Origin of the sequence: Anaerobacterium chartisolvens (assembly GCF_003337415.1) — a bacterium.
Classification (GTDB): Bacteria; Bacillota; Clostridia; order Acetivibrionales; family DSM-27016; genus Anaerobacterium; species Anaerobacterium chartisolvens.
Window position 1 is genome coordinate 115,344 of record NZ_QPJT01000004.1, and the last position, 57,671, is coordinate 173,014.

A 57,671-nucleotide genomic window follows, 5' to 3' on the forward strand; every position below is an offset into this window, starting at 1 on the left:
CATGCGCCGCTTCACGGCAACAGTGATGCCGACGTAATACTTCACTCAATAACCAACGCTATTTCAGGTGTAACGTGCGTAAACATATTAGGATCGGTAAGCGATGAAATGTGCTTAAAACACGGGATAAAGGACAGTACAGCATATCTTGCCGAGGCATTAAAGCACTTAGGTGAAAGCAAAATCGTGCATGTATCCATATCAATTGAGTGCTCCACACCAAAAATAAGCCCCAAGATACACCAGCTCAGAGAAAGCATAGCAAGGCTGCTGGACATACCCCAAAATTGCGTAGGCATAACCGCCACAACAGGAGAGGGGCTTACACAATTCGGGCAGGGCAAGGGCATTCAGGTATTTAGCTGTGTCACAATAATATAACTGCTTAACGCCTTATTCTTTTCTGTGCCTTGCTTCCCTTGACCGCACTATGGCTTCTCCCGCAACCAAATCCTCCTGTGTGGTGATTTTTATATTCTCGTAGCTTCCCATAACCAGTCTGGTTCTCACACCAAGTCTTTCAACCAGTACAGCATCATCTGTACCATAAAAGCCCTCTTCCGCAGCCTTAATATGTGCGTCCATTATAAGCCGGTACCTAAAGGACTGAGGTGTCTGTACCGACCACAGCACACTCCTTTCCAGAGTGGAGCTTATAAAGCCTTCCTTATCCCCTGCCTTTATCGTATCCTTCACAGCAACAGCCACACATGAGGCTCCGTACCTGTCAGCCGCCTCAATACTGTCGGAAATAATTTTATGTGTTACAAACGGCCTGGCACCGTCATGTATAACAACAACGTCACAGGCTTTATCTATTTCACAGAGCCCGTTATAGACAGAAGCCTGCCTTTCCTCCCCGCCCGACACTATTGTCTTCACCTTCACGGCTCCGCACATATCGACAATGTTCTGTTTGCAGTATATTATATCGCTTTCATTTACAACCAGTACTATCTCATCAATATGACGACAGCTTTCAAACACCTCAACCGTTCTTGCAAGTATAGGCTTTTCCGCTATCTCAATATATTGCTTATTTATATCGGTATTCATGCGCGCGCCTCTGCCCGCAGCTACAATAACCGCGCCGGCGCACAGCTTTTTATTAGGCATTTTCCCTCCGCAGCAGCTTTTTAAATAACTCTCTCAATAGTGTTTTTAGGCTTGGCAAAAATCATTCTCCCGGCGGCGGTCTGTATAACGCTTGTCACTATTACACTCACAGTTTCCCCCATATATCTTCTGCCCCCTTCAACCACTATCATTGTGCCGTCATCAAGATACCCTATGCCCTGCCCACTCTCCTTTCCATCCTTAACCACCTGTATGGACATCTCCTCACCGGGAAGGGCAATGGGCTTCATTGCATTGGCAAGCTCATTTATATTCAGCACCTGAACTCCGTGGAAATTAGCCACCTTGTTCAGATTATAATCATTGGTAAGTATTTTTGCATTGATTTTTTTTGCCGCCCTAAGAAGCTTGTCGTCGGCCTCTCCGCCCTCTGTATCCTGAAAATTTTCAATTCTCACAGGATAGGGCAGCTCCTTTTGCATTGCGTTAAGCACATCCAGACCCCTCCTGCCCCTGTTCCTCTTAAGCGAGTCAGAGGAATCGGCAATATGCCTTAGCTCCTCCAGCACAAAGTCAGGCACAATAATATCCCCATCCAGAAAACCGCTTCTGCAGATATCCACAATCCTTCCGTCTATTATGACGCTGGTATCAAGCAGTCTGCTCTGGTACATTATATTATCCTCCTGTTTAAGAGGAATTCTTTCTTTAAAATTGCCATGCAAGGTTTCATTTCTCTTTCCTACCGCAACCCAAATTCCTATTCCCCCGAATAAAACATTTGCAATAATGGATATGGGCAGGCCGATTATATCTACCTTATTTATAGGAATACTTATAAGATTTGCAACAATAAGACCGACTATGAGTCCCGATGAGCTGACCGTCAGCTCATATAATGACATTTTCTGGAGCACCTCTTCAGTTTTATCAAGTGCTTTCAATACGAATGCAATAATTTGATTTGCAGTCACATAGAACAAAAATGCACAAGCTATTGTAACCAGACAAAAAACCGCGGCTTTAAGCTCGGTATGAAACTTGACATTATGCATATAAAAGAAGGTTCTGGTAAGAGTAACACCTGTAACAGCACCAATAACGGCAAATAAACCCTTTAGTACATTGTTTATCACAATACCTAACTCCCTTATATTAATAACATATAATGCTTAAGTGAGGATAACTAGCCGGATATTGGCTATTTACAGCCTTTCCGGCAAAAAAACAAAGCTCTTATATGTTTATATAATCACTTATAATACCCTCAATCTCAAGCTGGTCTGTCCCCTTTGCCAAAACCAATTCACTTATAAGAATTTGACGTGCGCTGTTCAGCATTTTTCTTTCTCCGGTAGATAAGCCCTTTTCTCTGTCTCTGAGCATCAATGACCTGACTACGTCGGCAACCTCAAAAATATTCCCGCTTTTTATCTTAACCATGTTTTCCCTGTAACGCTTATTCCAGTTGCTGTTTACGTTCAGGTTCTGATCTCCCAATATGGCAAATACCTTGTCCACATCGCACCCGCTGATGACCTCCCTTATGCCTATATCTTCAATATTGTGTGTAGGAATCATAACCTTCATATCACCCACAGGCATTTTCATAACATAGTAGTTTTGTTTCTGTCCAAGTATCTCTCTTTCCTCAATTGACTCAATAACACCAGCACCATGCATTGGGTAAACAATTTTGTCCCCAACATTAAACATAACTAACGCCTCCAACAAATAAAACTTCCTTAAGAAATTATCCGGAAGCCCTAAAGATCAAAAATCTGCTATAAATATATCTTAACCACAAACTACTTATTAATAAATAGTATACTATAAATATATAATAATGTCAAAACGATTTATTCTAACATTTGTATTTGTTTATGTCAACGATAATTTTTTTTGAAATTAAAAATTTTATATGCAATGTTTACCAGAAGGTTTTTAATTGACAACAGCGCAATCAAACAATTATAATAAAAATGGAAGTGACCTTTAAGTGAATTTTTGTATTGATAAAATTATCACAGCTAAGGAGTGAGCTTTATTGAAGGACATTATAATAGATGAGCTGCAGTATTCTGCAAATGAGCTTCTTGTCAGGAACAAAAGCATCATTGACCTGATTACTAAATTTCAGGATTCCAACGCCCGGGTCAACCGTTCTGTAGTAAAATCGGTAACTCACTGCGGTTGTATAAAGATTAATGCTGAGAAGCAGTCCTTCCCTGAGGACGGAGATTTTGAAGAAATGAAGCTTTTGATGGAAACTCATTTGGAAGGGAAGCTGTGCGAAAACTGCAGGGATATAATAGAAAAGGAAATAGGAAAAAACCTTTTTTATCTGGCATCCATATGCAACACCTTGGATCTTAATTTATATGACATAATTATAAAAGAGCTGGATAGGGTTAAAATGCTTGGCAAATACAATTTAAGATAAAAAAAACAGCGTGTAGCACGCTGTTTTTTATTTTTATAGATATGTAGCGGTAAATTACCGAGCCAGCCTGTATATTTCCAGAACATCCTGCCAATACAGCTTTTTAAGCCCCCCGATAGGATACTCCTTTCCATAGGCCTCTCTGGTAGCCTTTTTAGCCATCAGCTCAAGGTTGCTTTCATCAATGCCAAGCTGGCCAAGGGTAGAAGGAAGCCCCATTTTTTTGAAAAATTCGCTCAGGCGCTCAATTCCTTCCATTACAATGGCATCAGGGTTCCTGAAGCTTCCCGAAACACCCATGACGTTAACAGCAAACTGGACGAAAATATTGATATTGGACTTATAGACATACTTCATCCATGCGGGGGTAACCACCGCGAGTCCGGCACCGTGTGCGACGTCATAGATAGCACTGAGTTCATGCTCCATTCCGTGGCAACCCCAGTCCTGCTCCCGCCCCATGCCTAAAAGATCATTGTGGGCTACCGTTCCGCCAAACCCTACCTGACACCAGGCATCGTAATCCCGGGGATTTTTAACAACAAGCAACGCATTCTTCATTATAGTTCTAAGCGTCGCCTCACACAGCCCGTCGGTTAAGTCTGTCTCTGTTGTATTTGTAAAATAGCGTTCAAATATATGGCTTATCATATCGGCAACGCCATTGGCAATCTGGTTTTTTGGTAGCGTAAAAAACAACTCGGGATTCACTATGCTAAAGCACGGCCTCAAATGCACATTTCCATACCCAAGCTTTTTTTGAATAGCCTCATTGGTAATTACCGTGTTCATGCTGGACTCGCTGCCTGCCGCCGGAATAGTCAGAACGGTTGCCACAGGCAAAGCTCCATCGGTAGACCTGCCCGTCTCGAATAAATCCCATACATCACCGTCATAGTACATGCCTGCGGCAATTGCCTTGGCCGAATCAATTACACTTCCTCCTCCCACTGCCAGAATGAGTTCCACATTTTCAGCTTTGCAAAGACGTATACCCTCATGAACCAGCGACAGTCTGGGATTTGGAACAACACCCCCAAGCTCCACAAATTCAATATCGTTTGCGTTAAGTGAAGCAGCCACTGTGTCATAAAGGCCGCTTTTTTTAATACTGCTTCCTCCGTAGTGAAGAAGTATTTTTTTTGCATAGGGCTTCAAAAGCTCTCCTACGGCATTTTGGGTATCCCTGCCGAATACAATCCTTGTAGAATTTTGGAAATCAAAGTTTAGCATCCTGTTTTCCTCCTCCATTATTTATGGCCCGCGAACCTTCCTATATATTTAGCAATAAAGATTTTACATGGGGGATATAGTTTGATGGAAGAAATTTTTTTCACCCGTAAGGAATACATCTAAGAAAAGCGCCTGATGACATACCCGTGAGACATTTCCCCGCAAGGCGTCTTTTCGTTGTAGTTAAAAATTTCTGTAAGCAATTATATCCTCCATGTTTGTAAAATCTTTATTGCATCCTATATATTAACAAAATATTTAATTCTGCGATCCGTAAACTGTTAATATATACTTGCACCGCGGTTGTACATGCCTTATAATATTATAAGATTTAAAGTTAACTTTAAGTCAATAAGGGAAATAAAATTTCCCAGATTATTTTAAAGGATGGTTTTTATGGCTTATTCTATAAAGCAGGTATCGGAGCAAATGCATATCCCCCCGCATACACTGCGTTATTATGAAAAGGAGGGGCTTCTCCCTTCCGTAAAACGCAGTGCCGGAGGAAGCCGCGCGTTTTCTGAGTCCGATCTGGACTGGCTGGGATTGATATGCTGCTTAAAAAACACAGGGATGTCTATAAAGCAAATAAGGGATTTTGTAGACCTTAGCAAACAGGGAGACAATACCTTAAAGCAAAGGTGTGAAATGCTTGTTGCGCATAAAAAAGCTGTTAAGGAGCAAATAGCGCAAATGGAGCAGCACCTTGACAAGGTAACACATAAGATCGGATATTTTACGTCGCAGTACGAAAGGTATAGGAACGGGTGATAAGAAGCACAGCCCTCAATAATTATCCATCAGCAGGAATTCACGGATATTGACATTTTTAATTCCGTTTCTCCCCCTGTCGATTTCATCCATCGAAACGACATACTTGGGATAATTGTCAGGAATGGTTTCAAGAACTGAAAATTCTCTTTCAATTGTTTCCTCTGTGGCAAGGATATATGTTACCTGAACATATATTTTTTCCTTTCCCGACACTGCCACAAAGTCAATTTCGTTGCTGCTATTCTTACCGACTCTGATATTATATCCACGGCGGAGCAGCTCCATATATACAATATTCTCGAGCGTTTGATTTATGTCGCGCATATTGTTTCCATAAACAGCCTCACGAATTCCGTGGTCTGCAATATAAATTTTTTCCTGAAATTGCAGGAGCTTTTTCCCTATTACATCCTCGCGCGGAACCAGATGAAGGAAGCAAGCCGTTTTGCAATAATCAATATAATTGTAGATTGTTTCTGTGGAAACACTTCTCATTTCACTTTTCAGATATTTTGAAATATTGGCCGCGGAAAATGTATTTCCGATGTTTGCTATGAAAAATTGAATAGTCCTCTTCAAAAGCTCTATATCACGGATTTTATTCCTTGTTGCTATATCCTTTAATATAATTGAATCATAAATATCACTCAGATACTGCATTGAGCTTTTTTCATCAATCGGAAACTGATAAAGAAAAGGCATCCCCCCTCTTGTAAGATACATTTGAAATGCTTCGGCATTATTTTTGAAGCTCGTAATATCCAGCATTTCTTTATAAGAGAAAGGGAAGATTTTAAATTCAACATACCTGCCTCCAATATAGGTAGCAAGCTCACCGGATAACAGCTTAGCATTCGATCCCGTAATATAAATATCGGCATCAAAATCTATCATACATGAATTAATCATGCTTTCCCAGCCATCCTGCTCCTGTATCTCATCAAAGAACAAATATATTTTACCGGCGGCACGGGAAGCAAAATTATTAACATATGAATAAATGCCGTCAACAGAGGCGGCAAAAGGATTATTTCTGCTTTCTAAATTAACAGATAAAATCTGCTTGTCCGATACTCCCTGCAAGCGCAATTCCTGCTGTATCAATTCCAGCATTACAGACTTTCCCGAGCGCCTTATTCCTGTCAGAACCTTAATAATATCCTGCTTCATAAACGGACGGATTTTAGACATGTACATTTCCCGCTGAATCATTTCTCCACACTCCTTTGGCAATAGCATACCATCAGAATACAATATCTATACCGAAATTTCAAGGGTATTATTTAATTTGTTTTCGCTATAGCGAAATCTGTGTCCTGTTTTTACTTCATGGAATCAATAAAAGCAGTAAGCATTTTAAGCTGCTCATTCACTGTCCTCAAAGGAGGGATCATTAAAAAACTCAGACAAAGATATATTTAGTCCCTGACATATTTTTTTCAAGGTTATAATACCGGGATTTTTACTTTTACCGTTAATAATGCTGTCTACAGTTGATTGAGTGAGGCCCGAAATACCTGCCAGCCTGTTTACAGTTATATTTCTCTCCTTGCAAAGGTATAATATTCTTTTGGCACAGCATTCGGCTATATTCACGTCAACACCACCTATAATTATATATATAAAATTATACCAAATAAAATCAAAAAACATTAACGACACATCGTTGACATTAAGTATTTTCTTTGCTATAATCATCTTAACGATATATCGTTAAGATGATTAGGAGGATCTAATATGTCAAAGATCACAAACAAATTCAGCTCACTGGATGAGCTTGTCCGCCATTTTTCAATTTTCAGGATGGAAAGTGCTATTGAAAAAAGGCTGAGACGAGATAAACACTACACTGAATTGGAGCAGAAAAGCATACAGCTCAAACAGGCACTCTCGAATGCACTCACCTCGGAGCAAAAGGCCTTGCTGGAGGACTATAGCTGTTTAACGGCGGAAATGCAAGTCACAAGGGAAAGATTTATCTACAAGCGGGGCTTAGCGGACGCATTCAGGATCAGGGATATTATACTCGGGGCCTCTTAAGGCCCCTGAATACTCCATTAAAAGTTTTGCACTTATCTCAGACAAGCCAATAGGTTCCCACAATTTATTTATCATTCCTTTTTTAAAATTGTCATTATAGAATAGCCGAAAATTGTAGAAATGATATTTGTAGCAACTACAGCCCGGTATAAAAAATTCAGATTTTGAATCCATGCGGCATTAAAAACTAAAGCAATGAAATATAAGTTAAATAATAATGCCGGCAAAAATAAAATCACAAATTTGGGGAAATTTATTTTCCATGCCCCTTTTTTTCTTTTTTCATTTATTATGTATTCCATCCCAAGTAATGCACCGAAAATAATATTTATAAAAATTATGGCAAGGTGATATAAATTTTTGCTATATGAAATCGCGCTGTAGTGTTCGGCTTTACTTATTAAATTTTCACTCAAAAAAATAAATGCTACTATAAAAAACAAATATACCAGAACCCTTATCCACTTTTGCAATGATTTCTCACCTCTTTTCAGATTTTGCCCTTCTCACAGCTTTTTAAGATTTGCAAATGCCGCCATAAGCCTCTTCATTCCGTGCCCCTCAAACTGTATCTCCAGCTTGAAATCACCCTTTTCCTTTTCAACCGACGTAATTACCCCCACCCCGAATTTCTTATGCTGAACAGTGTCTCCCTCACTAAACGAAACCCCGCTTAAAGCAGGTTCTCTCGGAGCTATGCTTATAGAACCGCCTGAAAAGCTGACCGCTCTTCCTATAGGCGGCGAAGGAGCAGTGCCCTTTACATACACGCTTCCAAGCTGAGACAGCGGCTTGGGGCTTGCGGATGCTCCCCCGGCAGAAGGCAAAGTCCCCCCGCTCGCGGGTGTGCTGCCTCTGCTCCTGCTTGCCGCCTCCATCCTGTTTAAGTCGGCAATAAGATTCTCAGGTATTTCCTTTATAAACCTGGACGCCTTGTTGTAGGTGGTGTTGCCAAACAGCGTCCTGCTGTATGCACCTGTCATGAACAGCTTCTCCCGCGCCCGCGTTATCCCGACATAGCACAGCCTGCGCTCCTCCTCAACCTCAGTCTCGTCAACCATTGCCCTGTAGCCGGGAAATACTCCCTCCTCCATCCCCGCCATAAATACAACGGGAAATTCCAGTCCCTTCGCGCTGTGCAGTGTCATAAGCACAATATTGTCGGCCTCCGGGTCAACACTGTCAATGTCGGCCACAAGCGAAATGTTTTCGAGAAAGCCCTCCAGAGTGCCCTCAGTATCTTCCCCCTTCTCAAACTCCAGAGCCACCGAAATAAGCTCCCGAATATTCTCAATCCTCGTTCGGGATTCAGGGGTATCCTCCTGCTCCAGCTCCTTTAATATTCCCGACTGTGTCCCTATTTCCTCAATTATATCCGAAATCCTCATGCCTTCCTTCATGGCCCTGAACCTTGATATCAGAAGCTCAAAATTATGGAGCTTTGCCGCCGCCCTTTGCAGCTCGGGTATTTCTCCGGCAGAGGATATTACGGAAAATATGCTGCAGCCGCGCCTGTTTGCTATCTCCTCGGCCTTGCCGACAGTGGTGTCGCCTATGCCTCTTTTGGGCACATTTATAATCCTTTTTAAGCTGATGTTGTCGGCAGGGTTCTGTATCACCCTGAGGTATGCTATTATGTCCTTGATCTCCTTGCGATCATAAAACCTTAATCCCCCCACAATTTTATACGGAATGCCCTCCCTCATGAGCATATCCTCTATTACGCGTGACTGGGCATTTACCCTGTAAAGCACCGCAAAATCCTTGTAGCTCCTGCCGTCTGTATCACTGAGTGTTTTTATCTGTTCGCTTATGAAGGAGGCCTCGTCATGCTCATTTATTCCCTGATACAGGTTTATGCTGTTTCCCTCCAAATTATCAGTCCACAGGCTTTTGTCCTTCCTGCCGGTATTATTTTGAATAACACCGTTTGCGGCATTAAGTATGGTCTGGGTCGAACGGTAATTCTGCTCAAGCTTTATAACCTTGCAGCCCTTAAACTCCTTTTCAAAATCCAGTATGTTCTTTATATTAGCCCCTCTCCATGCGTAAACGCACTGGTCATCGTCGCCCACCACACACAGATTTTTGCTTTTCTGCGCCAGAAGGCTTATGAGCGAATACTGGGCGGTATTGGTGTCCTGATATTCGTCCACCAGTATGTACTTGAACTTCCTATGATAGTACTCCAAAATGTGGGGGTTATCCAGAAAAACCTTAATGGTGTACATTATAATGTCATCAAAATCAAGGGCATTATTCTGCCTCAGCTTCTTCTGGTACAGCTCGTATATCTGCGCAACCTTGCCCATCTTAAAATCCCCTCCGTATATGGAGGAATAGGTTGACGGCTCAATCAGCTCATCCTTTGCCTTTCCTATCATCTCAAGCACCGATTTAGGCGGAAAATTTTTATCGTTAATGTTGAGCTCGCGGAGACAGTCCTTAACAACCGTCTGCTGATCGGGATAATCGTATATCACAAAGCTCCTGTCAAAGCCTATCTTATCAATATCACGCCGAAGTATCCTTGCACAGCATGAGTGAAAGGTGCTTACCCATATATCCTCGGAATTCTCCTCCACCAGCCTGTCTATTCTTTCCCGCATTTCCCTTGCCGCCTTGTTTGTAAACGTAATTGCAAGTATGTTGGCAGGGTGTACCCCCCTCTCACTTATCATATATGAAAGCCTGTCGGTCAACACTTGAGCGTTTCCCGGGGTATAATCACTTACATAGTCCCTCATAAGCTGCAAATCCTCTTCTGTCAGGCCTTCTGGGACATACTCACTGTGATAGGCGTTACCGTACTTTATCATGTATACTATCCTATTTGTTAAAACAGCCGTTTTGCCGCTTCCGGCTCCGGCTAAAATTAATTGGGGGCCATTTATATGAAATACTGCTTCTTTTTGCGGATCATTTAAGCGTTCAAATTGAATTTCCAATATCCTTTTTCTTAGCCGATAAAACTCTTCTTTTCTAATATCGCTTGTCATTAGCTTTTTAACCACCTATCACAATTATAAATTTATTTATGAACCTGAACTCTGCCACACAGCCTCTCTTTTTGCAATCAATCATTTATTCTCCAGAATTTCTTTCTGGAGCTTGTTGCTAAGTGAAGCCAAGACAAGCTTATAGGACATATCCAGCATTCCCCTTACGATTTCATCCGGCACATCACCCTCTAAATATAATGAATTCCAATGTTCCTTATTCATATAATATCCGGGGACAATATCCTTGAATTGCTGCCTTAATAATTGTCCATGGGATGGTTCCAATTTTAAAGTAATAATTGATTTGCCTTCCTTGTCTCCTCCTTGAAGCACAAACATTTTTCCCTTTATCATATATCTTGTAGCATTCCATTCAAGCTTATATTCTTTGACAGCACCCTTTTTAGAAAGGCAATATTCATCAACCCATGCATATTTCATCTCTCTGCCTCCATTTTGATAATAAAGCACTACACTTTGCAAATTTGCTATAATGCTGCAACAAATTAAATTACCCAGCTTATAATATAGTCAGTGTCCTGAGGTACGCCGGAAATATTGGGGTTCTCCCTGCTCCATCTGCCTTTAAGGCCCATTTCCGACGCTGTCATCTCAAAATGGCACATGGCAATCCCCATGTCAATCCTCTGTACATCATAGCCCAGCATTTTGCCATATCCCTTTGTATGCCTTAAGTAAAAATGATATTTTCCGTCACTCTCCACCACTCTCCACGGCTGCTTGTTTGAAGCGGAAGGAGCCAGCCTCATCATTTCAAGAGCCTCTCCGTAGTCTCCCGCATCCCTTCGGCTCAGCTTGCCTTCAAAGCTCCCCGAAAAGAAAATTTCGTCCCATGCCTTTCTGTTTGCGGAGCCTGCAGAAAACCTCACAAGCGATCCCACAATGTCCCGCCCCTCTTTTGCATATCCCACCGGAGACACAATTGGTATTTCCTCATTCTCTTTTATGGATAACGCCTTTGAAAAATCCCCTTTATTAAAGCTTCCTCCCAACCAGCAGGTACTCAAACCCATTGACGTAGCATACAAAACGGCCTTTTCAAAAAGGTATCCCAGCCGTTCAAGATCGTTGCTTGATTTTTCGACAACAGCGGCAATGAACCGTGAGGCTCCTCTTATCATGCCATAGGTGCCAAGCCTTGAAGCCCCTCCCTGCATACCCGTAGATGCGGCGATTGATGTAAGCCTCAGCCCCGCAGTTTGGGAAGCTGTCAGCTCCTTCAAAAATATGTCCAGCTTTTGTACCGTATCATCCGTTACGGCTTTATTTGAATACGTCCTCACGGATATTCTGTCTCTGATGATTTCTGTAATCGGCCTGCTGAAGATAGTTCCGTCATTACTCATAAAAACACCTCCTGCATAAATTATATGGCAAATTTTAGAAATTATTTATAGCAGCCTGTTCTTGCAAAGCACAGACTTTATTATGAAATAGCTTATATCATAAGGAAGCACATCCTTTATGGGTCTTAGCCTTTGAACACCCGCCTGCCGAACGGCATCAAGCACCAGTGCCTCCTGCTCGCAGGTAAAAAATTTGTCCCATTCAATAGTCTTCCCCTCGTTTCCGCATTGAATGATGTGATCCTCTACCGTCTTTAGCGTAAGCTCCCTAAGCTGTGCTATTTCCTCCGGGCTTTTGCCCTGTGAATATAACTCGTAGGTCTGCAAATGGCTTGCCGCCGTCCCGGTCGCTGCCGAGGCCCTGCGGACAGGGTCTGAAACCGCCGCTGCTGCGGGAGAAATCCCCTTTTGTGCGCAAAAACCCGCTATGGCCTCTATAAATTGATTCCCGTACTTTTCAAACCTGCTCTGTCCCACCCCATTTATCCTCATCATAGAGCTATAGTCAACAGGATATACTGTACTCATTTCCCTAAGTGTGCTGTCATTAAAAATAACATACGGGGGTACACTCTGCTCATATGCAATTTGCTTGCGCAGAGCCTTAAGAAGCTCGAAAAGCTCCCTGTCGGCAGTCTGCGGCTCTTGCTTCGCTTTTCTTCTGAGCTTCCTCATGACCCTCTCCTGCCCCTTAAGGACAGGCAGGGCCCTTCTTCCTAACCTCACAACAGGATATGCCCCCTCGGCAACATACAAATACTCCTCTGCGGCAAGTAAATTAATGAGCCCGACAAGCTCATTCAAGGTATACTCTCTCATTATTCCGTATGTAGAAAGCTTTTCAAAACCCAATTGAAATACCTTTTTATTGCTTGATCCCTTTAAAACATTTGCCGTCAGGTTTGCTCCATATTGCTCTCCCATTCTCTTTACGCAGGAAAGGATTTTCTGAACCTCCGTCGTTATGTCCGACAGCTCGCTCTCATCCGTGCAGTTTCCGCAATTGCCGCATTCATTATCGGCCTCCTCTCCGAAATACTCGAGAATATATTTCCTGAGGCACACGGAGGTATGGCAGTAATCGGCCATATCCTGCAGCTTGGAGTACTCGGCAGCCTTTCTTTCAGGGGATTGCGTCCCCTGCTCTATTAAAAATTTCTGAATATGTATATCTGAAGGGCCATATAAAAGTATGCACTCCGCCCGGTCGCCGTCACGGCCCGCACGGCCTGCCTCCTGATAATAGGCCTCCATATTTTTAGGCATATTGAAATGGATTACAAATCGCACATTAGATTTGTCTATTCCCATGCCGAAAGCATTTGTGGCAACCATTACACGTATTTCGTCATAAGAAAATGCATTTTGTGTGCGGCTTCTTTCGGAATCGCTCAGTCCGGCATGGTATTTGCCTGCCTTAAAGCCCTTTTTGCACAAAAGCTCAAAAATCTTGTCCACTTCCTTGCGCGTGGCAGCGTATATAATACCCGGCTGTTCCCCGCAGGAGTTCAAATAATCGGTAATATACTGAAGCTTGTCCTCCCCCCTTACCACCGAAAAAAACAGGTTTTCACGGTTAAAGCCCGTTACATAGGTGTTTGGGTCGCACAGCCACAGCTGGTCTATTATATCCTGCTTCACCTGCTCGGTTGCAGTGGCTGTAAACGCGGCAATAACAGGCCGTGAATTCATCCTCTCGGTAAGCTTTGCTATGGAAAGATAGCTTGGCCTGAAATCATGCCCCCACTGGGAAACGCAATGAGCCTCGTCAACAGCTAAAAGAGAAATATTCATGCCCTTTAAAACACTCATAAAGCTTTCCGACTCAAGCCTTTCGGGCGCAATATATATAAGCTTAAACTCTCCCTTAGACGCAAGGTAGAGGGTGTATTCAATATCACTCCAGCCAAGGGAGCTGTTTATGTATGCGGAAGGCACCTTTAACTGGCTTAGTGAGTCAACCTGATCCTTCATAAGGGAAATAAGAGGGGAAATGACAAGAGTCACTCCCGGCAGCATGAGCGCAGGGATCTGGTAGCACAGCGACTTGCCTCCCCCCGTCGGCATTATACCGACAGTATCCCTGCCTTCAAGTATGCTCCTTATAATTTCCTCCTGTCCTCTTCTAAAAGACGTATACCCAAAATATTGGTGCAGTGTCTCCAGTTCGTTTTGCGGCATAGAATATGTTCCTTTCATAATTGCAAAAAGCTCCATGATCTATAAAAAATTTGTTTTTATTGTATCAAATGCACACATGGTTTACAACCCGCATATATGATAAAAAGTGCCGCATCAATTGACTATGCGGCACTTTTCACTTACCAATGTTTATTGTTATACTTATGTAGCGATAAAGATTTTACATAGAGGATATAGTTTGATGTAAGCAATTATATCCTCTATGTTTGTAAAATCTTTATCGCGTCCTATATAGCAAAAAGTTTGTTGTGTTAAAAAATACTAGAATTCAGGCTCTATAAGCCCATAATTCCCGTCCTTTCTCTTGTAAACAACATTTACCTTGTTTGTTTCTCCGTTTGAAAACATAAAAAACTGATGACCCAGCAAATTCATCTGAAGAATTGCCTCCTCAACCACCATGGGCTTAAATGCAAACTTCTTGGAGCGGAGAATCTTAAACTCATGCTCTTCGGGTATATCCCCGGGAATTGAGAAATTTTCATCCGCAAAGGCATCCTCGTGGAGCTTTTTCTCAAGCCTTGTTTTATTTTTTCTTATCTGCCTCTCAAGCACATCAATCGCCTTGTCTATGGAAGCATACATATCGTCGTTTGCTTCTTCAGCCCTAAGCACTACTCCATTAAAGGGGATGGTAACCTCTATAATCTGTCTGCTTTTCTGAACGCTCATGGTAACATGTACCTCTGTATCGGGATTGAAAAACTTTTCAAGCTTTCCCATCTTTTTCATTACTCTTCCTTTTAAAGCCTCAGTTACCTCAATGTTTTTACCGCTAACTATGAATTTCATAAATGTCACAGCCCCTTTCGCGTCATAAAGTGAGTTGATAATTTGTCAGAAGAGCCTTACAGCACTTCATTAATGAAGAATTATTAATATTCTTACCCAAAGCATGTCTGCTCAAACAAAATTTATATTGCTGCTCGAAGCTTTGGTATTTAAGAATATCCATACTATAGTATTATTCTACATTTCCAAAACAAATCCTCCTTCTATTATAGGATGCGATAAAGATTTTATAATCATAGATGATACAAATGCCTGCAGAAATTTTTAATAGCAACGAAAAAGTGCCTCGCGGGGAAAAGTCTCTTGGGTTTGTCACTCGGCATTTTTCTTAGGGGTATTCCTTATTGGTCAAATAAAAATTTCTTCCGGCAAGTTATATCCTCTATGTAAAATCTTTATCGCCACATATAATAAGAAAAAGAATAAGATTATTGGCTCACAGCTTAATAATTAATTTACATAGTATTAACAAAAATTTGCTTGTCCCTCAACGGTTCTTTTTTCAACTGTTCGGAGGCCATATCCACACATACCCCACAAAACGTGTGTTTTGTGAATATAATCCCTGTGGATAATGTGCATAAACCTGTGAATAACTTATTTAAGCCTGTTTGACATGTGGATATGGCACTAATTTTTAATCAATAAAATTCTGTCGTTATGTATACTCTAAAACATTTGTCCCACATTACGACAAATACTGCCTAAATCCCAAATCTCTTGCAATCAAAGGGATTGAGGCATATTGTATAAGCTTGTATTCCATTTCGGCATAAAGCGCAGGTTACCAATATTATGCAAATCAGCAATCCAAAAAAGTTATCCACATAATATAAGCCCCGAATACAATTATGTATCCGAGGCTGGTACTTTATATAGGACAACTACAGATATTTATTTGCGTTTTGAAAAACATTCACTGCAATAAACCGGCTTATCCAGATGAGGCTTAAAGGGAATCTTAGTTTCTCTTCCACATTCGGAGCAAACGGCATCGTACATTTCCCTTTCTCTCTTGACAGAAGAATCCCTGTTGAACTGAGATTTCTTAAGATCTCTGCATTCCTTGCACCTTAAGGGCTCATTCTGAAACCCTTTGGACTCATAAAACTCCTGCTCACGGGCAGTAAAAACAAATTCTCTGGAACAATCCTTACAAACAAGGATCTTGTCTTCAAACATAATTTGTCGCCTCACTTTAATATACTCAAAGTATATACATAAATTATTGTACAAGAACCGGTTAATTCAACCGACAACATAAGCATTTATATAATATTACAAAAAATATCCACTGTCAATGGTTTAATACATTTTATTGTAAATTTTATTTGTAATAATCCCCGACGCATATTTATATGAATTTATTTATATTAATGATAATTGTTTTAAAGCATATTTAACAGGAATGGGGTTTTCTAACCTCATTCCGGCACCCCTTTTTAAGATATTTTAGAAACTTTATTTAAAACATTATTTAAAATGCTTATGGTCTCGTCAACTTCAGCAGTTGAAATATTTAAAGCCGGCATGAACCTTAATGTTTTTGTATTTGGAGCATTAATAATCAAGAAATTGTTCATGCATTCATCCTTTATTTGATTAGCAATTTCTTCATGCAGCCCAATTGCAAGTAATAGCCCGCTTCCTCTCACTTCCTTCATGACTTTATGCCGCTCCATCAATTTATATAACTGCTCAGTAAAATATTCACCAATCCTTTTTGCGTTATTGCACAAATCTGAATTAATAATCTCCTCAATCACTGCTTTCCCTACTGCCGCACCTAAAGGTGCCATACTGTAAGTTCCGCCCTGATCCCCAGCTTCAAAACAACATACCTCATCCTTTGCAAGAAGAGCTGAGAGTGGGAATCCGCCTCCAATTCCCTTTGCAAGTGTTATTATGTCAGGCTCAATTCCATAGTCTTCATACGCAAACATATGGCCTAGCCTGCCTAATCCAGTTTGTACTTCATCTATTATAAGTAAAATATTATTTTCATCACAAAGCTGTCTTACTTGTTTAATATAAGTCTTATCGGCTACTATTACGCCACCCTCGCCTTGAACAAGCTCAAGCATGACAGCACAAGTATCTTTAGAAATTGCTTGCTTTAATGACTCAATATCATTGTATTGCACCTTTGTAAATCCCTGAGGTCTGGGCTGGTATAGGTTCTCCCATATTTTTTTGCCGGAAGCCGCCATTGTGGCTAAGGTCCTTCCATGGAAGCTGTTCCAAGCGGTAATAATTTCAAAAGCTCCGTTCATATACTTTTGCCCATATTTTCTAGCTAGTTTGATAGCACCCTCGTTCGCTTCTGCCCCGGAATTAATGAAAAAAACCTTATCCATGCAGGAGATTTTTGTAAGCAAATCTGCAAACTCTATTGCGGGCTCATTATAAAAAGAAGGGCTTGGGTTTATCAGTAATTTGGCTTGACTTGTCAAAGCCTCGACCATTACTTCGGGGGAATGCCCTAAACAGCACACAGCCCAGCCAGCTATCATATCGAGGTATTTGTTGCAATTGCTATCCCATAGATATGAACCCTTACCTTTTGTAAAAATGATATCCGGACGATTAGTAACATACATTAAAGATTTTTCCGCTTTCTTTATCAATTCCACGGAGTCGATATAACAATCACATGACATATATAAATCACCATTCCTTCAACAAATATTTCCCTTTTGTTATTATAACACATTTATATAATGCTGTTATACTCTAAATATATATGTGGCGATAAAGATTTTACATGGAGGATATAATTTGATGGAAGAAATTTTTGTTACTTGTTTACCCACGTCCTTATAAGCTCTCTGGCTATAGGAGCCGCCGCCTCCCCTCCCGTTGAGCCGTTGTATTCTAAAATTACCGCCACGGCTATTTGAGGCTCCTTTACGGGAGCAAACGCTATAAACCAGTTATGCTCCTTGTTTTTTTCCTTCTGTGTCAGCTCATTTTCGGCAGTCCCCGTCTTGCCTGCAACAGAGATCCCTTTTATTGAAGCGTTTTTGCCGGTGCCCGATGCCACAGCCTTCCTCATCATCTCTTTAAGCTTATCCGATGTATCTTTGGATATGACATTATACAGAACTTCAGGCTTCCATTCCTTTATCTCCCTTCCCTCGTGGGATTCCTCTCTTTTTACCAGATACGGCTTCATCATTTCACCGTCATTTGCTATGCATGAGGTTATCATCGCCATATACAGAGGGGTAACCAGAATCTTTCCCTGCCCTATTCCCACGGCGGCCATGTCCGCCTTGCTCATATCCTTATATGAAAAAGATCCCTTGCTAAAGGGTATTCCCAGCTCAACACCCTTTCCCACTCCAAATCTTTCTGCTATATCCTTAAGCTTTCTTTCCCCCAGAGTTACCCCAAGCTGCGAAAATACAACGTTGCTGGACACCGCAAGAGCCTTTTCCAGATTAATAGTTCCGTTGGACCTTCCCCCTGAGTTTTTGAATTCCTTTCCGTCAATCGTTATCGTTCCCTTATCCTCAAACTTCTGCTCCTCAAGCCCATTTTCTATTGCAGAAGCACTTATAACCACCTTAAAGGTCGATCCGGCGGTATAAAGCCCCTGTGTTGCGCGGGGCAAAAACGGGCTTTCCTCTGACTCGACCAGATCCTGCCAGTTTTCGGAAAGGCTTTTGCTGTTGGGGTCAAAGGACGGATTGCTGAACATAGCGAGTATCTCTCCCGTCTTAGGCTCCATAGCGACAACGGCTCCTCTTTTTCCTTTAAGAAGCTCTTTGGCCTTAGCCTGAAGGCGGTGATCGATAGTGAGATACAGGTCATTCCCATATCCCCCCTCCTTCCCCAAGCCTCCTCCGAAGACATAGCTCAATTCTCCCAGTCCTAAAAGCTCGTTATTATATGAAGCCTCAATAAGCGTCCTTCCGTAAGACCTTGAGTTATAGCCTATTATATGGCTGTATAAATTTCCGAAGGGGTATATCCTTTGCTGCCCCTCCTTCTGCTTCTCACTTTTAGCCAGCACAGTACCGTTTCTGTCTGATATGCTTCCCCTTATAACCCTTTCCTCCCTGTCCCACTGCCTGCGGTTATATGAATTGGAAGCAATGCTGTTCTTCCAGAACAGCTCAAAATACGTCAAATACACCACAAGGCTTAGAAACAGTATACACACGGCAATTAGCATGTGGACTATCCTTTTATTCTCCTTCACCGGCCTGCTCCTCCGTTTCTCCATAATCCCCCGCTGAAATAGCCTGAAGTATTCCGAGGGCTATAAAGCTCGCTGTCAGTGAGCTTCCTCCATAGCTTATAAATGGAAGCGTTATTCCCGTTAACGGAATAAGCTTTATCACTCCGCCTATTATTATAAAGGTCTGGAACCCGAACATAGAGGTTATGCCAAGCGCAACGGCCTTTTTGAAAATATCCTTTACGGTAAGAGCAATTTTAAAGCCCCTGTACGCCAATATGAAATATAAAAGCACAACCGCAACCCCTCCTAGAATTCCCATCTCCTCACATATAGCCGAAAAAATAAAGTCGGTGCTTACCTCAGGTATGAATTCCGGTTTCCCCATTCCCAGACCTGTGCCAAAAAAGCCGCCCGCAGCTATTGCAAACAGCGACTGGGTAATCTGGTAGCCCTTGTCGGCTATATGAGGCCACGGGTTTAGCCATGTGTCCACCCTGACACGTATATGGTAAAGCATCATAAAGCCTCCAACCGCCCCTATAAAGGCAGCTCCTGCATTTAAGGCAAGAAATCTCCAGCCGCCGTCAAATATATACAGCATGACAAAATATATCATAAAAAACAGCATGGCCGAGCCCCAGTCTCTCTGCAGTATGAGAAAGCCTATGAATGTATATGCCATTAAGGCTATTGCCGCTCTTTTGACTGTTCGGTGCCAATTTAATTCTATACGGCAGTTATTATGTATAAACTGCTGTGACCCTTTAAAAAAGCACGCAAGCGAGAATATAAAAAGTATTTTGATAATCTCGGAGGGCTGAAAGGTGTGGTTTCCTATGACTATCCAGTTAGTAGCCCCTTTAATATTTTTGCCTAAAATCAGCGTTGCGGAAAATAACAGTACGGAGCAAGACATATAGTAGAACAGAAGCCTGTCCCACATCTGAATTTTTATATAAATCCAATAGCTGAGGAAAAACAGTATCACTCCCGCAGTGAGCCAGACGGCCTGCTTAATACCGTATGCCCTGTCAAGGCGGAAAATCATTGCAAAGCCTATGCTTGCAAGCATTCCCACAACAAGAAACAGATACTGGTCTCCAAGTCCCTTTCTTATTATAATAAGATATGAAGCACATATCAACGAGACAATTATAAGTCCTATCGGTATTAAGGCATAGTCATATGGCTGCTTATGCAGGTACAGCATAGAAAAGATAACGGCATCCGCCAGTATGAGAATTCCCAAGGGCTGTCTCCAGCTTATAAGACGTGTCATTTTTTTACCTCCCGGCAAAATGTTTTGTATAAAGGGCTACACATGGGGCCTGTCCACAAAAAGGAAATCCAACTGCCCCATATGGATTTTGTCTCCGTCATTAAGGCATGTCTCCTGCCTTCCTGCGGCCATTCCATTTACCAAAGTTCCGTTTGTGCTCCCCTGATCCTCAATGTAGTATTTCCCATCTCTCACTATAAACCTTGCATGTCTTGACGATATGTACGGATCATTTATTACAATACCGTTTTTGTTCAAACGCCCTATTTCAATATCCTTGTCAATATGGTATGTCTCGTCCACCTTAAACCCTAAATTTTCTCTTATGTTAATAAGCTTAATATAGGGATAATGTCCCTTGCCCCCGGTTCCCTTGCGGTTTATGGAGTTTATATCAAGGTAGATCAGGCGTATCACACCAAATATGAAAAGATATATTATAACAACAAACACGTATTTCAAAATTGTGGATACTATGACCGGCATAAGCAAGCCTCCTTTTCAGCTCTGATTTTTGTCTGGCGGCACTGCACGGAAACACCTATTATATTTTACCACAATTTAAAAGAGGTATTTCTAAACTTTGTTTAAACAACAATAAGGGAAGGCATATTTACATCACTATTTATATGACTTTTAGCTTAGAGCCCTCATACTCCTTTAACGCCTTTAAAAAATTTCTTGACGCAGTATATCACATCGTGATATACTGTATATATCGCACCGTGATATATCACAAAACGCTATAAGGAAGGATTGCTTATGAGCATTGATAAATTAAAAAAACGCTTTATACCTATGAGTGAGACAATGTTCTATATTCTGTCATCTCTGAATGAAGAGAGGCACGGCTACGGAATCATGCAGTATGTTCAAAAGCTGACAAACGGAAGGATTATTCTTGGGGCAGGGACTATATATCAAAGTATATCAAAACTGGAACAGGACGGTCTTATAATCCCCACAAAAGAGTATGAAAGAAAAAAAGAGTATATTATCACAGACTCAGGCAGGGAAATCCTGCGCTTAGAAGCTGTAAGAATTTGCGAATTATATCTGATAGCAAAGGAGTTGGTATAGCATGGATAAAAAAACAGTTTGGTTTGCACTTTTCAGAAACGTTGTTCCCGCCGATTACGAGAGCTGGATGGAAAAGCTTGCTTCAGAGGGCTGGAATGTTAACAAAATAGGGCAGTTCAGTTCAATAAAAATGACCTTTAATAAAACCTCACCGAAAAAATACAGGTATGTATTTGATTTAAACGCTTTCCCCCGCAAAGACTATATAGATATATACAAGCAGTTCGGCTGGGAGCTGGTGGGCAAGATGTCAAGCTGCTTCGTCTGGAGAAAGGAGTATGAAGGCGTTCGCCCTGAATCCTTCACTGATAAAGAAAGCATAATAAAAAGGAATAAAAGAACCCGGAATGCCGTGGCCGCCTGTATGATACTCCTTCTTGCAGGAACTCTGGGAACCCTCGCAGGCATAGGAATAAAGATATATTTTGGGAAAACAGGCGGTATCCCCGAGCTTGTGCTGCAAGCGGTATTTCTTGGCACCGTCTCATATTACCTGTGGAGGGTTGTAGCAAAAATACAGCAAAGCATCGAAAGATAGCAGTAGGGGCGGGCTCCTGTGCCCGCCCGAAGGTGTTCCCCCGTGCCCGCCCGCAAACGAGAGGCGGACAGGCACAGGGGCCTGTCCGTACGAAGGGGGAGACAATATAATGCGCGGGGGATTTGAATGGTTTTTATCTATACTCTAGGCCTTATACCTTACCTCATCCCGCAACCGCGCCTCTTCAAAGGCTTTCAGGCGCAGCACGCAGCTGTCGCAGGTTCCGCACGCCTCCTCTTCTCCCCTGTAGCATGTCCATGTAAGTCCGTAATCCACCCCAAGAGACACACCCAGCTTTATTTCATCCGCCTTTTTCATGTGTACAAGAGGCGCCTGTATTTTTATCCTTTTCCCTTTTTCAACAGCACACACAGTTCCCATGTTGATTGCATTTTCCATTGCATCTATAAATTCCTGCCTGCAGTCAACATAGCCGGAGTAGTCAACCTCACTCACCCCTATGAAAATATCCTGCGCCCCGACAGCCTCCGCATAGGACGCGGCATAAGAAAGAAAAATCATGTTTCTTGCCGGGACATAAGTAATGGGAATATCCAGGCTGCTCTCATCCCTGTCCGGGACGTCAATTTTATCATCCGTAAGGGCTGAGCCCCCCCATGCATTCATATTGGTTTTTACTATTATATGCTCCTGCACCCCCGCCCTGTCCGCGATCCTCCGCGCACAGTCGAGCTCCTTTTTGTGCCTCTGCCCATAGTTGAAGGACAGTGCATATACCTCATACCCTTCAGCCTTTGCAATATATAAAACGGTAGTGGAATCCATACCTCCCGATAACAAAACAATTGCTTTTTTCATTGTACATACTCTCCTTAACAGGTACGAATTACAGCATGGCGTCTAAGCGCACCTTAATTTCCTTAAGAAAATCCTCGGTGTTTACAACCTTCTTGTCGGACACCTCCGAAAGCAGGGCAAGATCCTTTGTCATTGTGCCCTCCTCTATTGTCTTTATTGACGCAGCCTCCAGCTTGCCGGCAAAATCAGCCAGCTCAGCTATTCCGTCCATCTCGGCACGCTTGCGCAACGCTCCCGTCCATGCAAACAGTGTAGCCATTGCATTTGTGGAGGTCTCCATACCCTTAAGGTGCTGGTAGTAATGCCTTGTGACAGTGCCGTGTGCTGCCTCATACTCGTAGTAGCCCTCGGGGGAAACAAGCACCGACGTCATCATTGCCAGACTGCCGAAGGCAGTAGCAACCATATCCGACATAACATCTCCGTCATAGTTCTTGCAGGCCCATATAAAGCCGCCCTCAGACCTTATTACACGGGCTACCGCATCATCTATAAGGGTATAAAAATATTCAATCCCCGCATCGGCAAACCTCTTCTGGTACTCAGCATCAAAGATCTCCTGAAATATGTCCTTAAAGGTATGATCATACTTCTTTGAAATGGTGTCCTTTGTGGCAAACCACAGATCCTGCTTAACATCAAGGGCATAGTTAAAGCACGCTCTTGCAAAGCTCTGTATTGAATCATCAATATTGTGCATTCCCAGAATAATACCCGCGCCCTTGAAATCATGTATTGTCTGCCTTACCACCTCTCCGTTCTCAGAGGTAAACACAAGCTCGGCCTTTCCCGGGCCCTCAAGCCTGTATTCAACATCCCTGTATACATCTCCGTACGCATGTCTGGCAATGGTAATAGGCTTTGTCCATGTCTTAACCGACGGCTTTATGCTGTCTACAACAATGGGGGCACGGAAAACAGTGCCGTCCAGAATAGCTCTTATAGTACCATTGGGGCTTTTCCACATCTGCTTGAGCTTATATTCCTCTACCCTCTGCGCATTGGGTGTGATTGTGGCGCATTTTACGGCGACACCGTATTTTTTTGTAGCCACAGCCGCGTCTACAGTAACCTGATCATCAGTTTTATCCCTGTACTCAAGTCCCAGATCATAGTACTCCGTTTTCAGGTCTATGTAGGGCAGAAGAAGTATATCCTTTATCATCTTCCAGATAATTCTGGTCATCTCGTCTCCGTCCATCTCCACCAGAGGGACATTCATTTTAATTTTCGTCATAGCCTTTTCTCCTTAACTATATAAATATATTTGTGAATCTTTTAACATTGATGTGCAACTCCATAATATCAACTTGAAACATATATTATTGTAAAATAAAACTTGTCTTTAATCAAGATTTTATAAATTTATAATCACCTAAAAAAAGCTTTTTTAAAAATATTAGCCATTAATCTTTTTATGCAAGCGCCTCAATTCTTTTGAGCAGCTCTTCCTCTCTCCTCTGGTGCTCTGACTTCAGCCTTCCGCATTCTTCAAACAGAAGCTCCTCCATCTGGCTGTATTCGCTCTTTAAATGCTCCAGCTCTTTTAAAAGCGCCTCCTGCTTTTCCTCCGCCTCTTTTGCCGCCCTCTCCCGCTCCCTTATTTCTTCCAGCCTGTCCTCCTCCTGCTGCTGCCTGAGCATTCTGTTCTCTTCCGTAAGCCTTGCTTCCAATTCATCATATTTTAGCCTGCTGTCATAAAGCTCGCGCTCCAATTCCTCCGCCTGATTTTCATACTTCTTTCTGATGCTTTCACCGCCCTGCTGTAGCTTCTCTTCCATCTGCCTGTATCTGCTCTCTAAATCGTAAAGCTGCTTGGCAAGAGTCTCCCCTCTTTCATCCGCCTCTCGCTTCAGCCGTTCTGACTCCTGTACCTGTTCAATTCTTTCCCGACATTCCGCCTCCAGCCTTTCTATGTCGCTTCTTAATTCATTTTCCTTATGGCTGAATTTCTCCCGGAGACGCTCCATTTCAACAGCTAAAGCCTTTTTCTCCTCCACGCCGGCTTTCATATTCTCCGCTTCCTTACGCAGCTCCATTTCCTTGCGCAGGAATTCACCCTTGAGTCTCTCAATCTCCTTAGAATGCTTTTGAAGCTCCTGCTTTGACTTATCTGCCTCAGCAATATTTTTAAAATAATCATCGGCAATATTGATAGCGGCAAGCACCGCCACCATCGAAGTACTCAAGGCACTCTTTGACTGGGCGATGTCCTTCATCTTTTTATCAATATATGTAGAAACCTTATGTAAATATTCCTCCGATTCAGTTCCCACAACAGTGTAATTGCTTCCGTATATACAAACCTCCGCTTTATTTTTCCGTATCATTACCGGCTCTCCTCACCTCTAAAAGAATGGAATGCTTCGTCAATATATATCAAATTTAATTTTTAGCCTAACCTTATTTTAGCATATTAAGGAGGGATAGAGGAAGGCAATATTTTAAGCTTGAAAATAAATATATCCCTAAACAGGCACATAAAAATCAAAAGCCCAATGTGATATCTGTTGGAACAGATTCCGCACAGGGCCTTTCTATAATTTTAGCAGGTACTATTTACCCCGCATTTCTTTTTCTGCTATTAGGCTTGTTTTGTGCATTCCACAGAGTACAATACAGCCCCTTGCTGTCAAGCAGCTCGCTATGCCTTCCCACCTCTGCTATTTTCCCCTTTTCCATAACCACGATTTGATCAACATTTTTTATAGCCCTTAAATGATGGGCAACGATAAGCACCGTTCGGTTTTTTGCAAGATTTGATATTGCCTTCTGTATTTTTTGTTCATTTATAGGATCAACATTGCTGGTCGCCTCGTCAAGAACAATAATTTCAGCTCCCTTTAAAAAAGCTCTCGCGATAGAAAGCCTCTGCTTCTGTCCGCCGGAGAGGCCTGTTCCGCGTTCTCCTACAATTGTATCATATCCTTTAGGCATTTCCATTATTTCGTCATGGATCATTGCCTGTCTTGCAGCTTCTTCCGCCTGTTCGCGTGAAGCAGCCTCATTTCCCATAAGCAAATTCTCATAAATGGTTCCTGAAAAAATAAAAACATCCTGCATAACAACTGCAATATTTGTAAGAAGAGTATTATAGCGTATATCTCTTATGTCGATGCCCCCAATCCGTATGCTTCCTCCGTGGGGATCATAAAATCTGAGCAGTAGATTTGTCATAGTCGTTTTGCCTGACCCGGAAGGCCCAACCAATGCCGTCATCGTGCCGTGAGGCACCGTCAGGCTTATTGACGATATTTCAAATCTTTCCTTTTTATCCTCCTTATATGAAAAGCTTACTTCCTCAAAGCTTATGCTGCTGCTTTGGGGAAATTCTCCCGTGCCGTTATCAGTAAGCACCGGAGAATCTGTTATTCTCCTTATCCTGTCGTAGCTGCTCTTAACCATTATATAATTGACATAATACGATTCAGCTGATGCAAAGGGTTTTATGAATTCCTTGCTTAGTATTGCAAAAATTATATATTCTTCAGGAGTCAGCGCTCCTCCAAGAACTATATATGCGCCGAAAGTCACAACTACAGCAAATGATATTTCCAACCAGACAAAATAATGTCCCGATACCACGGCTATAGAGTTTGCAAGCCTTGTGCTGCTGATTCCGAACTTCTTAACCGAAGAATCCAACCGTCTTTGCAGGGAGGCATTTTTTTTATATGATTTGAGTATTGGCATCCCCTTGGTAAATTCCAGAAAAAGCCCAAGCATTTCGGTATTATCTGAAAGATTAGAGGCGTGCGCCTTTTGCCGCTTCCTTGTTCCCGAAGCGAGGACAATTAATGCTATCGGAATACATAGCGCCATTGCAGCCCCCAGCCTCCACTCCATTGTAAAAAGATACGCGCCGAGCACAGCGGAAACAGCTATACTTGCAAACATTCTCGACCACAGATGAGCTATTACCATTTCCATTGTATCCACATCCTTATGGATTACCGAGCTTACCTCCGCAAGCTGCTCCCTTGTGTAAAAAGCCATGGAAAACTGCTGAAGCTTAAGGGTTATGGATTGGCGCAGCCTTTTGACAAGTGAAAAGCCGGCACTGTGGTTAAGCCAGTCCCCCAAAGCGGCGGCAGCAGCCTGAGACAGCAGCAGCAGTCCTACCGCTGCAATATAAGGCTTAACGGTACCATTGTCAACCGTCCCTCTAACAGCCCCGAATATCATATGCAGAGCCGTCAGAATTGCCGCCGCTCCGCATAGCGAAGAAACAGCAAAGCATACTGAGGCACCGATCATCTTTCTTATTTCCATTTTGTCGAGATTAAACAGAAGCTTCAGCATACCTCTTCCTCCTTTACAGTCCAATTTTCCACGGCATACTGGGCATCCATAAGCCTTTTATACAGATCACACCGTGAAATCAGCTCCCTATGTCCTCCCTGATCCGCAATCCTTCCGTTTTCCACAACAATAATGTTATCAGCGTCAGATATTGTATTCATTCTGTGCGTGATAGTTATTGTGGTTTTGCCCTTGCTTACAGCTTCAATTGCTCTATGGACAGCCTGCTCGTTTTGAGCGTCTATAGCTGCGGTGGCTTCATCAAGCACTATGACCGGCGCATTCTTAAGTATCATCCTGGCAAGTGAAATTCTCTGCTTTTCACCGCCGGACAACCGGCAGCCTCCCTCTCCCGCCTGTGTATCGTACCTGTCCGGAAGAGACATAATAAAGTTATGAATCTGGGCTTTTTTAGCAGCGTCATATACCTTATCGCGCTTAGCCTCGGGATTTCCTATTAAAATATTTTCGTAAATTGAGGTATTAAACATAAATGCATCCTGCTGTACATATGAAACAAGCTCTGCAATTGAAGCCTCAGAGATATTACAGGTTGGAACTCCGTCTATTGAGACTTTTCCGCTGTCAGGCAGAAGGAAGCCGTTTATCAGCTTACCTATTGTCGTTTTGCCTGACCCCGAGGCCCCTACCAGTGCCGTAGAAGCATTTGACCGGGCTGTGAGCGAGATGTCGCTTACTGCGGCAGAATCAGCATAGGCAAAGGATACCCCTGAAAACTCTATATCCCCCGGCATTGCTTTTGCCGCCTTCTCGCTTCTGTCCCTTACAGGTATTGAAAGAACAGATAAAATAGCCTTTCGTGAAGAATTAAACTTCATAACCTTAAAGGTGTAAGTCAGCAGCTTTCCAAGCGACTCTCCAAAAAAGCCCGCAAATATAATGCTTATCACAAAGTCCTTATATTCTATGCTTCCTTCTATGAGAAAGCCTGTTCCTATGGCCGCCGTCAAAAACACTCCGCTGCTTATAATACAGCTTTGTATAAACTTAGAGAAGGTCATGACGGTGCTTACTTTTTTCACCCATGATATATAGTCCTTCATCCTTTGCAATATTTCGTTGGTTTTACCCCTCCCTGTATTAAAAACCTTTATTACACGAATCCCTTCTATATATTCCAGCAAATCGGCAGTCATTTTTCCCGTTCTTTGAGTCAGCTCTTCAAACTTGCTGCTGTAGCGTTTCATAAACAGCATCATGAACACAATAAGAACAGGTATTTGTATTGTCAATATAAGCGCGAACTGCCAGCACACGGTATACATAAATGCAAGCACGGCAACAGGTATTATGGATGCAACCAGCAATTCGGGAAGCGCATGAGCAATAAAGACCTCAACCTGTTCGACCTCGTTGTCGACTACCTGAGCAAAGCTTCCTGATTTTTGTCCCGCAATATCCGACAGCGATAAACGCTCCATGTGAGAAATAATTCTTTTCCTTATATCTATCAGCGTAGAAAAGGCGACCCTGTGCGAGACAGCTATCCCAAGCCCATAAAAAACCGACTTGGCAATAAGCAACGCGGCTATTATTATACACTGCACAGCTATCCTGTCAAAGGGCTGCCTGCTCGCCAGCATTTCAAGTATTGAAAGAAGATTAAAAAAGGGTATGATTCCGCAAATAACGCTTGCGGCAGTGATGAGCGCCGCCAGAATGCTTCTTCTCATATCCTTGGCAGACAGAAGAGAAATATCGTTTTTCATTTAATACAAATCCTCCTAACGTAATGCAGAGTCTATGATTACTATTGCCGCACATACTGCGGCACCCGCCGCAATGAGCATATAATCCCGTGCAGACACAGTGATGCTTTTATATGACGTTTTAGCGCGGGCAGAATTAATGCCTCTGGTAATGCATGAGGCCGACAGCTCATCAGCAATACGCGCGCTGCGCATTAAAAGCGGAACAAGCATATACTCCGTCTGCTTTAACGGATGCGTAAGGAAGCCTTTAGCTCCTATGGGTATACCCCGTATATTCATTGCGTCTCTTATTGCCGAAAACTCCGACTGAATAGTGGGAATAAAGCGCAGAGTTACAGCCAGAGGCACTACCACACATCTTGGAATGCGGATACGCTCAAGAGCCTTTATAAGATCCGTCGTCTCTGTGGTGCCATAAAAAATCACCGCTCCCATAACCATTGTCAGTATTTTGCGGAACGCCTCAAGCACCTGACCCAGTGTTGCGACGTATTCATTTGGACTACTCTCCGCAAGTGCTTGCGCCGCACACAGCAGCAATGACGCTGCCAGCATTCCCATACCAAGGCGGTAATTTTTCATAAAGCACAGCAGCAGGGCAAATATAACACAGGGAATGAGAGATACGGCGTAAGACGTCGTTGTAAAAGCCGTGCCTGAGATCACAACAATCAGTATGAATTTCACCAGAGGATGGTATTCTGTATTCCGGATATCAGCATACATAACGTCCTTCCTCCTGAAAAAGAATTGAATGCAGGCAGTTGTCCTCCGACATATTAAAATCCTTTACAACCTCACCATTATCCAAATGCAGAATACGCGTGCAGGTTTCATTTAAAAATTCATAGTCATGAGATATGATACAGATAATTTTCCCTTGCTGAGATTGGAGCTTAAGAATCCCGCTCACCATTTTCATACTCTCATAATCCAGTCCGCTGGTAGGCTCATCTAAAAGCAATACAGCAACATCCTTTACAAGCATGGCTGCAATTACCACTCTCTGCTTCTGCCCTCCTGACAATGAACCCGGATGCCTGCTTTCAAGCATTTTAATACCCATATTTGACAGTATGGTGTCTCTTTTTCTTTCAAGCAGCTCGCTGTGCGGACACCCAAGCGTTACCTCCTCTGATACGCTCTCCGCATACAGTTGGTAATCGGCGTCCTGCATAACAAAATACGATGCTTTGATGCGTTTTTTTGCCGGCAGCGGTACCCCATTCATACTGATGCTTCCTGCCTGAGGCTCCATAAGTCCTGACAGCACTCTTAAAAGCGTTGTCTTCCCCTTGCCGTTTGCGCCTATAATTCCTATTATCTCGCCTCCTAAAGCTGAAAACGTTATATTTTTTAACAATTGAGCTCCCCTGCCGTATTTAAACGCAACCCCCGAAACATCTAGCCTGACTTCCGAGGGTAAATTTGCACGGTTATCCGCACGGTTATCCGCACTGCCCTTCCGTGCGAAGTCCTTAAGCTTCAGCGACCTTAAGCCGTGCGCCGCAAGCCGTGCGGGTGTAAGCTTCGATATTTCCTCTCTTGCCGCCTCCCATTCTATTTTCCCTTTGTCAATATATATGATTTTGTCGGCAACATCCCTTAAATAGTATAGCCGGTGCTCTGAAACAATTATTGTATAGCCCTCCGCCTTAAGCCTTTTTATCATACCTCCCAACGCAAGTGTGGACTGTATATCAAGGTTCGAGCTTGGCTCATCCAGTACAAGCACCTTGGGCTTTAAGGCTACAGCGGAAGCCAGGGCTACTTTCTGCTTTTCTCCGCTCGACAGCTTAAACACGCTTCTGCCCCTTAAATTATCAATATCCATCCGGGTCATTACCTCATCTATTCGCCTGTTTATCTCATGTGTACATACACCGTAGTTCTCCATTGCGAATGCCACCTCACTGGTGGTGTTTGTGGTAAAGAACTGGGAGCGGGGGTCCTGAAATACAGAGCCGCATATAGGCTCAAAATTCCATAATAATGCTCCCCTTGCCGGTGTCCCGTTAATTATCATCTCTCCCGACATCTCGCCGGGATAAACATCGGGAATCAGCCCGTTTATGCATCTGGTAAGCGTTGTTTTGCCACAGCCGCTTTTCCCTGTGAATACAACACACGACCCTTCCTGAATTTTTAAGTTGATGTTTCTCAGTATATAGTCCTCACAGCCTGCTGCCTTAAAGCTTACATCCTTAAATGTTATCATCCTGCAACACCCGCTTTCTCGAAATGCTTTTTAAACACCCTTGTTCCTATATACCCTCCTATAATTCCGGTTGCCAGCATAGCTGCGGTTGTTACCAAAAACACCATTCCCGTCATTCTTTCAGCCGCGCTCTGTTTATGTGCCAGAGCATTCCCCTCAAAGAAGGACATAAACCAGTCTGTAAAGAAGAAAAAGAAGAAAACCTGACCGTAGTACAGCCCCAGCATAAGAAGCGTATAAGAAATTACTGTCCTCCATTTCGATTTAAAATCACCGCATATTATATCCGCCAGCAGCCCTGCCGCAGGTGCCAGTATCAATGTGGCATACAGTCCCATGAGCATCGAAAAGACAATTCCGTGCAGTATTCCCGAAATAAAAAACATCCCCCTTTTCCCGGTTTTCTGCGCTAAAAGCATAAATACAGCCCCATTAAGCAATGCGGCGATGGGCTGAGATGCAAAAGAATGTAAAATAGGTACAGGCATGGTTATAACTCCCACAAACAAATACAACACAATTGCTACGGCATTGAATATTCCGATTGTAATAAGATCCTTTGAAGTTAATTTTCTCATAATATATTCTCCTTTTTATAATATTGACTCTATACCTCCTGTGATGCCCAGCTCATCAAGCAGCTCCTCTATTTCCCCAGCCGAATCCACCGCGTCATTATAGAATTTTTCAACCAAGTCTTTGCTAAGCACACCGCTGCGTATTTGATTGCTTAATTCAAAATCCACATAGCTGGAGGTTTTATTCATGTACGCAAGGTGCATCCAAAGCTTTGCAAGGCGGCAGCCCGACGCGATATACGTCTTTGAAAATTTATTTATCGGCCTCCAGCCTAATTCTCTTTTTATAACCTCCATCATGTGCAGGGGTTCATATGGAAAGTGCTGATACATAAACAAGCCGGTTACCCCTTCAGGGAAAAGCTCATCCGGAAAAAACGCGATTAAATCCGGCTTCCTTTTCAGCCTGAGCTGAGTTTTGGCCTTTACAAGCGAATCGCTTATCATTTTTATTGTAAACATCCTGCGTATTTTCCGCGCCTCATCAATCTCGTAGCTCTCCCCCATTCCAAATACCTGCTCGGGATTATGGCCTGAAAATACCATGGGTATGCCTCTGGCCTTTGCATACTCCCCCGCCGCCCTGATCATTACTCTCCCGCAGTAGTTGCATATATGTCCATGGCTTTTATCCCTAAGCTCCTTCTCGGTAAAAAGAAAATGAAAGAAATTTTTCGTCAGCTCCCGCGGCAAAACATTTTTCTCTAAAGGAATATCAAGAGCCTCGCATATTTTGCTTGCATTATCAAAGGTTTCCTGATATTCAAAGTGTATGTCATTAATAAGGCCCAGCAGCTTTAAGCCGTATTTTCTCTTCAGCGTATACGCAAGATAAGCGCTGTCCTTTCCTCCGCTCATCATAACCACGCCGTCATACTCAGCCCTCCCCTTAAGCCTTTGAATTGTGCCCTCAAATATTTCCCTTAGTTCCTCCCAGCCCATTCTTTCTTCCGCCGCCTCCCGGCTGCATACATTGCATACCATATCCTCATTTAAATGCACATTATGATAAGGGTCCTCCTGAAGCAAGCATTTCCTGCACCGCCTATGCGTAAATTCTTTCATCCATTTTTTCCTCTCTTATTTTCTCTCTGCACTGGTGTACAAGAGTTTCCAGTCTTGTGAGATTGTTTGCCTGATTTTGCCCCTGGCATATCAGTGTCATAAACGGTATATTGGGATACTCTCTTGTAAATCGCTCCATAAGAGATTCCACCACCATCCCCGGCACACAATTAAACGGTATTGCATTTATAATACCGTCAGCCCTGTAATTAATCATTTCTATGGCAGATCCCATATGTGTGCCCGCCTTAAGCGTTATCCCCGATTTCCTTACATGGTTTAGCATACACGGGTCAAAGTCGTATCCCAGATAATTGATTACAGGCTTTACATACTTTGTTTCAAGGCTGTCAATAATTCTGTTTTTAAGCCTTGCCAATGCGGCGTTAAAATGCTTTCCCGCCTTTTCGGAATAGTAGATGTTTTTATACAGTGTATACTTAATCAGCTCATGGGCAGGCGGAGTCACAACCTCAGCACCAAGCATTTCCAGTGTGCGGATCATGTCATTGCTTGAAAAATCAACATTCCTTATATACGCTTCCCCCATAACCCCTATACGCGGGCGCTTTACAGTACGGTCAACAGGTATGGACAGCATTGCCGACGAGGCTCTTCCAAGGGCATCTGAAAAACCCTTTCCCATTTCCAGAGAATACCCCACCGAATCTATGCATTCCTCAAATACCCGCTCCGTCATGCCCTTTTCACACTCATAGGGCCTGATGTTCATAAGCATACGGTTTAATATGTCAAGGGCAAAAAACGCCTTTACGGAAGTAAACATATATTTGGGGGAGGATATAATTTTTTTGAACTGCGGATTGGCCTTGGCATAGTCATCTACAATTACAACACTCTCCATATCCGGTTTTTGCTTCATGAGCTTTTTCAGCGCGACATTATGCAGCGGGTTAAATGAATCATACCTGCAGCTTCCGCAGGAGCCGGGAGAAAAAAACGCCATTCCCTTTTCCTCAGGCGAAGCCATAATTTTCTTAAATATATCTCCCGTCATAAGAATACACGGATAGCATTCCTCCCCCGTAGTAAACCTTTTGCCGCATTCCAAGCTCTCAAGGTCGGGCTCGGGAAGAGATACTGCGTTTATTCCGCAGTGTCTGAAGGCATATGCCCATATTCTTGAGCCCCTTGCCACATACGGAATATACAGAGTTTTAATTTGATCCTTTACAAAGGGCCTGCGCTGTACCCTTTCCGGAAGGTATTTATGTGTGTTGGCTCTGGACTTGATTGCATCAAGGAATGCTTCGCAGCGCGTTATTATGCCGGCCTCCCCCGAATGCTCGTCAATTTCGAGGTATAATGCAGGCTTTCCGCCCAGCTCACTTTTAATAAAATGAGACATCATGGAGTCATTTACACAACTGAAGTTTGTCACAAACACAGGATATACATTGGGTATTTTCCTTATAATATCCGTAAGCGACATCATTCTCTGCCCCATAGCAAGAGTGGTGTTATACCATGAGGAATGCACCTCCTCCGTCCCCGACAGGTCAAAGAAGTCCATTGGAAAGCAGTGTACCCCGAGCCCCCTCCATATTTTAGGCAAATCCAATGTAAGAGCCTTATCGCAGGTGTTGTGAAGCTTTCCTATAAGCACGACGGCCTTATCGTCAGGAGGTATCGCCGCAAGGGCCTCCCTGCCCCTCTTAAGCATGGTATCCCTGAAGCCGTAATAGGCGTCGAATGCCGCTTCACATGCCCGGCGCACGTGATTTAAGGAATAATTCCCGATACTCCTCATCATTTTGTAAAGCTCCTGCTTGACAGACTGCTTTCCAAGTCTGAAATGCAGCTCCGGCTTAAGTATCTTTATCCGTCTTTCGTCCATATGCAGGGACTGGCTTGCCATTTCGGGCATGAATATTGTAAAATCACAGTGGTTTGCCATGGGATGATGCTCCGGCGAGCATGAACAGGCTTCACGGACAGAGGGGATAAATGCAAAATCCACCTGCCCGCTTTCGGCTTTATCTGCAATCCAGCTTACATGCCCGTGTGCAAGCTTTGTAGGGAAGCATGAGGATGTGCGTACGCTGTCAATCCCTCTCTTTATAATTCCGCGGTTGGATTGAGGGCTGGCTGATACCGAAAAGCCCATCTCCTCAAAAAAAGCCTTGAAAAACGGAAAATACTCGTAAAACATCTGAATGCGGGGAATCCCCACCACAGGCTTTTCTCCTCCGGCTCCCGATTCAGCTCCCAGAAGCCCTTCTCTTTCGTTAAAGTAATCGGGAATACTGCTTTTACTCTGTGCCAGAGATACCTCATATTTTTCACAGCGTCCCCCATAATACAGCGTCCTGCTTCCCTCTTCCGAAATCCTGTTTATTTCACAGTGATTATCACAGCTTGGACATTCAAAGGTATCGGCCTTAAGGGGCCTTTCGAGACAGTCAATGCCCTTAAACCGGGACTTAAACTCAGCGTTCCCGGCATAGCTCCTATGCGCAAGCAGGCAGCAGCCCAAAGCCCCCATAACCTCATGATGTACAGGCACATTTACAGTTTTTCCCGTAACCTGCTCGAAAGCTGCCACAACTGCTTTATTGGTGGCAACTCCTCCCTGAAAAAATATGCGCCTGCCTATGGGGCGGTTTTCCACAACCTTATACAAGTAGTTATTTACAATAGAATATGCCAGCCCCGCTGTGATATCGGAAATTTTTTGCCCCTGCTGAAAATATTTTACAACCTCCGATTCCATAAATACCGTGCATTTCTCTCCGCAGTCCAGAGGCCTTGATGAGGATAGCGCCAGCCGTGAAAATTCATCCTTTATCTTAACATCAAGCTTTTGCGCCTGCTCCTCCAAAAAGCTCCCTGTTCCCGCCGCACAAGCCTTATTCATCGTGAAGTCGTCTACCATTCCTCCGCATATATGAATATACTTGGAATCCTGACCCCCTATTTCAAAAACGGTATCCACCTCGGGGTCCATAAACACCGCCGCCTCCGCATGGGCAGTAATTTCATTCTTTATAATATCCGCTCCTATGAGATCCCCTATAAGGAATCTGGCCGAGCCCGTGGTAGCCGCTCCGGCAATGGACAGCCCGTTTCCGTAAGCAGCCCCAAGCTGGCGCAGCCCTTCTCTCACAGCCTCAACAGGACGGCCCGCCGTCATCAAATACCTTTTGAAAACAACCTTCGCCTCACTGTCTATGACAACAATATTAGTAGAAATAGAGCCTATATCTATGCCTAAAAACACAGCCTCTCCCGTCCTTACACCGCGATCGTCACAGCAGCTCACGCCACACTCCGTCTTTGCTTTCAGTGCGGGGAGCTTTTCCTTAAAAGCCTCATTTCCGCCTTCCCTGTCAGGGGATCGTATGCCTTTGTACGCAACCGCCTTCCCGGGGTTGTCAAGCAGCCATCCCACAGCCCCGTACGCGCAAAGCACAGTGGCATACTCCGGCACATACATTTGCTCCTCATCCATCTCAAATACATTGCGAAACGCCTTTAAAACCCCCGGATTCATTGATACACCGCCGGTAAAAGCCACCGGGGGACACAAATCCTTTCCCTTTGCAATATTGGCCTTGAAGTTATTTGCAACAGCCATGCACAAGCCCGAAACTATGTCCTCCTCAGGGGTGCCCTTTTGCTGAAGGTGTATCATATCGGACTTTGCAAAAACAGAGCATCTCCCCGCAACCCTTGCCGGGTTATGGGACATAACGGCCCTTTGGGCAAACTCCTGGATAGTGAGCTTAAGGCGTGCTGCCTGCTGGTCTAAGAAGCTTCCTGTACCGGCGGCGCAGAAGCTGTTCATAGAGAAATCCTTAAGCATAAGCCTTCTGTTTTTTAAATTCTGCTCCAGAAAAATAAGCTTCGAGTCCTGTCCCCCTATATCAATAATGCTTCGCGCATGGGGACTTCTCAAGGCAACTCCCTTTACCAGAGCTATAACCTCATTTACAGCTACGCCATCAAGCATATTTAAAGCTCTTTGCGCTCCTATGCCGGTTACTGCGGCCGCTATGATGTCGTGCTTGCCCTCAAGCTCTGCCAAAGCTGAAAGAATAGTCTCGTCAATACGCCCATTGTGCCTTATATAGCTCGCCGACAATATATTTCCTTCCGAGGACGCAACCACTATATCAACGCTTACGGAACCTATATCAATGCCTATATAAACCGCCATTAAATCCTCACCCCTATTTGCTCTTTTATAAACGCGTCAAGCTCTCTGGCTAATTCCTCAGGGTGTGATTTAATAAGCATATGTGTCCCCGGAATGACGGAGTATTTTATGCAGGTGAGGTAGTCCCCCCACCTGTGAAAATTTTGCACAAGCTCAGGCTCTTCCTCCTGCCGTCCCAGTATGGCCAATGTATCCACAGAAACAGCCTCGCGGCAAAACTCATATTTTCTCATAGCACTCGTATCATTTCTAAGAGTTGCGAAATAATTGCTTTTCTCAAACGGGGTAAGTACATTGAGGTCAAACCCGTAGCAGTTAAGAGTATACCTGTATAGCTCCTCATCTCCGGCATCAAGTATAAAGTCCATTTCCTTTACGGTATTAGGGGGAGGGGAGCTTATAAGAATAAGCCCCGCAATATTTGCTTCATTTTTAAGCCTGCGCACAAGCTCATAAGCTATAAATCCTCCGAAGGAGTACCCCAGAATAAATATGGGGCCCTCCTCCTGCCTTATTAAAGGAATAAAAGGCTCTGCAAATTCTTCAATTGACGAAGGGGCCTCTCCCCTGCCTCCATGCCCCGGCATACACGCCGCAAACACATCCAGAAAATCCCCTGTAAGCTGTGACATCCTGTAGTACATTGACGCGTTGCCGCAGGCGTAAGGAAAGCAAATGAGCTTTCCCGATGCCGAAGGGCTAGATTTTAAGGATATCAGCAAGTGACTTTTCATTTGCATCCTCCCTTCCCATCACTATGTCTGTAATTATATCTGAGACATGTCCGGTATGGCTTTCAAGAAAAAGGTGATCGGCATCAGGAATAACTCTGTGTATAACCTCACGGGCATATTTCCCCCAATTCGGAAGGTATTCGGTAGACTCGATATACTGGTCTTTCTCTCCCTGAAGAAGATAGAGAGGCGCGCATATTTTTTTGCCGGAATATTTATATGTCATCATTGAGTTAAGGTCATTGCGTATTATATTGCAATTTAATGCAATCTCCTCGCAAGACATACCGGCAAACATTTGAACCGCCGCCTGCCCCGCCCTTTTCATATTGTCCACCATTTCAGAATCTGATGCGGCGGGAAAATAATGCTTTCCAAACATGTCAGGAGCCATGGATGACAGCATAATCAGACCGTCAACCAGACAATTTTTCCCTTCGAGCCTTTTTGTCAGCTCAAATGCCGGCAGGCACCCGAAGCAATACCCCGCTATATACAGAGGAATATCCCTTTTTTCAGATATAAAGCCCTCAAAAAGCTCTACCACCTCCTCAACCGTGGTCAGCAGCACCTTTGAATTTCCATGCCCCGGTATATTCACGCCCATGACCTCAATGGAGTGTGGCAGAAGAGATGAAAGCCCTGAAAACATCTTAGCCGTTGCAAAGCTGGAGGAATTGGGGAAAAACAGTATCCTTGCACAGGGCCTGTCACATGCTTTAAGAAACGATATATTCTCCTGTATTGACCTGCTGTATTCCATCTGCTTCTCAACCGCCTCGGAAAGAGAGGCGATGGTTCTGTAATCAAACGCATCCTTAAGCGCAAACTCCCCAAAGCCCTCCTCCTTCATTTTATTTACAAGCCGCATAGCCGAAAGGGAATCTCCCCCTATATCCCAGAAATTATCATGTATGCCTATGTTCCTGACATTAAGCAGATCCTCCCAAAGGGCTGTAATCCTCTTCTGTATCTCTGTCTCAGGAGCCTCATAGCCCGCGGACACGGCGGAGCTGTCAACAGCGACATCAGGAAGCCCTTTTATATCCAGCTTGCCGCTTGCAGTCAGAGGAAGCGACTCCATATGCCGGAAGTGGGCAGGCACAGCATAATCGGGAAGCCTTCCCTTGAGAAACGCCTTAAGAGAATGGTCAGGTATGGGAGTATTATCCGAAGAGGTATAGAACGCAACCAAAACAGTAATATTCTCCTTATTGCTTCTTGCAGTGACAACGGCCTCTTTAACCGACGGGTGCTCAATAAGGTTTTGCTCAACCTCTCCGCACTCAATCCTGTATCCTCTTAAGTTTACCTGAAAATCCTTTCTTCCAAAAAACTCTATATTTCCGTCGGGCAGCATCCGCGCCATGTCTCCCGTACAATACATTGTGTCATACCTGTCCGGCCTGAATTTATCCGGCACAAACGCCTGAGCCGTCCTTTCAGGCTTCCCGTAGTACCCCTTTGCCACGCCGTCGCCTCCTATATACAGGCATCCCACTGTTCCGGGCATACATAATTCACCCGCTTCATTCAAGATATACAGCTGATTATTGGGAAGGGGCTTTCCGATAGGTATTACAGTCAGTTCAATGCGGTTTTCGCTGTTTTTCGGTATGGTAAAGTATGAAGATGCCACAGTTGTTTCGGTGGGACCATATTCATTTGTAAAGTGTGTATCGGGATAATACTCAAGCCATATGTTCAGATCCTTGGTGTTTATAACCTCTCCCCCCAGCATTACTCTCAGCTCCCAGCTTATGGGAAACTCCCGTCTCAGCATTTGCCGTGTGTTGGCTATAAGAGAAAAGTGTGATGGTGTAACATTCAGGAACGTTATTCTTTTATTGCTTATAAACTCCAGAAGCTTTTCAGGGTCCCTCGTTGACTGCTCATCCAGCATGTGCAGGGTACTCCCCGAAACCAGCGGGCACCAGTTGGAGGCCAGCGTCATATCAAAGGAATATGATGTCACCATAGCACACTGGGCTTTTTCGTCTATGCCGTGGTATTGCTGAACCCAGTAAATAAAATTGCACAGCTTTTTGTGAGTAATCATAACGCCCTTAGGCTTTCCTGTAGAGCCCGAGGTATAAATCATATACGCAAGATTTTCGGGATTTGAAGAATTGCATAGCCGCTGGGGGTTGTGAAGCCTCCCGGCATCCTCCAAATCCAGTATTGAGGTTTCTCCCCGTGCTTCACACGCCTTTATGCCGTCGTTTACAACAATATACTTTAAATTGCAGGGAAGCTCCTCTCCTAACGAATCGATGCAATTATTCTGCGCAATCAGGATTGAAGCTCCGCAATCCTCTATCATGTACGCAATGCGGGAGGAAGGATATGCAGGGTCAATGGGTACATATGCCGCTCCGGCCTTCCATACCGCAAGCTGGGCCACTATCATTTCGGGCCTTCTGTACTGCAGCAGCGCTATAAAGCTGCCGTCGGCAGCACCGTATTCCCTCAGCAAGGCTGCCAGTTCTCCTGCCCTGCGGTCAAGCTCTCCGTATGTCACGCTCTGCTCCCCGAAAGTAAGAGCCACTGCGCCGGGATTTTTCTGTGCCTGCTCTCCCACCCATGCATCGAAGGTTTTAACGGGATACCATGAGTCGGTGGAGTTTACAGTGCTCATTAAATCAACATATGCGTGAGGAAGCAAATTTTTATTTGTAAACTTGCAATTGCAGCAGTTTAAAGGATATTGGTTTATAATCTCATTTAAAAGCGCCTCATACTGGTCTGAAAGAGTTTCTATAAATGAGTCCTCAAACATCCCTCTTACATAATTCCAGTCTATATAGTATCCGCCTTCAAAATCCATAAGGACAAGGTCGATATAGGTCCCGGGCGCTCCTGTGCGAAATGAAAGGTTGTCAATTTTAAGCGTTTCAAGCTTTGAAAGCTGTGCCCCATAAAGTCCTATAGAATTGCTGAATATAATGGAGCTCATAGATTTCGGCTGTATTCCGTTGGCTTTTGCAGCCAGACGCGAAAGCACTATTGAGGATACAGGCACCTCCAGCATGTTTCTTACATAGCTCTCAACCTTTTTTGCTATCTCTATTGCGTTTTCCTCATAGGAGGTTCTTATTCTTACCGGAAATATGTCAATGAATGTGCCTATAACTCTTCTGGCTCCGGGGAAGTAGTGCTCCCTGTTAAAGATGGGCATATTTATTATAAGGTCATCCTGCTGTCCCCACAAATTCATTATCTTAAAGTACGCCGCCAAAAGCAGTGAATTAAGAGAAACCCCACAGTCCTTTGCTATAGTATTAAGAGAATTTATTGCCTCTCCGTCAATTCTTCTATGCAGCGTATCAAAAAATATCTCGTCGATAGACGAAGGATTTTGCTTAAAAGGAAGCTGCACATTTGAAGGAAAATCCCTGAAAATATTGACCTGGCTCTCAAGAGCCCTCTTGTATTTATCAGTCCTCTGCCTTATCTCCTCAAGACTCACATAATGCTTGAAATCCAGCGGCTGCTCGGCAAATTCTGCCGGCCTGCCCAAAGCAATGCTCTCATACGTCATGAAAAGCTCCTCAAGGAGTGTGAGCGTACTGTATCCGTCTATTATAAGGTGTTCTAAGTTAAACATAAATACATGCTCATTGTCCCCCAGCTTAAATATCTCTCCGAAATAAAGCGGAAATTTATCCATTTCAAACCTATAGTCTCCGTTCTTTATTTCTCTCGACTGCAAAAAGGCTTCCTGCTCACTGCTTTCCATATGTGAAATGTCCTCATAATAAAAGGATGTCTCAGGCACGGAGCTTAAAATTATCATTTCGGGCCTGCCCTGCGTCTCATCTATCACCGCCCTGAGTACGGGATGGTATTGAATAAGCCTGTTATAAGCCTCATGGAAGGCCTCTCTCTTGAAATCCCCGTACATCCTTACGCTCATAAATATAAAGCAGCTTAAGCCTGAGGGCTCATTTTTGATAAAGCCCTTGCGGTGGAAATACAACGTTTCCTGAAAATTCATAAGGGGGAAACGCCTCTCTCTCTTCAACGTCTGCTCATCATTGGTGTGCAGCACTATAGGCCTTAAGGCTTTAGCCATATCTCTTATGGATTTTCTGGAAAGGATGTCATTGTGCTCATCGCCGACAGCAAAGGCCTCCTTTATCTTGGAAGCCATTTCAACAGCCTCTCCCAGCCCCGACGCCCTGGACATAAAGTCCTCCGTTACCCCCAGCTCGTGTTCCTCAATGCGAAGCACACCGCATATTACATCCAGCAACAGAGCCTCAAGCTCATTTTGAGGAGGCTCCTTTGAAAAGTCCCTTTGCTCCATATACTCCGTCTGTTCCTTAAGAGTGGGATACCTATAGCAGTAATGAGGCATGAACCTAATGCCGTAATGCTCCTCCATACGCCCCTGAATGCTAAGTGCCTGAAGCGAATCGCATCCCAGCTTAAATACGCTGTCATGCGGCGCTATATTCCTCGCGTCCTCATCAGACAGCCCCAGAACCTCTCTCCATATTTGCCTTATCACCGCCTCATGGTCATTTCGCTGTACGGCCGAAGGCTGGTTTTCCAATACAACCTCTTTATCACAATATGCTCCCTTTTTATACTCCTCTGCAAATATCCTTCGCGATATTTTGCCGCTGGTGGTTCTTGGGATATCACTCATCCTTATTTTAAAGAACCTGTGGATGCTTACACCACTCAAGCGATTTACAGCTTCCTTTACATCCCCAAGAAGCCTGTTAATATTTTCTCTGCCTTTCTTAGGAGGGACAAAGAAGCAAAGCACCTCCTCGGTATTCTTTTCCTCATCATATATACCGCAAATGGTAAGCGCCCTGAACGCATCTCCCGAATGTGACGCGGCAATCATTTCCAGATCATACGGATAATAATTGTGCCCGTTTATAATAATCATTTCCTTTGCGCGCCCTGTAATGTACAGCGCACCTTCGTCATCTGTAAATCCCAGATCTCCCGTATTAAACCATCCCTCGCGGAAGACCTCCCTATCAGCCTCAGGGTTTTGGTAGTATCCCTTTGTAACATTGTCACCGCTCAATTGCACAACCCCAAGAACATTATTGCCGCACGGCTTGCCATCATCATCCACAATACGGACATCGGAATACGGCACAGGGAAGCCCACCCTTGCAATATAAAGGCTGTTTGGAGAAGCCTCCTCAACATACTTTATTTCCTTTTGATTATGAAGAGCCTCCCTGTCAATGCACACATACCGTATCCCATCTCCCGAGCTGCCCAAAGCCGATGCAAGCACGGTTTCGGTCAGCCCGTACCCGAATATCAGGGCAGACGGTGAAAATCCATTTGGTGCGAGATATTCCACAAATTTTCGCGCCGCTCTTACCGATACCATCTCCGCCCCTTCCAAAAGCACCCTCACACAAGACAAATCCAAATCCTTTACGGCATTCCTTCTTAGATTTAACACATTACATGTAAATTCTATTCCCGTATTTGTAGAGCAGGTTATTGTCGCTTTATACTGATCCAGCTTTTTCAGCCATGCTATAGGATTATTGGCAAATTGCTCAGGCGTCATCTTTACCTGGTTCATCCCTCCGCCCACTGAAACAAGATGACAGCCAAACAGTCCAAAATCGTGAAAATACGGCACCCAATAAGCCATAACATCTTTAGGCCGTCCCTGCTCTGTTGCAAGCTTTGCTTTTATGTTTTGAATCATATTAAAGCTGTTAAGCATAACACCCTTGGGGATTCCCGTACTTCCGGAAGAAAACTGAATTATAACGGTACGGTATTCATCAGCAGCCAAAGGCTCATAGTCGTTGTGAGACACAAATTCGGCCTCAGCAAAAATTTGCTCCGCACACAAAAGCTCCTTATCCTGCTGTTTTACAATACTGTGTATAACAGAATAAAATTTTTCCTTTTCAGAGTCACACATAACAGGTGAATTAAGTATACTAAGTACCCCTGCAAGCCTCTTGTTTTCAACCTGCTCATAATCATTCGCGGTAACCGTAGGGAGAGGGGCAGGCACCACTCCGGCCAGTATACATCCCCAAAAAATATTTATAAACAGCCTATCGTCATTAACAAGCGTAATTAACTTGTCTCCCGGATTAAAGCCGCGCTTTTGCAGCACCACAGCAATGCGTCTTGCTCTGGAATAAAGCTGTGGATACGGCTCAAAAAAATCCTCCCCCTCTGTCTTTACATAGTATATCCCCTTCCCGGGATACCTTTCAGCGCACCGCTCAAGCATAAGGCAAAGATTGGGCGCAAAATCAGGATACCGCTCTTCAAAGGAAGACAGAACCGATTTGTGATATAAATTTTTAGCAGCTTCCATTGTACCTCCTCATAAAATCTCAATTTGTATTTTGAGTTGAATTTGATTCATATGAATTTTTTTATATGTTAACCGGTTATTAATTTTAATTATGATTATTTTGATTTTGATAATCATTATCATCTAAAAGTCAAAATTTTTTGCCTTTTTCAGACTGTCAATATATTCTTATTATTAATCTAAGTATATATAACCAGTATAATGAATTCGACTCCCAGAGGAATTTTTAAGTCCTTAAACGATAATCTTTAGGATTGACGCCATATTTTTCTCTGAAGGCCCTTGCAAAATGCCCTGTATTTGAATAGCCCACTTCATTTACAATTTCATTTATATTCATATCGTGCCCGGCGTCCAAAAGCTCTCTGGCCTTTTCCAGCCTTATATCCTTCAGATAACCGAATATTGTGTTTCCATATAAATGCTTAAAGCCTGATTTTAGCTTACACGAGTTTAATTTTACCCGCTCCGACAGCTCATCTACAGATAAAGGGTCTGTTATATTTTCATGAATTATTTGTCTCGCCAAGTTAATCTTTTCTATATCCGTTTTGCGAAGCATGACAGCAATTTCAGTCTTTTCACGGGAAATAATCTTTTTTTCCAGTGCAAAGGAAATTATCTCCATGGCCTTGCATTCCAGATACATAAGCTTTGCTATACCGCTGAACGTGCAGCCTTGCATCTCTGAGAAGGGAGCCTTAAGCCAAGGGCATATAGGATGAGGCCGCATGAGATCATCAAGGCTTTTAATGTCGGCTCGCCCGTAACCCTCATCACAGCCGTCGGGATCATAGCGAAATATACCTGAAAACGGGTTGTATGCTGCAATTGAAATACATTTTATATTCATATTTGCCGGTATCTCGATAAAGCCCTCATATTTGCCCCTTACATAAATAACCATGTTTCCTTCGTTAAGCAGCAGCTCTCCCATGCCCTGTTCATTCCTAAGAACCCTTCCCTGTGTGCAATAAACCACCTCAAATACCGGTAAGCTGGTTTTGAATTGGAATTGTATAGCCTTTTTCAGGCACAAGTTTATCATGCAGATTTCAAGTCCGTTTTTTAGCGAATACCTGTCCATACAGCCGCTCCCGTATTCCTCCGCAACTCTGTATTTATGCTGTATGCCAGTACTCTCTCCCATAAAATTGTACTTCTCTGTAAAAATATTAAAGAAATCCTCAGCCTTGCTTATATACGCTGTATATTCCAAAATTCAAAACACCTTACCTTGATTAAAAACACTCATCGTTTTTTTGATATTGATTATCATTATTATTTTAGCAATTTTATATATTCTTTGTCAATATAATCCAAGTTGTTTATACAAAAAAAGATACGTGAAAACCTATGAGGCATCACATATCCTTTTTAATTTTAACTGAATTGACGTTTTAAAATTCATTATAGTTACGAAAATTTCTCCGGGTCAGCTTTTCCATTTTGACAGAGCATCCGCAAGTGCTGAGTTTATCTGTGTATCCTCCTGCTGCCTGTTTAAAAACTGGCTGACCTCTTTTTTGTTTACCTGTTCCCCCTTCCTCTTCTGGAAGGCCTCAAGCTTTTCACGGTAGCCGCAAACACAGTAGAAGCTCTTATTATCTCCCTCTCCCCGTATCTCCATCTTTTTGTGGCACTCGGGGCACCGGGCATTAGATACCATCGACAGCCCTTTGCGGTAGCCGCACTCCCTGTCCTGGCACACCAACATTTTACCCTTCTTTCCGTTAACCTCAAGCAGGTATTTTCCGCACTCGGGGCATTTTTCACGGGTCATATTGTCATGCCTGTAGGCTTCCGAGCTGGCGATTACATTTGAAACAAGCTTCGATGCGTACTTCCTCATTTCCTGAACAAACATATCCGCATTGGCCTTTCCCTTGCTTATTAGCTGGAGCTGCTTCTCCCACTTGGCGGTAAGCTCAGGTGACTTTATATCGGCCGGAACAAGTCCCACAAGCTGTATGCCCTTGGAGGTAGGTATTATTTCCTTGCCTCTTCTTTCCATATAAAAGGAGTCAAACAGCTTTTCTATAATATCCGCTCTGGTTGCAGGCGTACCAAGCCCGCTTGTGCTTTCTATAATTTCAACAAGGGCCTTATCGTCTACAAACTTTCCGGGATGCTCCATAGCAGAAAGGAGAGTGGCCTCATTATACCTCGCGGGAGGCTTTGTCTTTCCGGCCACCGTCTTTACCCATGAAAAATTCACCGCAGCCCCCTTTTTTATATCCGGAAGCGACTGGTCGGCGTCCTCCACGTCGTCATCCTCCTCAGTATCGGCAGCTCCTCCGTACACGGCCTTCCAGCCCGCCGCCTTCACAATTTTGCCCTTTGCATAAAACAAGTGTCCCTGCGCGTCAATCTTCACCGTTGTCTGCTCATATTCAAATGCGGGGCTTAAAACAGCAATAAACCTTTTCACTATAAGGTCATATATACTGCGCTCCTCCTTATCAAGAACGCCCAGATTTACATACTGCTCAGTGGGAATAATTGCGTGGTGGTCTGTAACCTTGCTATTGTCAACCAGTCTTTTTGTGACATTTATTCTATTTCTCAGAACCGTCTGAGCCGCAGAGGCATAGGGCCCCACCGCAATGCTTTTAAGCCTCTCGGGAAGAGTGGCTACTATGTCCTGCGTAATATACCTTGAATCGGTTCTGGGATAGGTAACCAGTTTATGGCTCTCATAAAGCTTCTGCATAACAGACAGGGTCTTCTTTGCTGAAAAGCCATATTTGCGGTTTGCATCCCTTTGAAGCTCGGTAAGATCATAAGCGAGTGGTGGAAGCTCCTTCTTTGCTTCCTTTGCCACATCGGAAACCTTTGCGGTCCGGCCCTTAACGGCGGATATGATGTCCTCCGCCTTCTGCCTGTCAAAAAGCCTTGTCTGTCCGTTCAGCTTATCCTGCCACCGTACGTTAAAGCCGTTTGCACCCGCTTCAATCGTCCAGTAATCCTTAGGCACAAATCTTTTAATTTCATTTTCTCTCTGAACAACCATTGCCAGCGTGGGTGTCTGCACCCTGCCCGCCGAAAGCTGGGCATTGTACTTGCACGTCAAGGCTCTGGTAATATTGAGCCCAACAAGCCAATCGGCCTCCGCGCGGCACTTGGCCGACTTAAACAGGTTGTCATACTCCGCCGCCGGACGTAGCCTGCTAAAGCCATCCTTTATGGCCTTATCCGTCTGGGAGGAAATCCACAGGCGTTTGACAGGCTTTCTAAAGCCCGCCTTAATCATAATCCATCTTGCCACAAGCTCCCCTTCGCGCCCCGAGTCGGTGGCTATAACAAGCTCATCTATATCGCCTCTCTGCATAAGCGTCCTTACGGTATTAAACTGCCGGGCGGTCTCCTTTATAACAACCAGCTCCATTTTATCGGGAAGCATAGGAAGGGATTCCAGCCTCCATGTCTTATACTTTTCGCCGTAGGCTTCGGGGTCTGCCAGCGTCACCAAATGTCCCAGCGCCCACGTCACAATATATTTTGAACCCGTTATATACCCGTTTCCGTTCTGTCCGCAGCCCAGCACCTTTGCTATATCGCGCCCGACAGAGGGCTTTTCGGTTAAAACCAGAATTTTTCCCATTTATCAAATCAGCTCCTGTTATTTTCTATTAAGCAAAATACTCCTATAAGCTTATCATAAATCCTCGCATATAGGAAATACAAAAAACAGTGACAGTGGGACGGGATCATGTTTCGCTTATTCGGCGGGAGGATATCAGGTGGAAGTAACTTCGAGGAAAAACAAATATCTAAGTAACAAAAAACGTTCTGTGTAATATTCTGTAATCTAAGCTTTATGACATTGGTCTGCCGTCTCTAGATTTCTTAGAACAAAATACATTATGAATTATTGTAATAATAATTTAAAGAGACACATTAGACCTAATATGTTGTAATATATCGTAAAATGTAGAATTATTTATATTGATTAATTAAATATACCCTGTTATAATTTGTTATGTGTTCGAACACAAACAAAATAATTTGTGGAAGCATTTAGCTTGAAAAATATTGAAAACGTTTTAATATTTATTACAATACTGACTATGTGTTACACAATGTCAGCAACCACTTTACTTAAAACATTTCCAACCGTTACCTCTATAATATATCAATATTGACTTTTTCGGGGACAGGCACAGTATCAAGTGGTAAAACTTATCGTTTGGAAGTGACAGCAGACTGCACAAGAAACGGTACAACTAAAACAGTTGTCAATTATTTTGACAGGAAATTTAATTAAAATTAGGAGGATTACCGATGAAGACGAAACGCACCCTTATTTTGAGTGGGTTGTTAGTTATGGCAATAATTTTTGCTAACATACCTGTAAGTGCATACTCAGCAATGTATAACAATGGATTGAGTTTATTTTCCAAATTCTTCAACATGACAGAAGAAGATATTTATAAATCCAATCTTAACGACTCAGCCGAAAGCCTTTTAGCTGAAATAAAAGCCCTTGAGCAAGAACTAAAAGACGATAATAGCAAGATTGCATTAGTTCCTCACGCTATGGCCTTAATCGAAAAAAAAGATGAATTTACTCCTGAGGAAATAATTTTACTTTTACAAGACGATGAAACTGGAGCTATCTTGGAGAGTATATTGATAAAAATGTATATCGAGAAAAAGGCTGACTCGAATAAACTTTTGCCTCTTCTTAATGATGGCAAGTTAAGTAGTGACTCAAAAGATTACATTGTTGCTATTGGGGATTTTTCTGATGATAGTTTAACAGATATTTGCTATAAATACGATAATTCTGTTACAGTTGTTGCTATGAAAAAGCTAATGACAACAAATGTTGAGAAGGCATATCAATTCGCTTCTGAGATATTGATAAACGACACCAAAAATGTCTCAGATGCAAAGCTGTGGGCAGCAAGTTTGGGTGCAGGAGAATATTTTAATCGATTTAGTGGAGATGATTCTGAAAAGAAAATCATAGTAGAAAAATTGAAAGAACTATTTTCTATAAGCAAAAATGAAGTAGTAAAAGACAAATTCATATACTCATTGGCAAAAATGAATGACTTTGATGTTTTTAAATATATAATCAGCGATGATAAAATTGATACAGACTTGAAAATATCAACCATTGAGCGTAATGTGCAAATGTTGGTGGAAAAATCCACATCTAAAACATCCTCGAGTGAATTGTCATATATTATTAAGGCAATGGAAATTCATCCTATTTTGGAAGTTGGAGAAGCATTGCAGCAATCACTTAAAAGTCGTACAGTTCCACAAAGCGAAGAATTGATGGCAACGGTTAAACATATTGAAAATAACGGAATAAAAGGAGTGTTCAAATATGAGCAAAACTAACAGATTTATTGGTGCGATAAATATTTTATTAGCCCTTGCTTTGGCTTTCTCTATGCTTGCACAAGTTAGCGTATATGCTTACTCCTCTACAACCGAATGGAAGGGATATGCTGTTTATCGTGATGGAGTCAGTGGATTCAACTCTGGACTTAACGATCACGCAGCCTTAATGGACGAGCCCAATAGAACCTATTACAAGCCTATAATACACGCTCCCGGCTATTCAGACCCTGTTCAATGGGATCATTGGGATGATTTTATGAATGGTAAAAAATATCTTGGTATTTTTAAGCCAAAAAACACAACTATCACAGAGACAGTAGCTAATTCGTTTGTTTCAAAGGCACGAGAATTGAGGGGGATTTCATATAATGTCCTCGACCAGATTGTATACTCGGCAGGCAGCAATACTTGGGTGTATCCTGAAAACATTAGCCAACTTAGATGTGATGGCGTTGTTGAATATACATACGAGTGGTTTGGCTATAGAGTTGGAGGACCAGATAACAAATGGGATATCACACGAAATCTTATCGCTAATTATTGGGAACACTCTGGATTTTTTATAACTCCAAGAAAACAAAACCAAGAACTTTTAACAAAGGTGTCATCTGGGTATCCCGACTAATCTAAAGTTATTGTATGAGGGGACTATATGAGCAAACGATTTAGCAGATTTATTCTCGTTATTCTGATTTCCTTAACAACTTTGGGGTGTTTTATGTTTTTTGGAATGGATTACTTTCCTGTTGTTGGAGGAATTATTGCAACAAATAGAGTTAACAAGTATGTGGGAAAACCAATTAATAATGTTAGATTTGATTGGTTAAATAATAAATACATTTGTTCTTTAGACGATGGGTATGAATTAAGCTACAACCTTCATTACAACACGATTTATGATAAACGCATTAGTGATGAAGTCCGTGATATAGCAAATCGAAAATACCTATCCATTCAAAAAGACTTCCCAACAAACTTAATTTTACCGCAAAACATTGATGTGTGGACAGAGATAAATGCTAACAACTATGCTGTGAAATCTCAAAAGGCTTATATTTTGGTCGTATATAACCTTGAAGTATTATCAAAGGAACAAAGTTTAGAAATGCCAGCAAAAATTGCTCAATTATTTGTTGAGCTTATGGGGAATGGATACAGCTTTACAGGGATACAGCTTATTTATGCAGACAAAAATGGTATGTATGAACTGTCGGTATTTTCAAATGCTTTTGAACTTTTGAAGTATGAATATATGAAAGAAAATGTAATAAAATATTCAAAAAATGAATTGCCATTGGATTATATCGATTGGGTTAAGCAACATTTTGACTAAGCAAAGAATTACGGAGTTATGCTAACAAGTCATAGCTCCGTAATTCTTTCTTTTAAGGGTAAACGGTGGAACACCTGCCGTCATGTTTTTAAGCCTCCCATTTTGTAAATTGTTATAAAACAAGAGTAAGCGCTTAACCTTGGGGTGTCTTGCTTGCCACGCAGGCCGCTTAAAAGGAATACAGTAATGAGTGACAGTCTGACGGGGTTGCCGACACACATATATGTGTGTCGGCAACCCCGTCCCCTTGTCACACTATTATTTTGGTGATAGCGAAGAAATAACTCCATATAAGACGCATCCTAAAGGAAATAATATAAATATAATTCCTAAAATTATTGAGCTTGTATTAAATAAAGGTTTTGACACACTATTTTTTGTTTTCATCTGTTTCAAGTATATTTTATCCATTGCTATGCCAGTACCGCCAATAATTATCAGACATATCCCTATAAAACAAATAAAAGCAATAATAATTCCAATTATAGCCGCAATAAACGGCAGAAAAATCAAAAAGCCCATTAGTTCACATCCTTTATAATCTATTTAAAATCAATACTCCTGCAATTAAATAACACAAAGTTATTAAAATACCCGCCCACATATGTATAGCCGAAAGCAGCCAATAACCAACTTTTATTTTTTTATCAGATGTATCAAAACTTTTACTCCGCTTCATACCTTTATATCCGCGTATTACTGCAACGACAGCAAAAAACAGAGTCATTACAAGTGCTAAAAGAATGAGTACACTTCCTAGTAGCATTTTTCTCCCCCTTTTTTTAAGATTACTTTTATTTAGAATTGATATATCTCCGTAGTATGTAAATAACCAGAGCTATACAACCCATTATTATACACACACAAACAAATGTCAAGAAGTGACAAAAGGACAGAGTTATTGACACGCTATATTCTCTGAATAACTCCTTCTCATCTTAGAATATACTTTGCCTATTATTCATCTCATTACAACATGGTATATCGCGACTTTAGTTCCGTTTATCGGTATGTTCGACCTAAACACCACCTCTTGCATACACAGCTATATATGCAAGAGGTGATGCCAACAACTCCTACCCCTTGTCACTTCAAACAGAAGATTAACAACTTGACATATATAGAAATATATGAAATAATACCAACAATAAACATTATTTTGAAATAATAGTCAACAATTTAATGCATTATGCCTCATTGTGGTAATTACCTAAATAGGAATTATAACTTTTTTGTGATATTTATTATTAGTGTTATAATGAAAATATGTAGTAATATGGATATTATAAACACAGGAGAAAAACTTTATTCCTGTATATAATATAAAAACACAAGACGGAGGTGAACAGGTTATGCTACATATTAGATCTCCAGACAATAAAAGGCCTTTACATATCCCTAACATCTTGACCCTCGTAAAGTTTTTGATGTAAGAGATATGAAAAACCTGTAACATTACTATTTTATATCAAATCTTTGCTAAATACAATATCGATTTCAAAATATTGGAGGTTGGATTAATATGAAAACTAGGAGTATTACAAGGGTAATTGTTATAGCCATATGCGTTGCTATGGTGTTTTCAAGTTATGCGTTTGCCGCAATAAATGACTATGGAGATGTTGGAACTACAGATGTGCATGGACATCTATATATAAGTGGAAGTAGTGTTGCAGCAGGAACTTATGCCGAGGCTACTATTAGATATATGAATGTGAGTGTTGTTACATATGACAGATATAGTACTCCACTCAGCAGCTCTTCTACAGTTCCGGCATATAATACCAAGGGAGTCGCAACCCCGTATATTTCAAAGGGTGCAAGTGCAACATCGGCAATAGGAAATCACTATGCAGATGACACATATCACGGAGGCTACGAATGGTGGGGACAGACAAGCTATGACTATTAATTATTAAGCAGAGTTCCTTTTAGTAAATTAAAACACTCCACTGTATAAAATACATGGAGTGTTTTAATTTAAAGAATATTACTTAGGGAGTTGTCTATTTATGACAAAAAAATTTTACTCTAACATAATTACTTTATTAATAATTATAGCAATTTTTTTATTAGCGGAATATGTTATAGGCTATTACCATAATAGAAGGATTTTAAGTTCAAGCATGATTAAAGGACAGAACAGTCATGGCGTTTTAAAAGGCTATGGTTTAAAATTAACAACAAAAGGCAATATACCTGTTAAAGATAAAAATATTATTATAAATGATGGAGAAAAGTTTGATTATGTTTTAGAAGTGTTTAATAATACAGATAAAGACGACACTTTAGAAGTATTGTTGAGTATTAATTATACTCAAGTGCCTTTCTTTCTAAATAAATCAAATAATTCAAGACTATTTTCGTATGAATTTACATTAAATAAAGGTTCTAAAGTTGATCTGCCAATAGAAATAGATAATAGTAAATTCCCTTATAAAATAAATCCATTAGTTTTTACAATAAGGTCTACTTTAAATAAAAGTAAAGCAGATTTTTTTGACTCAAGTTTTTCTTCCAGATACAATATTTTAACAGATAAAAATAGTAATTTACAGTTAAATAATGATATAATGTTTAAATATGAAAAAATGAAAGAAAGTGAAGTGAAATTTAAGGGTCTATGGTTAAATAATTCGTTTAATAAAATAAATGAATATATCTATAATGAAAAAATAATTAAAGTGAAAGCTGACGATTATGTAAAATTAGCTCTACGAACATATTCCTATACAGAAGATGCACTTTTTTGGATGCTGATTGATGACAAAAGAGCAGAGTTTAAGGATTCATTAAATTATATATATTTCCAGAATGTCAAAAATTCTTTAATATATAAAGAAGTGTGTTTTAAAGCACCGAGTAAAAAAGGAACATACAAGATTTTAGGGTTTATTGCAAGTAATCCTATTGAGTATATAAATACCAATAATCTGGAAGATTATTTAATTAAGGCATCAAACAAGATGTTTATCCGTGTGGAATAAAATACAAATAATCTGGATTATCAAGATGTGTTAATTTATACAAAGGTGGTTAGTAATAGATGAATAAGGAAGTAAAATATTCTGTTATCGTTCCTGTCTTTAATGAAGAGTTAGTAGTTAAAGAAACATATAAAAGGCTAAAAGCTGTGATGGATGCAACAGACCAAGAATATGAAATAATTTTTGTGAATGACGGAAGTGTCGATAATACTGCAGAAATACTTGTGGAAATATGTAAAGCAGACAATAAGATAAAACTTATTGATTTTTCCAGAAATTTTGGACATCAGATATCTATTACTGCAGGAATGGACTATTCACTAGGACAGGCAATTATTGTCATAGATGCTGATTTACAAGATCCTCCTGAAATTATTCTGGAAATGATTAAAAAATGGGAAGAAGGTTATGAAGTAGTTTATGGAAAAAGGCTCAAGAGAAATGGTGAAACATTATTTAAAAAGTTAACTGCAAAAGGTTTTTACCGCATATTGAAATCAATGACAAGTGTTAATATACCCGTAGATACAGGAGATTTTAGGCTTATTGACAGGAAGGTCTGTGACATACTTAAAAGGCTGCCCGAAAGGAGTAGATATGTAAGAGGCTTGATAAGCTGGATTGGCTTCAGGCAGGTTGGAGTTGAATTTGTAAGAGAGGAGAGATTTGCAGGCAAAACAAAATATCCTCTAAAAAAGATGATAAAATTTGCCTCCGATGCAATTACATCTTTTTCCTATAAACCACTCAAATTGGCTACTTATTTGGGTTTAGCCCTATCCACTCTCAGTTTTTTGTATCTTCTGTGGGTTATTTATGAGAAGCTATTTACGAATTTTACACAACCAGGGTGGGCATCAATAATTGCGGTAAATCTATTTTTTAACGGCATTATCCTATTAATGTTAGGTACTATTGGGGAATACATAGGGCGTATTTATGAGGAGACAAAGGGAAGGCCTCTTTATATAGTAAGCAGACAGATTGGATTTTTCAAAAATGAAAAAGATAACAATATATAGCTATCAAATTTTTATAAAAAAGCTTTTGCAGCGATACAAGGACTTAATACGGTTTGCTCTTATTGGCATACTCAATACAAGCATAGATTTCTTAACTTTTTCTATGCTCCATAAGTTGTTTTCCGTATATTATGTAACCAGCCAGTTTGCAGCTTATCTAGCCGGCACAGCAAACAGCTTTATACTTAATAAAATTTGGACTTTTGAGAATAGACGTGTTAGCGTAGGCATACACTTGCAGATCCTTAAATTTCTTATGATTAACATGATTTCATTAGCTTTGTCTATAATCGGGCTGAAATTTATTATTGAGCAATTAGGAGTTAATATTTACATAGCCAAAATACTTGTTACTATTATGGCTCAGGGCGTGAATTTTACAGGATATAAAATATGGGTATTTAAGAACAAATAAATAAATCATTTTCAAATTAAAGGGAATATTAAATGAGAGGTGTACTCTTTATGATTTTAAATCTTCTAAGAAAGATTATATACTATACATGCTTTTCAATATTGTTATTAATGGCATTGTCAACACTGTACTATATAATCAATGATGCTTCTGTAATTGGAGTTACTAATATTATAAGTACATTCTGTGTATTATTGTTTTTAGGATTTATATCTTATATTGCTATATACTTGAATTCAAAAAAACCAAAGTTATTTTTTGTTATACTGGCAGCTACTTCGATGCTTTCTATTTTTATCTGGAACGTATACGCAAGAACTGTTCAGGTCTCTGACTATAAAGTCCTTTTGGAAGGGGCTTACAAAATTGCTACCGGCTCTTTTAATGAAGGTTTTGACAAAACGAGCTACTTCTATATTTATAACTATCAGATAGGATATGCGGCATATCTGGCCCTTTTAATGAGATTTTTCGGATACAATTTGTTTTTTATTAAATTTGTAGAGTTAATATATATGACAGGTGCAGCAATTTTAATGTATAAGATAGCAAAAAAACTTGTTGGACAAAGGGCTGCTTCAATTACATCTATTTTGTATGCAACATTCATTTTTAATATTCTAGGCTCATCGGTAATTAATAATCAGCATATAAGTGCTTTTCTTATGCTTGTTGGAATATATCTTATTTTATTGGATAATACAGGATGGACATTAATCTCCGGAATAATTTTTGGTGTTATGAATGTGATGCGGCCGGTTGGTATAATTATTATAATAGGCGTTTGCATTATGTTTATTTATAAAATAATCAGGGAAATGACATGGCGTAAATATGCAGCGAGACTGGCTATTTTCATATTTACATTTTATGCAACAATATGGACTTTCAATGCTGTTTTCATTCAGATGAATCTTACGCCATCACCTATAAGCAGAAGTAATATACCTTATTTTAAGTTAGTTATAGGTTTTGGAGCAAAAAACGGGAGTATTTTTGAAAATCAAACCATAGATGCAAGAAAAACAAATGTTTATAATGATTTGCACACGCTTGGATTTGACTATGATAAATACAACGATGAATGTAAGAGATTTTTAAAGCAGCGTATTAGGAATTTTAAAGACACTTCACTTTATCTTTTCAAGAAGATGGCTTTCTTTTTAGGTGAAAAAGACCATCAATATACTTTTGCTTTAAGCCAAGAAATGCGCTCCGGGAGCTTTATAAAAATATTAGTGAATATCGGGCATCTGCAATATTTATTTTTAATTTTATCCGCCATGGCAGCGGTATTGTTTAAGATTAAAAGAAAAAGTACCGAACTAAACATTATTTACATACTTCTAATTGGTTTTATATTCGTTTATCTTTTTATTGAAGCACAAACGCGATATAGATATGAAGCATATATTTTTATTTGCATCTTTGCCTCTGAAGCAGTTAGCTATTTTATTGATAACACTAAGAGACTATTACTCTCGAAAAGAAATGAAATTTCGAAGTCGGAGAAAAGATGAAAATTGTGATTAAGGTTTTGAATGTTATTCAAGACGCCTCCCCCGCCGTCCTTCGCCTCCCCAGCCCTTCATCCATTCCACCCGTAGCGTGGGGGCGGCACGGACGCCGCCCCAGCCCGCACCTGAGCAGGATGCGAATTGCGGGCGATAGCGGAGGCAGCCGTCCGGCGACTGAGGACGCGGTGGAGGGGTTTGGGGAACATGGACAAGAGCTGTTCCCCAAGGGACCCCGTGAGGCCGCTCACGAAGCCCGCTTATAAGGAATACAGCAGGGAAGGGCAGAAGAAGAGTGACAAGGGGACGGCAGAGCGTGTGAAAACTATTTTGAGTGAAATTTCAGGCTATAATTCTTGCAAAAATGTAGCGGAGGAATCTTGGGGACGGATTCGTCCGCTTCCGCAGCGTAGCGAAGGACCGAAGGGAAAGCGGAGGAACCGTACCCCATAATGCCGCAGCGGTGGCGGGCTGCAATTTCTTTGGCAATTTTGAAGTTTTCACACGCTCTGACGGGGATGTTGACACACATGTATGTGTGTCAACATCCCCGTCCCCTTGTCACCTAGTCCAGCGTCTACAAAATTTCCAACGCATAATCTATAGGCTTTTCCACCTTTATATCCTGCGGAAGCTCAATTTTCCCTATTTGCTTTCCGCTATCCATACTCCATTCAACAGATATTCTCCCCCATTGTGTTGGCAATCCCCCTTTTGCATATTCAACAGCCCCCACAGGATTGCTTAATCTTACAACCCCTTTCCCGAGTTTTGACACATCCACCCCCAATACGGTTTGAAATAAAATATATGCCGGGGAAGCTCCCCATCCATGGCACAAGCTGACCGGCGGCCCCTCCCATAGATATGTCGGCGTGTTTCCCTGGTATGTGCTGGGAATGGTACAATGGGGTGTTGTCTTATCAAATGTTTCCCACCATGTCTTAGCTCCCCTCGCAACCATCTCGCCCCAATAATCCTTAATCAGCTCAACCGCTTGTCCCCTTCGTTCCCTTGAAATAAGCACTTCAAGTACAATGTGCTGAAAAAAAGGTCCCTTTACCTCGGG

General features: G+C 42.0%; 49 protein-coding genes (2 of these 49 cut by a window edge). 15 read left to right on the forward strand and 34 right to left on the reverse strand.

Translation table 11 applies throughout. The features are described 5' to 3' along the window. Window positions 1-381: the 3' portion of a 2-C-methyl-D-erythritol 2,4-cyclodiphosphate synthase gene (gene ispF, locus DFR58_RS04710; RefSeq protein ID WP_114296659.1), read on the forward strand. Its footprint begins 90 nt before the window's first position; only the last 381 of its 471 coding nucleotides appear in the window; its start codon lies beyond the left edge, outside the window; its stop codon occupies window positions 379-381. 12 nt (window positions 382-393) lie between these two features. Here ispF and ispD read toward each other — a convergent pair whose 3' ends face one another. From ispD to DFR58_RS04725, 3 genes are all read right to left on the reverse strand, one after another. Beyond that, window positions 394-1,116 carry a 2-C-methyl-D-erythritol 4-phosphate cytidylyltransferase gene (gene ispD / locus DFR58_RS04715; RefSeq protein ID WP_114296660.1) on the reverse strand — a complete coding sequence of 241 codons (723 nt, stop codon included), beginning with the start codon at window positions 1,114-1,116 and terminating at the stop codon, window positions 394-396. 20 nt (window positions 1,117-1,136) lie between these two features. Then, complete coding sequence (locus DFR58_RS04720; RefSeq protein ID WP_207659127.1) at window positions 1,137-2,213, reverse strand: PIN/TRAM domain-containing protein; 1,077 nt, start codon at window positions 2,211-2,213, stop codon at window positions 1,137-1,139. Between the two features lie 100 nt (window positions 2,214-2,313). Beyond that, on the reverse strand, window positions 2,314-2,793 hold the full coding sequence (locus DFR58_RS04725; protein ID WP_114296661.1) for a CarD family transcriptional regulator: 480 nt from the start codon (window positions 2,791-2,793) through the stop codon (window positions 2,314-2,316). 331 nt (window positions 2,794-3,124) lie between these two features. On the opposite strand from DFR58_RS04725, the gene DFR58_RS04730 reads away from it, so the two are divergent. After that, window positions 3,125-3,520: a nucleoside triphosphate pyrophosphohydrolase family protein gene (locus DFR58_RS04730; RefSeq protein ID WP_114296662.1), complete on the forward strand. Its 396-nt coding sequence runs from the start codon at window positions 3,125-3,127 to the stop codon at window positions 3,518-3,520. A gap of 54 nt (window positions 3,521-3,574) precedes the next feature. Here the strand turns inward: DFR58_RS04730 and DFR58_RS04735 are convergent, their stop codons facing one another. Next, window positions 3,575-4,753: an iron-containing alcohol dehydrogenase gene (locus tag DFR58_RS04735; RefSeq protein WP_114296663.1), complete on the reverse strand. Its 1,179-nt coding sequence runs from the start codon at window positions 4,751-4,753 to the stop codon at window positions 3,575-3,577. 396 nt (window positions 4,754-5,149) lie between these two features. On the opposite strand from DFR58_RS04735, the gene DFR58_RS04740 reads away from it, so the two are divergent. Next, entirely contained in the window at window positions 5,150-5,524 is a 375-nt protein-coding gene (locus tag DFR58_RS04740; protein WP_114296664.1) for a MerR family transcriptional regulator, read from the forward strand. Window positions 5,525-5,539: 15 nt separating this feature from the next. On the opposite strand, the gene DFR58_RS04745 is transcribed toward DFR58_RS04740, so the two are convergent. After that, complete coding sequence (locus tag DFR58_RS04745; protein ID WP_114296665.1) at window positions 5,540-6,739, reverse strand: ATP-binding protein; 1,200 nt, start codon at window positions 6,737-6,739, stop codon at window positions 5,540-5,542. Window positions 6,740-6,892: 153 nt separating this feature from the next. Continuing rightward, entirely contained in the window at window positions 6,893-7,123 is a 231-nt protein-coding gene (locus DFR58_RS04750; RefSeq protein WP_242987397.1) for a helix-turn-helix domain-containing protein, read from the reverse strand. A 141-nt stretch (window positions 7,124-7,264) separates the two neighbouring features. Here DFR58_RS04750 and DFR58_RS04755 point away from each other — a divergent pair, with 141 nt between their 5' ends. Continuing rightward, window positions 7,265-7,567, forward strand: coding sequence for a hypothetical protein (locus DFR58_RS04755; protein WP_114296666.1), 303 nt, complete (start codon window positions 7,265-7,267; stop codon window positions 7,565-7,567). 71 nt (window positions 7,568-7,638) lie between these two features. Here the strand turns inward: DFR58_RS04755 and DFR58_RS04760 are convergent, their stop codons facing one another. The 11 genes from DFR58_RS04760 to DFR58_RS04810 form a co-directional block, all read right to left on the reverse strand. Beyond that, window positions 7,639-8,040, reverse strand: a complete 402-nt coding sequence (locus tag DFR58_RS04760) for a hypothetical protein (protein ID WP_114296667.1) — start codon at window positions 8,038-8,040, stop codon at window positions 7,639-7,641. A gap of 33 nt (window positions 8,041-8,073) precedes the next feature. Continuing rightward, window positions 8,074-10,566: an ATP-dependent helicase gene (locus DFR58_RS04765; RefSeq protein ID WP_114296668.1), complete on the reverse strand. Its 2,493-nt coding sequence runs from the start codon at window positions 10,564-10,566 to the stop codon at window positions 8,074-8,076. 81 nt (window positions 10,567-10,647) lie between these two features. Further along, window positions 10,648-11,010 (reverse strand): MmcQ/YjbR family DNA-binding protein, encoded by a 363-nt coding sequence (locus DFR58_RS04770; RefSeq protein ID WP_114296669.1) that lies wholly within the window; start codon window positions 11,008-11,010, stop codon window positions 10,648-10,650. A gap of 65 nt (window positions 11,011-11,075) precedes the next feature. Continuing rightward, window positions 11,076-11,936, reverse strand: a complete 861-nt coding sequence (locus DFR58_RS04775; protein ID WP_114296670.1) for a nitroreductase family protein — start codon at window positions 11,934-11,936, stop codon at window positions 11,076-11,078. Window positions 11,937-11,981: 45 nt separating this feature from the next. Further along, the gene (gene recQ / locus DFR58_RS04780) at window positions 11,982-14,135 is read right to left on the reverse strand and encodes a DNA helicase RecQ (protein ID WP_242987398.1); all 2,154 of its coding nucleotides are present in this window, start codon (window positions 14,133-14,135) and stop codon (window positions 11,982-11,984) included. A 264-nt stretch (window positions 14,136-14,399) separates the two neighbouring features. After that, entirely contained in the window at window positions 14,400-14,930 is a 531-nt protein-coding gene (gene hpf / locus DFR58_RS04785) for a ribosome hibernation-promoting factor, HPF/YfiA family (protein ID WP_114296671.1), read from the reverse strand. Window positions 14,931-15,824: 894 nt separating this feature from the next. Next, a complete protein-coding gene (locus DFR58_RS04790; protein ID WP_114296672.1) occupies window positions 15,825-16,112 on the reverse strand; it encodes a zinc-ribbon domain containing protein in 288 nt (95 codons plus the stop codon). Between the two features lie 260 nt (window positions 16,113-16,372). Beyond that, window positions 16,373-17,530: an acetylornithine/succinylornithine family transaminase gene (locus DFR58_RS04795; protein WP_341457384.1), complete on the reverse strand. Its 1,158-nt coding sequence runs from the start codon at window positions 17,528-17,530 to the stop codon at window positions 16,373-16,375. Between the two features lie 197 nt (window positions 17,531-17,727). Further along, the gene (locus DFR58_RS04800; protein WP_114296674.1) at window positions 17,728-19,137 is read right to left on the reverse strand and encodes a peptidoglycan D,D-transpeptidase FtsI family protein; all 1,410 of its coding nucleotides are present in this window, start codon (window positions 19,135-19,137) and stop codon (window positions 17,728-17,730) included. Further along, window positions 19,124-20,398, reverse strand: a complete 1,275-nt coding sequence (locus DFR58_RS04805; protein WP_114296675.1) for an FtsW/RodA/SpoVE family cell cycle protein — start codon at window positions 20,396-20,398, stop codon at window positions 19,124-19,126. The genes DFR58_RS04800 and DFR58_RS04805 overlap by 14 nt, the downstream gene beginning before the upstream one ends. 36 nt (window positions 20,399-20,434) lie before the next feature. Continuing rightward, window positions 20,435-20,884: an FHA domain-containing protein gene (locus DFR58_RS04810; RefSeq protein ID WP_114296676.1), complete on the reverse strand. Its 450-nt coding sequence runs from the start codon at window positions 20,882-20,884 to the stop codon at window positions 20,435-20,437. A 276-nt stretch (window positions 20,885-21,160) separates the two neighbouring features. On the opposite strand from DFR58_RS04810, the gene DFR58_RS04815 reads away from it, so the two are divergent. Together DFR58_RS04815 and DFR58_RS04820 are read left to right on the forward strand one after the other, a co-directional pair. Then, the gene (locus tag DFR58_RS04815) at window positions 21,161-21,478 is read left to right on the forward strand and encodes a PadR family transcriptional regulator (protein WP_114296677.1); all 318 of its coding nucleotides are present in this window, start codon (window positions 21,161-21,163) and stop codon (window positions 21,476-21,478) included. Window position 21,479: 1 nt separating this feature from the next. Then, window positions 21,480-22,016 carry a DUF2812 domain-containing protein gene (locus DFR58_RS04820; protein ID WP_114296678.1) on the forward strand — a complete coding sequence of 179 codons (537 nt, stop codon included), beginning with the start codon at window positions 21,480-21,482 and terminating at the stop codon, window positions 22,014-22,016. Window positions 22,017-22,160: 144 nt separating this feature from the next. Here the strand turns inward: DFR58_RS04820 and queC are convergent, their stop codons facing one another. From queC to DFR58_RS04890, 14 genes are all read right to left on the reverse strand, one after another. Next, the gene (queC, locus tag DFR58_RS04825) at window positions 22,161-22,835 is read right to left on the reverse strand and encodes a 7-cyano-7-deazaguanine synthase QueC (protein WP_114296679.1); all 675 of its coding nucleotides are present in this window, start codon (window positions 22,833-22,835) and stop codon (window positions 22,161-22,163) included. Between the two features lie 28 nt (window positions 22,836-22,863). Continuing rightward, window positions 22,864-24,072: an NADP-dependent isocitrate dehydrogenase gene (locus DFR58_RS04830; protein ID WP_114296680.1), complete on the reverse strand. Its 1,209-nt coding sequence runs from the start codon at window positions 24,070-24,072 to the stop codon at window positions 22,864-22,866. Window positions 24,073-24,250: 178 nt separating this feature from the next. Then, window positions 24,251-25,165: a cell division protein ZapA gene (locus DFR58_RS04835; protein ID WP_114296681.1), complete on the reverse strand. Its 915-nt coding sequence runs from the start codon at window positions 25,163-25,165 to the stop codon at window positions 24,251-24,253. 229 nt (window positions 25,166-25,394) lie between these two features. Continuing rightward, window positions 25,395-27,137: an ABC transporter ATP-binding protein gene (locus DFR58_RS04840; protein ID WP_114296682.1), complete on the reverse strand. Its 1,743-nt coding sequence runs from the start codon at window positions 27,135-27,137 to the stop codon at window positions 25,395-25,397. Beyond that, a complete protein-coding gene (locus tag DFR58_RS04845) occupies window positions 27,131-28,867 on the reverse strand; it encodes an ABC transporter ATP-binding protein (RefSeq protein WP_114296683.1) in 1,737 nt (578 codons plus the stop codon). Before DFR58_RS04845 ends, DFR58_RS04840 begins: the two co-directional genes overlap by 7 nt. Before the next feature lie 15 nt (window positions 28,868-28,882). Continuing rightward, window positions 28,883-29,596 carry an energy-coupling factor transporter transmembrane component T gene (locus DFR58_RS04850; protein WP_114296684.1) on the reverse strand — a complete coding sequence of 238 codons (714 nt, stop codon included), beginning with the start codon at window positions 29,594-29,596 and terminating at the stop codon, window positions 28,883-28,885. Further along, window positions 29,586-31,088 (reverse strand): ABC transporter ATP-binding protein, encoded by a 1,503-nt coding sequence (locus DFR58_RS04855; RefSeq protein ID WP_114296685.1) that lies wholly within the window; start codon window positions 31,086-31,088, stop codon window positions 29,586-29,588. Before DFR58_RS04855 ends, DFR58_RS04850 begins: the two co-directional genes overlap by 11 nt. Further along, window positions 31,085-31,666, reverse strand: a complete 582-nt coding sequence (locus tag DFR58_RS04860) for an MptD family putative ECF transporter S component (protein ID WP_114296686.1) — start codon at window positions 31,664-31,666, stop codon at window positions 31,085-31,087. Before DFR58_RS04860 ends, DFR58_RS04855 begins: the two co-directional genes overlap by 4 nt. A gap of 15 nt (window positions 31,667-31,681) precedes the next feature. Continuing rightward, complete coding sequence (locus DFR58_RS04865) at window positions 31,682-32,731, reverse strand: adenine nucleotide alpha hydrolase family protein (RefSeq protein WP_114296687.1); 1,050 nt, start codon at window positions 32,729-32,731, stop codon at window positions 31,682-31,684. Next, complete coding sequence (locus DFR58_RS04870) at window positions 32,712-36,911, reverse strand: acyl-CoA dehydratase activase (RefSeq protein WP_114296688.1); 4,200 nt, start codon at window positions 36,909-36,911, stop codon at window positions 32,712-32,714. The genes DFR58_RS04865 and DFR58_RS04870 overlap by 20 nt, the downstream gene beginning before the upstream one ends. Beyond that, complete coding sequence (locus DFR58_RS04875; RefSeq protein WP_170138035.1) at window positions 36,911-37,645, reverse strand: thioesterase II family protein; 735 nt, start codon at window positions 37,643-37,645, stop codon at window positions 36,911-36,913. Before DFR58_RS04875 ends, DFR58_RS04870 begins: the two co-directional genes overlap by 1 nt. After that, on the reverse strand, window positions 37,611-43,973 hold the full coding sequence (locus tag DFR58_RS04880) for a non-ribosomal peptide synthetase (RefSeq protein ID WP_114296690.1): 6,363 nt from the start codon (window positions 43,971-43,973) through the stop codon (window positions 37,611-37,613). The genes DFR58_RS04875 and DFR58_RS04880 overlap by 35 nt, the downstream gene beginning before the upstream one ends. Window positions 43,974-44,199: 226 nt before the next feature. Next, window positions 44,200-45,192 (reverse strand): helix-turn-helix domain-containing protein, encoded by a 993-nt coding sequence (locus tag DFR58_RS04885; RefSeq protein ID WP_114296691.1) that lies wholly within the window; start codon window positions 45,190-45,192, stop codon window positions 44,200-44,202. Window positions 45,193-45,408: 216 nt separating this feature from the next. Beyond that, window positions 45,409-47,577, reverse strand: a complete 2,169-nt coding sequence (locus tag DFR58_RS04890) for a DNA topoisomerase III (RefSeq protein WP_114296692.1) — start codon at window positions 47,575-47,577, stop codon at window positions 45,409-45,411. A gap of 680 nt (window positions 47,578-48,257) precedes the next feature. Between DFR58_RS04890 and DFR58_RS04895 the strand changes: the two genes are divergently transcribed. Genes DFR58_RS04895 through DFR58_RS04905 form a run of 3 tightly spaced genes read left to right on the forward strand, consistent with a single transcriptional unit; the run spans window position 48,258 to window position 50,664 of the window. After that, window positions 48,258-49,328, forward strand: coding sequence for a hypothetical protein (locus DFR58_RS04895; protein WP_114296693.1), 1,071 nt, complete (start codon window positions 48,258-48,260; stop codon window positions 49,326-49,328). Continuing rightward, the gene (locus DFR58_RS04900) at window positions 49,315-49,956 is read left to right on the forward strand and encodes a hypothetical protein (RefSeq protein ID WP_114296694.1); all 642 of its coding nucleotides are present in this window, start codon (window positions 49,315-49,317) and stop codon (window positions 49,954-49,956) included. Before DFR58_RS04895 ends, DFR58_RS04900 begins: the two co-directional genes overlap by 14 nt. 27 nt (window positions 49,957-49,983) lie before the next feature. Then, window positions 49,984-50,664, forward strand: a complete 681-nt coding sequence (locus DFR58_RS04905) for a hypothetical protein (protein ID WP_114296695.1) — start codon at window positions 49,984-49,986, stop codon at window positions 50,662-50,664. Between the two features lie 258 nt (window positions 50,665-50,922). Here the strand turns inward: DFR58_RS04905 and DFR58_RS04910 are convergent, their stop codons facing one another. After that, entirely contained in the window at window positions 50,923-51,186 is a 264-nt protein-coding gene (locus DFR58_RS04910; RefSeq protein WP_114296696.1) for a hypothetical protein, read from the reverse strand. A 13-nt stretch (window positions 51,187-51,199) separates the two neighbouring features. Then, the gene (locus DFR58_RS04915; RefSeq protein ID WP_114296697.1) at window positions 51,200-51,430 is read right to left on the reverse strand and encodes a hypothetical protein; all 231 of its coding nucleotides are present in this window, start codon (window positions 51,428-51,430) and stop codon (window positions 51,200-51,202) included. A gap of 756 nt (window positions 51,431-52,186) precedes the next feature. Here DFR58_RS04915 and DFR58_RS04920 point away from each other — a divergent pair. From DFR58_RS04920 to DFR58_RS04945, 6 genes are all read left to right on the forward strand, one after another. Continuing rightward, window positions 52,187-52,576 (forward strand): hypothetical protein, encoded by a 390-nt coding sequence (locus tag DFR58_RS04920; RefSeq protein WP_114296698.1) that lies wholly within the window; start codon window positions 52,187-52,189, stop codon window positions 52,574-52,576. Between the two features lie 100 nt (window positions 52,577-52,676). Then, on the forward strand, window positions 52,677-53,651 hold the full coding sequence (locus DFR58_RS04925) for a hypothetical protein (RefSeq protein ID WP_114296699.1): 975 nt from the start codon (window positions 52,677-52,679) through the stop codon (window positions 53,649-53,651). A 59-nt stretch (window positions 53,652-53,710) separates the two neighbouring features. Next, the gene (locus DFR58_RS04930; RefSeq protein WP_114296700.1) at window positions 53,711-54,673 is read left to right on the forward strand and encodes a glycosyltransferase family 2 protein; all 963 of its coding nucleotides are present in this window, start codon (window positions 53,711-53,713) and stop codon (window positions 54,671-54,673) included. Continuing rightward, window positions 54,651-55,088: a GtrA family protein gene (locus tag DFR58_RS04935; protein ID WP_114296701.1), complete on the forward strand. Its 438-nt coding sequence runs from the start codon at window positions 54,651-54,653 to the stop codon at window positions 55,086-55,088. Before DFR58_RS04930 ends, DFR58_RS04935 begins: the two co-directional genes overlap by 23 nt. 110 nt (window positions 55,089-55,198) lie before the next feature. Next, window positions 55,199-56,608 carry an ArnT family glycosyltransferase gene (locus DFR58_RS04940; protein ID WP_207659128.1) on the forward strand — a complete coding sequence of 470 codons (1,410 nt, stop codon included), beginning with the start codon at window positions 55,199-55,201 and terminating at the stop codon, window positions 56,606-56,608. Between the two features lie 201 nt (window positions 56,609-56,809). Then, entirely contained in the window at window positions 56,810-57,055 is a 246-nt protein-coding gene (locus DFR58_RS04945; protein WP_114296703.1) for a hypothetical protein, read from the forward strand. Between the two features lie 124 nt (window positions 57,056-57,179). Here DFR58_RS04945 and DFR58_RS04950 read toward each other — a convergent pair whose 3' ends face one another. Beyond that, window positions 57,180-57,671: the 3' portion of an alpha-L-rhamnosidase-related protein gene (locus tag DFR58_RS04950; RefSeq protein WP_114296704.1), read on the reverse strand. Its footprint extends 1,791 nt past the window's final position; only the last 492 of its 2,283 coding nucleotides appear in the window; its start codon lies beyond the right edge, outside the window — the gene reads right to left on this strand; its stop codon occupies window positions 57,180-57,182.

Excerpts from the sequence above, each read along its gene's own strand:
- hpf (WP_114296671.1), bottom strand. The coding sequence starts at position 14,930 with ATGAAATTCATAGTTAGCGGTAAAAACATTGAGGTAACTGAGGCTTTA.
- DFR58_RS04810 (WP_114296676.1), bottom strand. The coding sequence starts at position 20,884 with ATGCCGGTCATAGTATCCACAATTTTGAAATACGTGTTTGTTGTTATA.
- DFR58_RS04845 (WP_114296683.1), bottom strand. The coding sequence starts at position 28,867 with ATGAAAAACGATATTTCTCTTCTGTCTGCCAAGGATATGAGAAGAAGC.
- DFR58_RS04830 (WP_114296680.1), bottom strand. The coding sequence starts at position 24,072 with ATGACGAAAATTAAAATGAATGTCCCTCTGGTGGAGATGGACGGAGAC.
- DFR58_RS04900 (WP_114296694.1), top strand. The coding sequence starts at position 49,315 with ATGAGCAAAACTAACAGATTTATTGGTGCGATAAATATTTTATTAGCC.
- DFR58_RS04915 (WP_114296697.1), bottom strand. The coding sequence starts at position 51,430 with ATGCTACTAGGAAGTGTACTCATTCTTTTAGCACTTGTAATGACTCTG.
- DFR58_RS04865 (WP_114296687.1), bottom strand. The coding sequence starts at position 32,731 with ATGAAAGAATTTACGCATAGGCGGTGCAGGAAATGCTTGCTTCAGGAG.
- DFR58_RS04735 (WP_114296663.1), bottom strand. The coding sequence starts at position 4,753 with ATGCTAAACTTTGATTTCCAAAATTCTACAAGGATTGTATTCGGCAGG.
- DFR58_RS04745 (WP_114296665.1), bottom strand. The coding sequence starts at position 6,739 with ATGATTCAGCGGGAAATGTACATGTCTAAAATCCGTCCGTTTATGAAG.
- DFR58_RS04855 (WP_114296685.1), bottom strand. The coding sequence starts at position 31,088 with ATGATAACATTTAAGGATGTAAGCTTTAAGGCAGCAGGCTGTGAGGAC.
- DFR58_RS04815 (WP_114296677.1), top strand. The coding sequence starts at position 21,161 with ATGAGCATTGATAAATTAAAAAAACGCTTTATACCTATGAGTGAGACA.
- DFR58_RS04945 (WP_114296703.1), top strand. The coding sequence starts at position 56,810 with ATGGACAAGAGCTGTTCCCCAAGGGACCCCGTGAGGCCGCTCACGAAG.
- DFR58_RS04725 (WP_114296661.1), bottom strand. The coding sequence starts at position 2,793 with ATGTTTAATGTTGGGGACAAAATTGTTTACCCAATGCATGGTGCTGGT.
- DFR58_RS04920 (WP_114296698.1), top strand. The coding sequence starts at position 52,187 with ATGAAAACTAGGAGTATTACAAGGGTAATTGTTATAGCCATATGCGTT.
- DFR58_RS04850 (WP_114296684.1), bottom strand. The coding sequence starts at position 29,596 with ATGTATGCTGATATCCGGAATACAGAATACCATCCTCTGGTGAAATTC.
- DFR58_RS04805 (WP_114296675.1), bottom strand. The coding sequence starts at position 20,398 with ATGACACGTCTTATAAGCTGGAGACAGCCCTTGGGAATTCTCATACTG.
- DFR58_RS04940 (WP_207659128.1), top strand. The coding sequence starts at position 55,199 with ATGGCATTGTCAACACTGTACTATATAATCAATGATGCTTCTGTAATT.
- DFR58_RS04870 (WP_114296688.1), bottom strand. The coding sequence starts at position 36,911 with ATGGCGGTTTATATAGGCATTGATATAGGTTCCGTAAGCGTTGATATA.
- DFR58_RS04925 (WP_114296699.1), top strand. The coding sequence starts at position 52,677 with ATGACAAAAAAATTTTACTCTAACATAATTACTTTATTAATAATTATA.
- DFR58_RS04820 (WP_114296678.1), top strand. The coding sequence starts at position 21,480 with ATGGATAAAAAAACAGTTTGGTTTGCACTTTTCAGAAACGTTGTTCCC.
- DFR58_RS04935 (WP_114296701.1), top strand. The coding sequence starts at position 54,651 with ATGAAAAAGATAACAATATATAGCTATCAAATTTTTATAAAAAAGCTT.
- DFR58_RS04875 (WP_170138035.1), bottom strand. The coding sequence starts at position 37,645 with ATGAAAAGTCACTTGCTGATATCCTTAAAATCTAGCCCTTCGGCATCG.
- DFR58_RS04840 (WP_114296682.1), bottom strand. The coding sequence starts at position 27,137 with ATGCTGAAGCTTCTGTTTAATCTCGACAAAATGGAAATAAGAAAGATG.
- DFR58_RS04880 (WP_114296690.1), bottom strand. The coding sequence starts at position 43,973 with ATGGAAGCTGCTAAAAATTTATATCACAAATCGGTTCTGTCTTCCTTT.
- DFR58_RS04835 (WP_114296681.1), bottom strand. The coding sequence starts at position 25,165 with ATGATACGGAAAAATAAAGCGGAGGTTTGTATATACGGAAGCAATTAC.
- DFR58_RS04755 (WP_114296666.1), top strand. The coding sequence starts at position 7,265 with ATGTCAAAGATCACAAACAAATTCAGCTCACTGGATGAGCTTGTCCGC.
- DFR58_RS04795 (WP_341457384.1), bottom strand. The coding sequence starts at position 17,530 with ATGTATGTTACTAATCGTCCGGATATCATTTTTACAAAAGGTAAGGGT.
- DFR58_RS04860 (WP_114296686.1), bottom strand. The coding sequence starts at position 31,666 with ATGAGAAAATTAACTTCAAAGGATCTTATTACAATCGGAATATTCAAT.
- DFR58_RS04790 (WP_114296672.1), bottom strand. The coding sequence starts at position 16,112 with ATGTTTGAAGACAAGATCCTTGTTTGTAAGGATTGTTCCAGAGAATTT.
- recQ (WP_242987398.1), bottom strand. The coding sequence starts at position 14,135 with ATGAAAGGAACATATTCTATGCCGCAAAACGAACTGGAGACACTGCAC.
- DFR58_RS04910 (WP_114296696.1), bottom strand. The coding sequence starts at position 51,186 with ATGGGCTTTTTGATTTTTCTGCCGTTTATTGCGGCTATAATTGGAATT.
- DFR58_RS04740 (WP_114296664.1), top strand. The coding sequence starts at position 5,150 with ATGGCTTATTCTATAAAGCAGGTATCGGAGCAAATGCATATCCCCCCG.
- DFR58_RS04765 (WP_114296668.1), bottom strand. The coding sequence starts at position 10,566 with ATGACAAGCGATATTAGAAAAGAAGAGTTTTATCGGCTAAGAAAAAGG.
- DFR58_RS04895 (WP_114296693.1), top strand. The coding sequence starts at position 48,258 with ATGAAGACGAAACGCACCCTTATTTTGAGTGGGTTGTTAGTTATGGCA.
- DFR58_RS04775 (WP_114296670.1), bottom strand. The coding sequence starts at position 11,936 with ATGAGTAATGACGGAACTATCTTCAGCAGGCCGATTACAGAAATCATC.
- DFR58_RS04905 (WP_114296695.1), top strand. The coding sequence starts at position 49,984 with ATGAGCAAACGATTTAGCAGATTTATTCTCGTTATTCTGATTTCCTTA.
- ispD (WP_114296660.1), bottom strand. The coding sequence starts at position 1,116 with ATGCCTAATAAAAAGCTGTGCGCCGGCGCGGTTATTGTAGCTGCGGGC.
- DFR58_RS04930 (WP_114296700.1), top strand. The coding sequence starts at position 53,711 with ATGAATAAGGAAGTAAAATATTCTGTTATCGTTCCTGTCTTTAATGAA.
- DFR58_RS04890 (WP_114296692.1), bottom strand. The coding sequence starts at position 47,577 with ATGGGAAAAATTCTGGTTTTAACCGAAAAGCCCTCTGTCGGGCGCGAT.
- DFR58_RS04770 (WP_114296669.1), bottom strand. The coding sequence starts at position 11,010 with ATGAAATATGCATGGGTTGATGAATATTGCCTTTCTAAAAAGGGTGCT.
- queC (WP_114296679.1), bottom strand. The coding sequence starts at position 22,835 with ATGAAAAAAGCAATTGTTTTGTTATCGGGAGGTATGGATTCCACTACC.